Origin of the sequence: Arthrobacter sp. NPDC056691, from assembly GCF_042791415.1 — a bacterium.
In the GTDB taxonomy this organism is placed as follows: Bacteria; Actinomycetota; Actinomycetes; order Actinomycetales; family Micrococcaceae; genus Arthrobacter.
Map to the genome: position 1 here is coordinate 1 of NZ_JBHTXX010000043.1, position 40,638 is coordinate 40,638.

A 40,638-nucleotide genomic window follows, 5' to 3' on the forward strand; every position below is an offset into this window, starting at 1 on the left:
CACCTGAGGTGACCGGCCGGCGTCGTCCGTTTCTGCTTGGGTAGGAGCCTGGTTTTCGGCAGGCTCAACCAGCGGCGGCAGGCTCAACCAGAGGCGAGCAGCGCGCTACTTCTTGCCCTGGTTGGCCACGGCCAGGATCGCCTGCTCGGCTGCCTCGGGATCGAGATAGGTGCCCCCGGGGGTGATCGGCTGGAAGTTCTCGTCCAGGTCGTAGACCAGCGGGATGCCGGTGGGGATGTTCAGGCTGGCGATGGCGTCGTCGCTGATGCCGTCCAGGTGCTTGACCAGCGCGCGCAGGGAGTTGCCGTGGGCGGTGACCAGGACGGTCTTGCCGGCCTTCAGGTCTTCCTTGATGTCCGATTCCCAGTACGGGAGCAGGCGGATGAGGACATCCTTGAGGCACTCGGTGCGGGGCAGGTCGTCGCCGAGGTCCGCGTAGCGCGGGTCGCGGGACTGGGAGAACTCGCTGCTGTCGTCCAGGGGCGGCGGCGGGGTGTCGTAGGACCGGCGCCACAGCATGAACTGGTCCTCGCCGAATTCGGCCAGGGTCTGGGCCTTGTCCTTGCCCTGCAGTGCACCGTAGTGGCGCTCGTTCAGGCGCCAGTCGCGCTTGACGGGGATCCAGCCGCGGTCAGCCTTGTCCAGGGAGATGTTGGCCGTGTTGATGGCCCGCTTCAGGAGCGACGTGTAGAGGATGTCCGGGAGAATGTTGTTCTCAACCAGCAGTTCCCCGCCGCGTGCTGCTTCCTCGCGGCCCTGGTCGTTCAGGTCAACGTCCACCCAGCCGGTGAACAGGTTCTTGGCGTTCCAATCGCTGTGGCCGTGGCGCAGCAGAATCAACTTGTAAGTCATGATTTTCATCCTAGCCGAGCGCGGCCCACGGGTGCCGAGAGTTACATCACGCGGCAGCGCCGCCGAAAGGGGCTCCCCGATAGGCTGGGACGGTGGTGCAGAAAGCAGAGCGGGTGGTGACCAACCGGAGCAGCCGGGGCAAGCCGGTGGGCAACGTGACCCGCGGCACCACCAACCCGAACCGCATGCGCCGGCTGGACCGGTGGCTGGCGGGGCCGCAGGCCTGGCGGCTCCGGAGGGCCGCTGACCCGCTCGTGGTGGACCTGGGCTACGGCGCCTCGCCTGCCACCGCCGTCGAACTCTTTGAACGGCTCCGGGCGGTACGGCCGGATGTGCGCGTCTGCGGGATCGAAATCGAACCGGAGCGGGTGCGCGCGGCGAAGTCCCTGGAGCGCCCCGGCCTGAGTTTCCACAACGGAGGATTCGAACTTCCGGTGCCCGGGAATCCGGTGTTTGTGCGAGCGTTCAACGTGCTGCGGCAGTACGAGGAAGCGGATGTCTGCGGCATCTGGGAACTGGTGCAGGGCCGGCTCGCCCCGGATGGCCTGTTCATCGACGGAACGTGCGACGAGATTGGCCGCCGCTCCGCGTGGATTGCCCTCGATCCCGAGCGCCCGCTCAGCCTCACCATGTCAGTGCGGTTCGGGAGCTTCGGGCTGCCGTCCGAGATCGCCGAACGCCTGCCCAAAGCGCTCATCCACCGCAACGTTCCCGGCGAACGCATTTACACGCTGCTGCAGGCGATGGACCGGGCCTGGCTGGAGTCGGCCCCGCTGGCGCCGTTCGGCAACCGGCAACGGTGGATGGCCATGTGCCGGGCACTGCTCGACGGCGGGTGGCCGGTGCAGGACGGGCCCTCGCGTTGGCGGTTGGGGGAACTTACCGTCGGCTGGGAAGCTTTGGCACCCGGCTAACGCGGGTCACCAGGCCAACCGACCGTGGCCACGGTCAGGCGGGGGTCACCAGGGGCCGTAGGGACCCATGTTCCGGCTGCCGCCGCGGCCGGCGTCCTTCACGGCCGGCCGGACATCGGCCAGGTATACAGAGGCCGCCACCACGGCTGCGAGGCCAAACAGGCCAAGCGGGCCGAGGAGGCCGCCCGACCCGCCGCCCAGCACGGACAGCGCTCCCACAGCCAGGCTGCCGCCGGTCAATGCCAGCCAGAACGTCTTGGTGCGCTTGCCAACAGCTTCGAAGGCGTTGGGCCGGTGGCGGACGCAGTCAAAGAAGGCCCACACCTCCAGGGCCAGTGCAATCAGCCCCAGAATGTAGTAGACCGTGTTCTCAACGTAGAAAATCAGTAGTCGTCCGTCCACCAGCCCAGCCTATCGGTCCAGCGCGTCCAGCGCCTGCTTCAAATCGGCCCAGAGGTCCTCGACGTTTTCGATGCCGACGCTCAGCCGCACCAGGTTCTCGGGGACGCTGGCGGGTTCCGCGGCGTGCCGGCGCCGCCGCTCAATGAGCGATTCAACCCCGCCAAGGGACGTGGCCGGCAGCCACAGGTTAAGTGCACGGACCAGCTTGTCCGCGGTTTCGGCGGCACCGAGCCCACCCGCAGCCGCGACCTGGACGCACAGAATGGAACCGAAACCCGTCATCTGCGACTTGGCGAGATCGTGGCCAGGGTCCGACACGAGGCCCGGGTAACGCACACTCTCCAGGGCCGGGTGCGCACTCAGACGCTCGGCGAGCACCGCCGCCGACGCCTGCGAACGCTCGATCCGCAGGGCCAGGGTCCGCAGCCCGCGCAGCGCCAGCCACGCTTCGAAAGGTCCGGCGATTCCGCCGTGGATGATGCGGTGGTGAAGCAAGGTTTCGCGCAGTTCCGCGTTCGAGGTCACCAGGGCGCCCAGCACCACGTCGGAGTGGCCGGCCAGGTACTTGGTCACCGAGTGCAGAACGACGTCGGATCCCAGGCTGAGCGGCTGCTGCACCAAAGGGGTGGAGAAGGTGTTGTCAGTGACGACCACAGCGCCGGCGTCGTGCGCGGCCTGGGTCAGGGCACGGATGTCCGCGATGCCGAGCATCGGGTTGGTGGGGCTTTCCAGCCAGAGCATGTCCGCCGCTTTGCCGCCCTGCGGCGCAATCTGGGCCCTGACCGCGTCAGTGTCCGCGATGTCCACGGTGCGGAGTTCGAGGAAGCCCTTTTCTGCCAGCTCGGCTGCCATGACCAGCGATCCCGAATAGCTATGGGATGGCATCACCAGGACACCCCCGTTGGGGATCAGGGAGAGTGCGGAGCTGACGGCGGCCAGGCCGGAGGAGTAAAGGAGCCCCGGCAGCGAGGCGCCCTCCAGCTGGCCCAGGGCCTCTTCGAACGGGTCCCACGTGGGATTGGAGTAGCGGCCGTAGCCCCTGTCGCCGTCGTCCAGCGCGCCGGTGCCGAAGTACGTGGAGGAGAGCACGATGGGCGGGTTGACCGGCGCATCGTGCTCGCGGGGCGGACGGCCGGCGGCCACGACCACCGTTTCGGCAGACAAGGAGGCGGCATGCTGATCGGAAAGACTCATGGTCACAGGGTACGTTGGCTGCCTGCCTGCGGGGAAAGCGGCTGCTTCCGGCGAGGCATCGAACCGGGTACCGGGCATTTTCGTCAGCGGAAATCGGTAGGCTGGATAGGTGAATATGCAGAGTTCCGGACTTTTCATCGCCTTCGAGGGCGGTGACGGTGCCGGCAAGTCGACGCAGGCGGCCCGGCTGGCCGGCGCGCTGGAATCGCGCGGCCTCACCGTGCTGCGCACCCGGGAACCCGGCGGGACACCCATCGGCGAGAAACTCCGGTCCCTGGTGCTGGACCACGGCCACGGCCACATTGACGCCCACACCGAGGCCCTGATCTTCGCCGCCTCGCGGGCCGCGCACGCCAGCCAGGTCATCAGGCCGGCCCTGGCCCGCGGCGAGGTGGTACTGACGGACCGCTACATCGATTCCTCGGTGGCTTACCAGGGCGCCGGCCGCGGCCTCGGCACCCACGCCGTGCGTAACGTCAACGAGTGGGCCACCTCCGGGTTGCAGCCGGACCTGACGGTGCTCCTGGATGTCCACCCGGCCGAGGGACGGAGCCGGCGCACCGCCGGAGATGCTGCCGAGGACCGGCTGGAATCAGAAGCCGACGAGTTTCACGCCCGGATCCGCCAGGCTTTCCTGGACCTCGCCGCGGCCAGGCCGGAGAGCTACCTGGTGCTTGAGGCGGGGCTCCCCGTCGAGGAGATCGCGGGACTGATCCTGGAGCGCGTCGAAACACTCCTGGCATCAACGGACACGCAGCCATGACCGTCTGGGATGACCTGCAAGGGCAGCCAGCCGTCGTCGCCCAGCTGCGGCAGGCATCCATGGGTGAGGGGCTCACGCACGCCTGGCTGTTCACCGGCCCCCCGGGTTCCGGCCGCTCCAACGCCGCCAAGGCCTTTGCCGCTGCACTGAACTGCGACCAGGACGACGTCACCAAGCGCGGGTGCGGCACCTGCCCGGCATGCCTGACCATCCTGGGTGAAACCCACGCCGACGTTTCCTTTGTCCGCACCGAAAAAGTGACCATCACCATTGAAGAGGCCCGCGATCTCGTGGCCAAAGCCGGCAACCGGCCGTCTTCGGCGCGCTGGCGGATTATCGTGGTGGAGGACGCTGACCGCATGGCCGAGCGCACCACCAACGTGCTGCTCAAGGCCATCGAGGAGCCCACGCCACGCACCATCTGGATGCTGTGCGCCCCCTCCCCCGCGGACGTCCTGGTGACCATCCGGTCACGGTGCCGCGCGGTGGCGCTGAGGCTGCCGCCTGCCGCCGACGTCGCGGCCCTCCTGGTGAAGCGCGACGGCGTGGATCCTGCCCTTGCCGAGCGTGCTGCCCGGGCGGCCCAGAGCCACGTTGGCATTGCCCGGCGCCTGGCCCGCGACGCCGAGGCCCGGGAACGGCGCCTGGAGACCGTCCGGTTCCCCCTGGGGCTGCGGGGCATCACGGCCGCCGTGATGATGGCTGACAAGCTCGTGAAGATCGCCACCGAAGAGGCCACGAGCTCCAACGAAGAGCGTGACGCCGCCGAAAGGGCCTCCCTGTTGGCCACCCTCGGCGCCCCCGAGACCGGAACCCTGCCGCCCGCCATGCGCAGCCAGGTGAAGCAGCTGGAGGACGATCAGAAGCGGCGTGCCAAGCGTTCCGTCACCGATTCCCTGGACCGGACGCTGACCGACCTCCTCTCGTTCTACCGGGATGTCCTGATCATCCAGCTGGGGAACGCGGTGGAGCTGGTGAACGTTGAGCTGAGGAGCGAACTGGAAGAGTTTGCCCAAAAGTCCGGGCCGGAAGTGACCCTCGCCCGGATGGACGCCATCAACAACGCCCGCAAGCGGATCACCACCACCAACGTCGCTCCGCTGTTGGCCGTAGAGTCAATGGCCGCAAGCCTGATCCAGTAGCCTCACTACCGACCGCCATTTGCCTGACCGATCTGACGCTGCCCACAAACCGCCCACAAGGAGAAACCGCATGATGTCTGCACCGCCTCTGTCCTCGCGACCCCGGACCCTCGCGGCCGGGATGCGGGCGGCCGGCGCCATGGCGCTGGCCGTACTGCTGGCATCGTGCAGTGCCCTGGGCCTGTCCAAGGATGAGTCCTCCCGGAACAGCTCCACGGGACAGGCCGACCCCTCCATCGCGGCGGCCGCCCCGGCGGGACTCAAAGCCTTTTACTCGCAGACGATCACCTGGGAGCCCTGCGAGGACAAGATGCAGTGCGCCAAGGTCAAGGTGCCCGTCGACTACGCGAAGCCGGACGGCGACAGCATCGAACTGGCCGCGGTAAAGATCGCCAGCACCGGCGACAAGAAAGGCAGCCTGCTGGTCAACCCGGGCGGCCCGGGCGCGTCCGGCTACGACTTCGTCCGCGACGCCGGCACCAGCCACTTCTCCGAGAAGGTGCGCGCCAACTACGACCTCGTCGGTTTCGATCCGCGCGGCGTCAAGCGTTCGGCGCCCGTCACCTGCCTCACTGACAAGGAACGGGACGAGGCCCGGGCGAAGATCTACACGCCGGAAACCGATGCCGGGCTGGCGACCCTTCGCGCCGACAACAAGGCCATCGCGGCCCAGTGCGCGGAGCAGACCGGGCCCGTCCTCGGGCACATCGACACCGTCAGCGCGGCCAAGGACCTCGACGTCCTGCGGGCCGTACTCAACGACTCCAAGCTGAACTACATGGGCTTCTCCTACGGGACCTTCCTCGGGTCCACGTACGCGTCGCTGTTCCCGGACAACGTGGGGCGCATGGTCCTCGACGGCGCCATCGACCCCACCCTCAGCGCCGAGGACCTGACGCTGGGCCAGGCCCGGGCCTTCGAAAAGGCGCTGCGTGCCTACGTTGAGCATTGCCTGGGGGAGGAAGGCTGTCCCCTGAGCGGCACAGTCGACGACGGCGTTCAGCAGATCAGCGACCTCATCACTTCCGTGAGCCAGACCCCGCGCACCGCCAAGGACGGCAGACTGGTGGGCGGCAACGCCTTCGTCAGCGGCCTCGTCGTTCCGCTGTACGGCAACGAGAGCTGGCCGGCCCTGACCCAGGCACTGGACGCCGCCATGAAGGGTGACGTCAGCCTCATGCTCCGCCTGGCCGACCTTGGCGCGGACCGCTCCCCCAACGGCAAGTACTCGTCCAACACGGCGCTGGCCTTCGGTGCCATCAACTGCCTGGACTACCCCATGAACAGCGATCCGGCCGCCATGCGCGCCGAAGAGCAGCGGCTCCGCGAGGCCGCCCCCACGCTCGGCTACTTCTTCGCCTACGGCGGGGCGAACTGCGCGGACTGGCCGTACAAGAACCTCCGCACACCGTCCGCCGTCAAGTACAGCGGCTCCGCGCCGATCGTCGTCGTCGGCACCACCGGCGACCCGGCAACGCCGGTGGACTGGGCCAGCGAACTGCGGAAGCAGCTGGGCAACGCGTCCCTGCTGACCTTCAAGGGCGAGGGGCACACCGCCTACGGCCGTTCCAACACCTGCATCAGCAACGCCGTGGACACCTACCTCGTGGATGGCAAGGAGCCTGCGGACAACACCGTCTGCTGACCCCAGCGGCCGTGGCGGGCGCGGCGGCCGGGCTGCTGTTAGCCGCAAAGTCGGCTGCTGCGCGCTTCAGCGCTGGAGCCTCAGTGCCGGGATGCCCGCCGCTCCAGGAGTGCCGGAAGGTCCTTGATGGAGGGCAGGACGTCGGTGGCACCGGCACCGCGAAGCGACGCCTCGGAGTTAGATCCGGTCAGCACCCCGGCAGCAACGGATGCCCCGGCGCGGAGACCGGAATGGATGTCCGCGGCGGAGTCCCCCACCACAGCCACTTTCCGGACGTCGTCGATGTCCAGGGCCAGGACCGCCGTCAGAACCATGTCCGGGAACGGCCTGCCCCGGCCGGCGTCCGCGGGGCACAGGCTGAGGTCCGCCAGGCCCATCCAGCCCAGGGATTCCAGCACCATGTTCTGCGTGTGGCGCCCGAAGCCGGTGGCCAGGCAGACCTTGATGCCGGCGTCCCGGAGCCACCCGATGGTGTCCTCCGCCCCCGGGACGGCCCGGACTCCGCCGTCGGCGATAAGCTCGTCGCAGTTCAACTCGAACCTTTTGTTGGCGCTGGCCGCCGCCTGCGGGTCCTCGAACAGTTCGGCGAAAACCGTCATCCGCGAGATGCCGGAACGCTCCCGCGCATAGCGCAGCATGCCTTCGAAGCCGGCCGAACCGGCCGCAACTCCCTGTTCCACCAGCGTGCGGGACATCGCGCGGTCCATGAGGCCGCCGTCGTACACGGTTGTACCCACCATGGCCAGCACCGCGAGCCGGACGGGCACGCCCTGCTCCGCCGCGTCCGCATCCGCGTTCGTAACCGCATTCGTAGGGATGGCAGTGCCAACTACGCTGCCGGTGGAGATTGCGCTGTCTGGTGTCATGGTTGAGCTCCTTTGCCGCTGGTGCGCAGGCATGCTGCGCCACATGTTTGGATCCAGCATCGCGGCCGTTGCTGTTGTTGGCCTGAACCGGATCCGACGGCGGAATGAACGTCCCGCCAACGTCAATCGCAGCCTGCGGGGCGCTCATTTTGACCCGGACGCGGGGACTCTATTACAGTTGTCTCTTGCATGAACCGGCCGGTTTCCCCGGCTGATTGGTGCGGTGCTTCCTTAGCTCAGTCGGTAGAGCGTTTCACTCGTAATGAAAAGGTCATCAGTTCGATTCTGATAGGAAGCTCGGGAAGAACCCCGTATTGTCGCTCGTTCGGCGGCGATACGGGGTTTTTTGCTGGTTTCGCCCGCAGGCGCCGACGGGCCCCGGGCACACCTTCCGCCGCCCCTCGGCGCAGGTACAGCTTCACCCGGCGGCGGTAAATCTTTACCCGAAAACGGAACCGCGGTGTACTCCCCGACAGCGTCTGCGTCCTGGGCCAACCCTGCAAAGCCAGCCTGGCGACAGGTTTTCTTGAGCCAAGATTGATCGACCCTCGATGGGTCCTTGAGTCAGTGCGGGCAGAGTGTTCGTTACCGGCACGGAAGACCGGTGTTACGAAGTCCGCACGCCGGGCTCCTGATAGAACGGACGTTCGCCGTCATGGGCCGCAGCCTGAACACCGCCACCGGCAGAGCCGTCGCCGCCGTGGTCTTCACCGGCACCCAGCCCTCCCGGCCAACAAATAACCCACACACGTCCCCTCCGTCGTCTGGCCCCAGAACCGCGGCGGAGGGGGCCCACCCGTAAGGCAGTGTGCCATGACAGCAGCAGCAACGCCGGCGGCCAAGGCGCCCGGGCCGGTGGTCCCCGACAAAGGCCGGCTGCTGCTGAAGGCCGGCCGCCTGCTGGTGCGCACGGCTGGATCTGTGCTGCTGGCCGTGGCCGTCACGGCTTTTCTTTTCGTGGCCGTTGGCCCCAGTTTCCTCGGCTACCAGAGCAGCATTGCGCTCACCGGTTCCATGGCTCCGACGATCAACCCGGGGGACGTCGTCGTCACCGTACCGTCGCCGGTCAGCTCCCTGAAGACCGGCGAGATCATCACCTACAGGATCCCGGTACAGGACCGGCGCGTGGAGACGCACCGGATCGTCGAGCTCACCAGAAACAGCGACGGCAGCACCACCGTGCGGACCAAGGGCGACGCGAACGACGACGCCGACCCCTGGCTGGCGACCTTCGAGGGCGACACCGTGGATGTCCACGCCGCGACAGTCCCGTACCTTGGCACCGCGATCCAGGCACTGCGCGAACCGGCGGTGCTGATGGCTCTGACATACGGGGCTCCCGCGGTAGTGGTCTTCGTCATGCTGGCCAGGATCTGGCGGAAGGGCCCCGACGCTGCTGACGGGTCCAGAAACGGGGCGGATGGTGCAAAAACACCGGCCGCAGGCTGAGGCACCCATGCCGACCCTGGACGTGCAGCACCTCCGGGATCTGGCGAAAGATTGTTCGACGGCGGCAGCCGAGGCTTTCGCGGACAACTACACGGCCCTCCTCACAGTGCGCGTTGACCGCATCATCCGGAGCATCGGCGTCGGGCACCGGGAGATGGCGATGGATGCCACCCTCAGCCTCCGAACGGCGTCGTCAATGGCTGGCGCCCTGCAGATGAGTCACCTGTGCACTCAACTGGAGGAGGCCCTGGTGGACGCTGACCTGGCCGCTGCTGCCGTCGTGGCGCGGGACATCGACCTTCACCTACCGGAACTGCAGGAGGCCCTGGCCAGCCGGCCGCGCCCGGACGAGTAAGTCCGGGCACCGTGGGCCCGGGCTTGCGCTGTCAGCCCTGGGCGCAGGCCGCCGCCACAAAGTCGTAGATCTGCCCGCGCAGTACTGTGCCGGCCGCGATCTTCACCTGCCCCTCACGCCCTCCGACACTCACCCGCAGGGGCAACAGCGTGCCCACTTTGTCCTCGGCAATAGCATGCGGATCGCAGCGGGCAGGGCGGATCCGCAAACGCAGTTCAAAACGTGGCGCGCCCTGCGCAATGCGGACGTTCCGCGGCCACGGTTCCTCCGCCGGCTCGGCAATCAGGGTGGTCCCGCCGATGCCCGCGATGGTCATCGTCCTTGTGTCCCTGCCGGCGCCGGCCGCTGCCTTCGGCGTGATGACCAGGCGGACGACGGCGGTGCGGGAGTCCGGAGCCACCTCAAGGCTGCGGTCCAGGACAATGTCCGCCACCGCGGCAGCTTCCGCAGCGAGGCACAGCTCCAGGTTGTTCCGCTCGAGGACCCCGAACGGGTCGACGGCGGCGCGTGCCACCTCCCGCAGTCCGGCGTGCCCGGGCTCCGAATACCTCACGGTGGCGACCGGCTGCTGCGTGCCCGGTTGGCCCTGGCCGCAGACCGGGGCCGGAAGCCGGGCCGGAAGACTCTTCGGCTGGCCGGGAGGCAATTCGAGGCCGCCGCCAGCCGGCTCCCACCGGATGTCCCCTTGAAACAGCGGTGACCTCAGCTGCGCCGCAGCAACGGTCAGCGAACCGCCGGACACATTGGTAAGCAGAAGCTGGATGGCCTGTTTCCCGTACTGGTCGCGCGACTGGTCCACCTCCACCGTTATCGGCAGGGGCTCGGCAGACTGCTGTGGCTCCGGCGCGGTGCAGGCCGCCAGTGCAGGAACCGCCGCCGCCAAGGAGGTCGCGGCCAGGATGGCGAGACGCCGGCGTGAAGGCGATCCGGGCGCATAAGTACGCGGGCCGCGGATCTGTTGTTCATGCAACAAGTCCACGGCCCGAGCCTGTCAGAGCTGCCCGGTGGGGCCGCTGTCCTCGACTTCGCCGCGCCAGCCACCGGTTTCGGTGCCGCGTGATTCGATGAAGTCCTTGAATTTGCGCATGTCCGACTTCACCTGCATTTTGTCGATCTTCAGGGCCGCGCCCGTATTCTCAGTAACGGTTTCCGGCGCCCATTCGAAGTGGACTTTCACATTGGTGTGATTGGCGTCCAAGGGCGTGAACCTGATGATGCCGGCAAGGGACTTGCCGTCGGTGCTGCGCCAGGCGATCCGGTCATCCGGTTCCTGGTCCACGATTTCCGTATCAAATGCCTGTTTCACGCCGCCGACCTTCGTAACCCAGTGATTGGTGGTGTCGCCGTCTTCTGCCACAGCAACCGCCACCTGAACGGTAGGTCCGGTGGCTTCCTGTGTCCAGACCCTGCAGGTTGCCAGGATCAGGGCAAGCCGGCGGTGCCGCCTGAGGTGACCAGAAGGTCCCCGACCTGGCAGCCCAAGGTGTCACAGATAGCCGTCAGGGTGGAGAACCTGATCGCTTTGGCCCTGTCGTTTTTCAGCACCGACAGGTTCACCAGGCTGACGCCGACCCGTTTGCTCAGTTCGGTCAGTGTCATCCCGCGATCTGCCAGCAGCTCGTCGAGCCGGCAATGGATTCCTGAGGTTTCGTCCGCCGGCATCAGACCAGGCCCTCGGTGTCCTTTTGCAGCCTGCCGCCAAACTGGAAAACGCCGGCAACAAGAATCAGGGCGATGCCCACCACCAGCGGAGCGGCGTTGAAGTTCAAGGAGAAGAAGTAGTACTCCCCCGCCACGCGCCCGTTTACTCCAATGAGGTCGGCCAGGCGGCTCCGGGCAATCGAATCGAGGACCTGCCCCGCTGTCCCGGCCAGAGCGAGGACGGCTCCCCCTGCACCAACGAGCCACGCAGAACCAGGGGTGAAGAGAATTTTGCTCCGAAGCCGGTAGGCCAGCAGGAAAATCAGCGCCAGAACGGCAAGAATGCCGAGCTGGTTCAGGGCCCCCGCCCAAGCCAGCAGTGCGGCGGGACCGGGAGGAAGGACAGGGATCGTCGCGTCCAGGGCCGTGTACTGTCCGGAAGCACCCAGCGACAATCCGGACACCATCTGGCGCGGTGTCGCCACCGGAAGCGTGAGGGTCACCTTCCCGGCAGAGGAATCAACGATGCCTGTCACCGTCATGGCGGTCGTCAGAACACCTGCGGCCGCCGAGGCAACCATCAGAAAAAGCGCGTCCGCCCTGGAGACGATCCTCTTCCAGCCTGTCGCCGGAATGTCGTATTTGGTAGCGTTCATCAATCCCCCAGGTATCGAAACTCGTTAATAACGATAATCGATAACATAGGCCTTCACAAAGCCGACGTCAATGCCCCGACTGGCAGTCCACTGCCCTTCACAGGGCAAAAGGAACCCGCCGGGACGGTCAGGTGATCCGTCGTCGGCGGGTTCCTTACGGCAAGGCCGTCTCCGTTCAGGCAGTCGGCGCGTCGAACCGCTGCCCTTCGGGCTTAGACGGCAGGATGGTCAGGACGAGCAGCGCTATGGCTCCAAGGAACGGCACCAGAACCAGCAGCACAAACCAGCCGCTCAGGTTCACGTCGTGCAGGCGCCGTGCAGTCAAGGCCAGGGAAGGCACAATGGTGGCCAGACCCCAGATGATGGCCAGGATGAGTCCAACGGTGGCACCCGGACCGGGCACAGCCGTACCGTCGGCAGTTACGGTTGCTCCCCCTGCGCCCCCAGCAGCCGTGACGATGTTGATGACGATGCTGACCACGATCGCGACGAGCGCCCACCACCAGTACTCACTCCGGCTGGCCCGGCCAGAGAACGTGGCGTACTTCTTGAAGAACCGGCGGACTGCCACCGGAAAGGGCGCCCCGTAGTACGGTGCCCAGAGCGGCGGTTCGCCGGCGCCCGCCTGGTAGGCCTGCTGCGGATATTGCTGATAGCTCATGGATTTCCCCCCACGGGTTCTGAGTTACGAGACGACCCCATCGTAGGGGCCAAACTGACGGATCAGCCCTTCGATGGAGAAAATTTACTGCAATTTTCACTGCGTGAATTGATAAGTGCGGAGGTTTCGGATTCCCGAATTGGCTGCAGCCTCCAGGGGGCTGCCTGCGGTACCAGTTCGCTTTGCTACACGTCACCTAGAGTGGGGCCATGGCAGACGCAATGAAGTCACTCAGTGAAACCTTCAGAAATGTAGGCGTTTCCAGAGCCTATGGGGATCCGGTCCGGCTCGGCGGGACAGAGATCGTTCCCGTTGCGCTGGTCTCTTTCGGGTTTGGCGGCGGCACGGAGGGCGGCGATCCGGAGGGAGCGGGTTCCGGCGGTGGAGGAGGCGGATTCGTCTTCCCCCTGGGTGTGTATACCCACGACGACGGCGGCCGGCTGACTTTCCGTCCAAATCCCCTGTCTCTGACGGCTTGCCTTCTACCGCTGGTATGTGCCGTCGGTTTTGCGCTGCGCGGTGCACTCCGGGCGCGGCGGTAACGGTCCCTTGTTTCGGCCGGAAGTCGCTACGCGACGTCGTCGGCGATGTTCCGGTCGGACAGGTGGGCCAGCAGGGCCTCTTCCGGATTGCCCGGGTTTTCCTCGAGGTGGCGCAACAGGCTGCTGCGAACGTCGGGGCCAGTGGCAACCGCAGAAAGTACATCGACGATGACGTCCATTACCTGGCGGCGTATCGTCCAATCCTCCGAAGCGTATGTCACGTGCACCTCCTATCCGGCCGCGAGCCCTTTCCCCCGACTGTTCTACCGATCGATACTGTTCCCCCGGCCGGTATCTTCACTTCCTGCGTCCCTGCTTGGCCGCGGAGGCGCAGATACCAGTGGGGCCGACCCTTACTTTGGCCGGCCCCACCTGCAGATCCCAATGCAATGAAATCTTGAGCTGTCCGGATGGATATCTTTTTAGACGATGCCCATCCGCACACGGTTCAGAAGGATGCCACTCCGTTGTTCAGACCCGGCACCCGAACAGGTCAGACCCGGCTTCTGCGAGTGACGGCGCCGTAAATCAGCAACACAATGACGGCTCCGAGGATGGACAACAGCCAGGTCCTGAGGTCGAAGAAGTCACCCAGGCCGCCGCCGAAGATCAGCGAACCGATCCAGCCGCCGAGGATGGCCCCGACGACGCCCAAGACGAGGGTGACTATCCAACCGCCGCCCTGCCTCCCGGGAAGAATGGCTTTTGCAATGGCCCCGGCAATCAGACCGAGCAGGAGAAATCCAAGAATTCCCATGACGCACTTTCCTTTCCACCAGACAGGTACCGCGGGTGTGGCACCGGCTATATTGATGAGTTAATCAGCATGCTTAGTAGCTGGCAAGCACCCGATGCCCGTGCCCCGAAAATTCTCTTGTCAGTCCTGTGGGGCGGTGCTATAAAAATCGGTATCAGCCAGCATCGGAAACTGAGTCAAGGAGGGGTCCCCCGGCAGCAAGTCAACGCCTCAGGACCGGGACGGGAGACCGGTACACGCCAAGCTGCTTATTGGGCGAAGAGCTTTCAGAGAACGCCACAGCGCATAGTGTGCAGGTGCAGCATCATTAGCGTGCGGATCCTATTCCCGCTAAGTGGTCCCCGGCCGCAGGAGCAGCCGGGGACCACATCACCCTAGCTGCGGAGGGGATCGCAGCATCCGGAGTTCTTGATCTGGTTGTGGTGGGATTCCAGTGGACCAGGCGACAATCGTCAGCTACGCCCTCGGCTATATCGCCGTTGCTATAGCCGTTTTTCTCATGTTTCTGCCGGCGCTCGCTGTTCTTGGCCTGCTTCTGCTTGGGGCCGGCGCCGTGCAGGTGATCGTTCTACTCATCGATGCAATGGCCGTTGGCCTCTACAAAACTGTCCTGAGGATGTACCACCATCTGCTGGACAGGTGGCAAAATCGCCCGCGCAGCAGGCTGACCGCCCACTAGAGGCTGGCCGCCCGCCAGGGCGGAGCCCGGCCGCGGCTCCCGCCGGAGCGCCGCCGGGTAGGAGGGCATGCAGAAACCTGCCCACCGATACATATGATGGCTGTCATGGAGGAGGAACTGGAGCGCGCCGCCCAGGCCTTGTACGCGCTTCCCTTCGACGAGTTCATCGCCGCGCGCACTGCTGCCGCCAAGGATGCTGCCGCATCCAGCAAGCCCCTTGCCCAGGCGATCCGGAGCCTGCCAAAGCCGTCCGTGGCCGCCTGGACCGTCAACATGCTGGCGCACCACAGCCCCGACGCCGTTCAGCAGCTCAGGACTCTCGGACAGACCATGCAGGAGGCCCAGGCTTCACTCGATGCCGCGGCCCTGAGGGAGCTTGCCAAGGAACGGCGGAAGCTCCTCGGCACCGTTGTGGGTGAAGCCCGGCTCGCCGCTGAAAAGCAGGGCCGGAAGGTGAGCGGCGCAGTTGCCACCGAAGTGGAAGAGACACTGCGGGCCGCCACCGCGGATCTGGCGGCCGCCGCCGCCGTCGAAAGCGGTTTGCTCCTCCGCGGGCTGTCCGCCGACGGCGTTGACCAGGTTGATCTCAGCGACGCCGTGGCGGTTCCGTCCGCCCTCGGCAAGCTGCCGCCGCGGCGGCTTCCGACCCAGCGGCCCACCGAAGCGCAGCGGCCCACTGAAGCACAGCGCCCAGCAGGCGGAACGCAGAGCCCGGCCGTTGGGGCACCGAAGGGCCGTCGGCAGGAACCATCCGCCGCAACGGCTCCGACCAGCAGGAACGCACGGACCCAGCCGCCGGAAGCCGCTTCCCGGGCGGACACCGACGCCGTCGCCGTCGGGCACGAAAAGCCGCGCCTCCAGGCCGTCCGTACCGCTCGCCGCCCCGTCACGCCGTCCCTGCTGGAGAAGGCCGAGGCAGCGCTGGCGGAGGCGGAGGAAACGGCTGCTGACGCGGCAGTCGAGGCAGCGCGCCGCGCCCACGTCCAGGAGGAGGCCGCAGCAGACTTCGTCCGGCTCACAGCCGAAGTCAACGAGGCCCGGCAGCGGGTCCGGGCCTTGGAGCTCTCACTCGATGCCGCGCGCAAGGAACGCGAGACAGCCGCCGCTGAGGCGAAGCAGTACGCCCGGGCAGCGGAGAAAAGCGAGCGGTCCGCGGTGCTGGCGAAGGAACGTGTGCTCCGGCTCCGCAACACGCCGGACTGAACTGCCAAAAATGTCAGACCCCGGTTGCACGATGGAGCCATGGAGATTAATCAGGAATTCCACGTAACGTACTTCGACGCCGACTGCGGCCGGGTCCGCACCGAGGTCTTCGACACCGCGGCGGCGGCAGAGCGCTTCGCCAGCCACAGCATTACTGGCGAGGACGGCTGGGCCACCGTCGACGCCGTCCCAGTCCGGCAGGAACAGCTCGCCGCCTGATGCCGGCAAAGCCTGCCCGGCCTAGCGTGAACAGCCGCGGCTGATCAACGGGGCTGAGCGGCAGGGGTTAGCAACGGGGCTAAGCAGCGGGGGGTCCAAACGAAGAGGCCCCGCCCCGTCCGCTTGAGCGGACGCGGGCTGGGGCCTCTCAGCGGGCCGCTGGGAATTAGGCGAAGTCGGAAACTGCCGGGTCCGGGCCGATCCGGCCGCTTCCTTCCGAGGTGCGGTCCAGTCCGTTGATGGCCTCAACGTCCCCGGCGTCCAGCGTGACGTTCAGGGCGTCAAAGTTCTCACGGATCCTGGACTCGGTGACGGACTTGGGGATGACGACGTTTCCGATGGCGAGGTGCCATGCGATGACCACCTGCGCCGGAGTGGCGTCGTGCTTCTGTGCGATGCCTGCAATGACCGGATCCGACAGGAGCTCACCGCCCTGTCCCAGCGGAGACCAGGCCTGGGTCAGGATGCCGCGGGAGGCGTTGAATTCCCGCAGGTCCGACTGGTTGAAGTATGGGTGCAGTTCCACCTGGTTGATGGCCGGAACCACGCCGGTCTCGTCGATGATCCGCTGCAGGCCTTCGGTGGTGAAGTTGGAGACGCCGATGGACTTGACCTTGCCGCGCTTCTGAAGCTCGATCAGCGCCTTCCAGGTGTCCACGTACTTGTCCTGCTTGGGCTGGAGCCAGTGGATCAGGTAGAGGTCCAGGGTTTCAAGGCCCAGGCGCTCCAGTGACTCCTCGAACGCGGCAAGCGTTGATTCGTAACCCTGGTCGGCGTTCCAGAGCTTGGTGGTGATGAAGGTTTCCTCCGGCGACAGGCCGGAGCTGGCAATCGCCCGGCCGACGCCGGATTCGTTGCCGTAGATCTTGGCGGTGTCGATGTGGCGGAACCCGGCCTGGAACGCCTGGAAGACAACCTTCTCGGCTACGTCGTCTTCAACCTGCCATACCCCGTAGCCCAGCTGGGGAATGGTGTTGCCGTCATTGAATGTCAGTGTTGGTGAAGAAGTCATTTGTCCATCCTGCCAACAATCAAACGTGAATCGCACGGAATATGACGAAGCTAAGCTAGCCGCGTAACGGCGCGTCACGGGGAATATTTCGGCAGCAGGTTAATACCGCCGCTCAGGACTCCGCCAGCCGCCGCTCGGCGTCGGCCACTTGCTCGAAAACAGTCTCCGCCCGGCGCCAGACAGAGGCCGCGCCAACGGGCACCGGTCCCACGGCGAGGCGCAGCATGGCGGCCGCTTCGGCTGTGGCGGCCAGCGAGTTGCCTGCCTTGGACAGCGAGCGGTGAACGCCGGACAGGCTGTGCGGAATATCCAGACCGTCGCTGGGCGACCGCCGCTGCGCCTCAACGCAGATCTCCCGGACGCGTCCGGAAAGCCCGGCCAGCTGGTTGGCTATCTCCACCAGCTCTCCGTAGAGCTGGTCGTCGTCCACGCCCTCGAGCACCTGGTGGTACCGGTCCAGTCCGCGGTGGAACCGGTCATGGGCGCGGCGCCACAAGCCCTTGCCGAGTTCAGCGTCGTCTTTCCGCCCTTGCCGGGCGGCCGTGAAAAATCCCAAAGAGGCCTACAAATACTGGCCGGGGCCGTGGTCGGGGTCTTCCTTGCGGCCCGGGTGCAGCGGGTCGGCGCCGGCCTGGGGTGCCTTGGCACGCTGCGGCTCGCCGTTTTCACCGATGACGACGCCGGGCGCAATGACGGTGCCCGGCGGAAGCTGCCGGAGCTGCATCTGGGCAAGGGTGTGCTCCCGGGCTGCGTGCTGGGCGGCGATCGCCGTCTGGATGCCGTGGAACAGGCCCTCCAGCCAGCCCACCAGCTGGGCCTGGGCGATCCGCAGTTCGGCGTCCGAGGGCGTGGCGTTGTCCGGGAAGGGCAGGCTGATCCGTTCCAGCTCCTGCACCAGTTCCGGCGCCAGGCCGTCTTCAAGCTCTTTGATGGAGCGTTCGTGGATCTCCGCCAGGCGGCCCCGGGCGGCGTCGTCCAAGGGTGCGGATTTCACCTCTTCCAGCAGCTGCCGGATCATGGTGCCGATCCGCATGACCTTGGCGGGTTCATCCACGAGGTCCTGCAGGTTGGCGGCCTTCGGCTTCTCAGCCTCGGCGGGGCGATCAGCGGGCCCTGCGTCGAGGGTGGTGCCCTCCACCGGCTCCTCGTCCTCCGCCGTCCGGGTGGGTTGAGTGTCTTCGGGATCGCTCATGCGTTCATACTCTCACGGGCCCGGAATGCCGAGTCCAGTCAATGAAGCTCCTTGACCAGGATTTCGCCTTCGTCAGCAGCGAAACCGCATTTGCGGTAGAAGCCGACGGCGTACGTGTTGGCCGGAACCCACACCTCCGCCACTCCATTGCGCCTCATCCAGGCCTCCATCTCCGCAATCAGTGCCCGGCCGATGCCCCGGCGGCGCCATTCGGCGTGTGTGCCCATCTCCATCAGCAGCAGCTCCGCCCAGGGGCCGGGCGTCCGGCGCCGCTGGATGCAGCAGTGGAGGAAACCCACCGTCTGTCCCCCGGCCTCCGCCAACCAGAAGAGAACCGAGGGGTCCGCGAGGAAGTCCCGGGCGCCGTCGGGGTTCAGTTCCCCCGACGGCGCCGTTCCCGGGTCCTCGTCAAAGAGATTGTCAGCAGCTGCCAGCGCGACGAGCGCGCCGGCATCCGCCGGCCCGATCCTGCGGACAGCGATTCCGGCCGGCAGAACAGCCATGGTCAGCAGCACCTGCCCTGCGGGTTGGTGTCCTGACGGTCCGTCCGGTCCCGCCAGAACGCGCGCTCGTCCATGGGCGGCGTGCCATGGCCGGCCGCCGCATGGTGCTCGAGGTACTTCCGGTAGGCGTCAGCCCCCATGACCCCCTGCAGATACTTAGCGACGCCACGGAAGGCCTGGGCCACCCGATGCAGGCCAACCCGTCCGGCTGCGGCAGTCATCAGTGGTGGCCCGCCCGCTCAACTCGCAGGTCCGCGGGCACATTGTTCCACTCCGCCATGAGCTCGCGTTCGGCGGCGGTCGGGATCAGCCCGGCGGGCGCATAGACACGCGAGGGACGTGGCCGGTCCTCGTTGTTGACGTTGGGGACCCCCGCCGTCGTGTTCCGGAAGGCCTTCACGGTGGCCACCACCGCGGTGACCATCACAATGATGCTCAGGACCACGAAAATGACGGACAGCCAGCCTTGGATCATCGTGTTGCGGACCACCGCGTCCATGGCCGCCGCGGTCTTGGCCGTGCCAAAGGAGGTCTTCCCGTCGGCCAAAGCCTTGCTGAAGGCGGCGTTGTTGGCGAAGTACCCCACCGCCGGGACGGTGGAGAAGATCTTGTGGATGCTTGCCGTGATGGTGACGACGGCGGTGAAAGCCAGCGGCACGGCAACAATCCACAGGTATTTGAAGGAGCCGCGCTTCGCCGCGATGGCCATGCACACCGCCAGGGCGATCGCGGCCAGCAACTGGTTGGCGATGCCGAACAGCGGGAACAGGGTGTTGATGCCACCCAGCGGGTCGGTGACGCCCATCAGCAGCACCGCGCCCCAGGCGACCACCATGATGGCCGTGCAAAGCCACGCGCCGGGCCGCCAGGACGCCTCCCTGAACTTCGGGGCAAAGTTACCGATCGAATCCTGCAGCATGAACCGCGCAACGCGTGTTCCGGCGTCGACCGCGGTGAGGATGAACAGCGCCTCAAACATGATGGCGAAGTGGTACCAGAAGGCCATCATTCCGGTGCCGCCGATGAACTGCTGCATGATGTGGGCAAGGCCCACGGCCAGGGTGGGAGCGCCGCCGGAGCGCGAGACGATGCTTTCCTCGCCCACGTTCGAGGCGGTCTGGGCCAGAACGTCGGGAGTGATGTTGACGCCGGCCAGGCCGAGTCCGTTGACCCACTGGGCGGCCGTCTCCACGGTTCCCCCGGTCAGCGCCGCGGGGGCGTTCATCGCGAAGTAAATCCCGCGGTCGATGGAAATGGCCGCGACAAGCGCCATGATGGCCACGAATGATTCCATCAGCATGCCGCCGTACCCGATGAAGCGGGTCTGCCGCTCCTTCTCGATGAGCTTCGGCGTGGTGCCGGAGGAGATCAGGGCGTGGAAGCCGGACAGCGCGCCGCAGGCGATGGTGACGAACAGGAACGGGAACAGGGCGCCGGAGAAGACCGGACCGTTCTCGCGGCCCGCGAACTCGCTGAAGGCGGGAACGGTGATTTCGGGCCGGACGACGATGATGGCCACGGCGAGCATCGCAATCACGCCGATCTTCATGAACGTCGAGAGGTAGTCGCGCGGTGCAAGCAGAAGCCACACGGGCAGGATGGCGGCGATGAAACCGTAGACGATCAGACCCCACGCGATGGTCACCTTGTCGAGGTGGAAGAACGCGGCGCCCCATTCCGTGCCTGCAACGGCGCCGCCGCCGATGATGGCCGCCATGAGCAGCACGAAGCCGATGATGGAGACCTCCATGACCTTGCCCGGACGCAGGTACCGCAGGTAGACGCCCATGAAGAGCGCGATTGGGATGGTCATGCCCACGGAGAACACGCCCCAGGGGCTCTCCCCCAGGGCGTTCACGACGACGAGCGCCAGGATCGCGACGATGATCACCATGATGAGCAAAGTGGCCACGAGGGCGGCCGTGCCGCCGATGACACCAAGTTCCTCACGCGCCATCTGGCCGAGGGAACGGCCGCCACGGCGCATGGAGAAGAACATCACCAGGTAGTCCTGGACGGCTCCTGCAAGGACGACGCCGATGATGATCCAGATGGTGCCGGGGAGGTACCCCATCTGGGCCGCGATAACGGGTCCCACGAGCGGGCCGGCCCCTGCGATGGCGGCGAAGTGGTGCCCGAAGAGGACGTTGCGGTCCGTGCGGACATAGTCCTTGCCGTCGGCCTTGTACTCCGCAGGCGTGGCGCGGCGGTCATCGGGCTTCAGCAGATACCGCTCAATGACCTTCGAGTAGAAGCGGTAGCCGATCAGGTAGGTGCACACCGAGGCAAACACGAACCAGATGGCGTTGACTGTTTCGCCCCTGACGATTGCCAGCATGAACCAGGCCACGCCGCCCAGGAGTGCGATGGCTACCCAGGTGGCGACCTTCGCCGGGGTCCATCTCCGCTCCTCGGCGTCGCGGACCGCGTCATCAACAGACGCCGGCGGCAGCGCTTCGTCGGCGGCGGGGTTCGGGTCCTCGGCCGCCGTTCGGGTCCCGTCCTCAGGCATGGTGCCCATGTCTCCTCCTTGAGATTCCCAGCTGGCACGGAGTGTGCCACGGGCACCCTACCAACGGGTAGGGCTGCAATCGCGGCCATTTGCGGAGCGCTGCCGGGGGAATCGCCCAGCGGTCCCGGTGCTGCGGTGAGTGGCGGGGTGCCGGCCGGCTATCAGGTGCCGGAGCTCCGCCGGGACACGGGCAGGTGGGCACGCGCGAAGACCCAGGCCAGTGCGCTGCCGGTCAGCGGCACTGCAACGAGCAGGGCCAGCAGCGGCATCCACGGGACGACCGGCTCTGCAAACATCCGGGTGGCGCCGATGAGCAGAACTGCGGGCACCACCCCGGCGGCCACTCCCAGCGAGGTGCCAAGGGACGCGGTCATGAGCGACTGCGCACCGGCCAGCGCCTTCCGCAGGCGCGGCGGCGCACCAACCCCCGCCAGCGTCATGTGGTCTGCACGGGCATCGGCGAGCGCCAGGCCCGTGGTGATGCCGGCCGCGCTGAGCGTGATAAGTGCGCTGGTGCCAACGATCAGCCACAGGAATTCGGACCCCGTTCGGTCCGCTCCCGGCTCTACGTAGAAACCCATCGCCTGGATCCGGTACACCTGTGCCAGTGCCGCCGACGCCCTGTCCTGTTCAGCGGCTTGCGGGTACGCGGACAGCTGGGCGAGCAGAACGGAGTTGCCGACGCGGATGCCCAGCCTGGACGCGGTCTCCGGCGGAAGCACACCGTAGAAGGGGACCGGAACGTCCGGCGCATCCACGACTGCTGGCAGCTCTGTGTTGCTCAGGGGCTTGCGGGCAGCGACGGATCCGGGGCCGGGAACAGACTGGCGCACGTCGTAGGACTGGAGGGTGGTTTTCCCGTCTTTCTCGAAGACAGGATTGCTGACCACCATTCCGCCGCTGTTCAATGCGTCCACCGCTGCAGGGCTGGGTTCCCGTCCCAGCAGTGCGCGCAGCTCGTCGACGCCGCCAACCACCAGCTGCGGAAGCTGGCCGGAGGTGCCGGCGGGGAACATCGACCCGTTGCAGCGCCAGTCCTGCCCGTCCAGGACGCGGCCCTGCGGCGTTGCCGGGCATTCGTGGCCGGCAGGCACGGCCAGCTTGTATTGCCGGCAGTCCACGCCGGCGTTGCTGGCGGGAAGGGATCCGTCGGCCGAAGCCTGCATGTCGCACTTGCTCAGCACCGGGCCCTTCAGGACCTGCGTCCACTGCACGGTGCTGAGCTCCCGCTGCAGCGCCGCGGCTACGCCGGCCGGGTCAATGTCCGGGGCGGGCGCCGCCCCCGGAGACTGGACAGGCGCGGTTTCCAGCGGCAGCGAAACCTGGTTTTCCTGCGCGGCCCACATGTGCGTGCGCTTCGCCTCCTCCATCTGGCTGGCGGAGAGGACCATCGCGGCACTGGCCAGCGTGGCGGCGGCAAGGACTGCCGCCACGGCGGGCACAGTGCGGCTCCGGTTCCTGGCAGAGTCACGGGCGGCCATCCGCAGTGGCAGCGGCAGCCACGCGGTGCGTGCGGTCAGGATTTTCACGAACGTCCCGGTGAGCAGCACCAGGGCCACCACCGTCATGACCGCGCCGCCGGTAAGCAAAGCCGCGACCAGCGGGGTACGGGCAGCGACGGCGTCCAGGTCACCGGTCAGCCCCAAGGTCCGCCCGGCCGCCAGGCAGATGACGGCCGCACCCAGCAGAAGGGCGCCCACGCGTGCCGGCCAGGGCCCCGAACCAGCCGGTGCGCGGCCGGACTTCAGGGCGCCCAGCACCGCCTGCCGCGCAACCTGCCGGGCAGGAACCACCGCGGCCAGGAAACAGGCCAGCAGGCCCATGGCCATAGCAGCGGCGGTGGGCAGGATGTCCAGGTGGAAACCGGGAAAGCGGACTGAGCCCAGGTGCCTGGCTGCCGCCACCACCGCGGCGGCCCCGCCGGCGCCCAGCACGGCCCCGGCAACCACGGCGATGGTCCCGAGCCACAGCCCTGCGGCGGTCACGACCGCCCGGACCGTGGGTGCTTCGGCGCCGCTGGCGGCCAGCAGGGCGAGCTCGCGGACCTGGCGCTTGGCGCCCACTGCAAAGGCTGCGCCGGCCAGGAGCCCCACTTCGAGCAGGGCAAGTGCCCCGAACAGCACGCCGGTAACGTAACCGGAGGCGGGCATGGCGGAGCCGGCACCGGCCGCGCCGCCCGCCGCGGCCTGTGGCGGATCGAGGGCGACGCTCCGGGAGAGCACGGCAATGCCGGACCTGTTCAGGTCACGGATCTGGTCCCATGTCACGGGTTCTGGACCCACGAGGTAGTACATCGTTTCACCGAGCGGACCACGCTGCGCGGCCGGACCGTCCATCGCCGCCTGGCCGGGCCTGAGGAACAGGATGGGGTTGCCGTCCGAGTAGGTGGCATCCCGGAGGGTGCCGACGACGGCGAAGGTGCCGTCCGCCGTCGTCAGCCTCTCCCCGAGACGGATCCCGAAGCGTTCCAGCGCGCCCGGTGAGACGAGGATTTCGTTATCAGCGGCGGCCTGCCGGCCCTCCAGAAGAGTGTATTTGCCGGTGAAGGCGGGGTTCAGGGCGTCAACGGCCTTGGCCATCACCGGGACGTCGGACGTGCCGCCACCGGACGCGCCGGCATGGGACCCGCCGGCCCTGACCGTGAGCGTCAGCTGCGTTTCGGTCAGGACTTCGTAGCCGGCGGGGATGGCAGCCCGCGGATTCCGCGGTCTGAAGTCCCGATCGACGGTGAAGTTCCGCGTCATGGTTGCCGTCTCGACCACGGGGTCCTGTACCGTCTCGGCGTTGGAGGCGGGCATGCTCCGGAACCGCGCCTGCGTGTTCCCCAGCTGGTACTGCACCCGCTCCGCCGGCGTTTCCTGCGTGCTTTGCGCCAGCGCCGCGGCACCGGTCATGCCGGCAACGGGCAGCAGGATCAGGAGGATGATCAGCAGAGAGCGGCCTCGGTGCCGGCTGATGTCCCGGCGCGCCATCCGGAGGGCAAGGCGGAAACTGTGCCAGCGGCCGTGCGGCACGGGCGCAACGTCAAGGGCCATCTCAGCCGGCCGGTGCCAGGAGAATTGCGGGATCGTGCATGGCCGCTGCCTCGTCCACGATCCGGCCGTCGCGGATAAACACCACGCGGTCCGCCCACGCCGCATGGCGTGCCTCGTGCGTGACCAGCATGACGGCGGCGCCATCGTCGGCCCGGGAGCGGAGCACCTCCATCACGCCGTGGCCGGTGGTGGAATCCAGCGCGCCGGTGGGTTCGTCGGCGAGGATCAGCCGGCGGCTCCCCACGATGGCGCGTGCGATGGCCACGCGCTGTTGCTGCCCGCCGGACATTTCATCCATGAACCGGTTCGCCAGCTCCGGGATCCCCACCTGCCGCAGGGCGTCCAGTGCCTGCCGGTGCGCTTTCCTGGCCGGCACGCCGTCGAGCTCGAGCGGCAGGGCGACATTTTCCGCGGCCGACAGTGTGGGCACCAGGTTGAAGTCCTGGAAGACGTAGCCAACGGCACGGCGGCGGAGCCGTGCCAGCGCGTTCAGCCCCAGTCCTGCCAGGGGCGTTGACTCCACAAAGACACCGCCCGACGTCGGCCGGTCCAGTCCGCCGGCCAGCGCCAGCAGGGATGATTTTCCGGATCCGGACGGCCCCATCACCGCAACGAATTCCCCGGCGTTGACCGTGAGGTCCACATCCCGGAGGGCGGCAACGGCCGTCGCTCCCTGCCCGAACGTCCTGCTGACCTTGGCGAGCTCGAGGACCTGCTGCGGCCCCTGCACACTCACCGGCGGTTCTCCGCCGTGAGCGGGGCAGCCTCTTCCACAGTGACCCCGTTGGACGGTTTGCGTGCCTGGCTGCGCGTCCCGGAGGCCTGTGCCAGCTGCACCATCCGGGCCTCGCACAGGTCCAGCCAGCGGACCTCTGCCTCCGTCTGGAAGATCAGCGAATCCAGCACCAGCAGCCAGGCCGTGTCCGCCGCCCGCTGGTTGGCGGCGGTGTCCCGGCGGGACTTCGTGTAGTCCTGGAGGGCGCGCATGGACGCGGCGCGCTGGGCCTGGATGATGGCTGCCACGTCCACCCCGGGCAAGGTGACCGCGAGCGCCAGCTTGATGGCGAGCTCGTTCCGCGGCGGGTTGCTGCGCTCCACCGGCGTCGCAAACCAGCCCTGCACCTCGGCCCTGCCGGCTGCGGTGATGCTGTACACGACGTGGCCTTCGCCGTCGCCGCCGTCGTTGCTGACCAGGCCGTCACGTTCCAACCGGTCGAGGGTGGTGTAGACCTGCCCGATGTTCAGCGGCCAGGTGGAGCCGGTGCGGTCTTCGAATTCGACCCTGAGCTGGTAGCCGTAACGCGGCTGGTCCTGCAGGAGGGCGAGGAGGCTGTGGCGGATGGACATCTGGCTCCTTGGCTGGAAGTCGGCGGCATGCACGCGCCCCCAAGACGCGTGCATACCGCGTATGTTCAGAGCCTAGCCGGCCTTTCGGGCTATCGCAATACTGAGTATCTATCGTCCCGCTGCGGCGTTACATCACCAGCAGGACCTTGCCCACGTGCTCGCCGGAGTCGAAGTACCTGTGGGCCGCCCTGGCCTGGTCCAGCGGGAAGGTCTTGGCCACCAGCGGGTGGATCCGGCCATCAGCGACGAGGGGCCAAACGGAGTCCCGCACCGCCGTCATGATGACGCCCTTCTCCGCAGCCGGGCGAGGCCGGAGCGCCGTGGCCACGATGGCCGCGCGTTTGCGCAGCAGCTGGCCGAGGTCCAGTTCCCCCTTGGCGCCGCCCTGCAGCCCGATGACGATGAGCCGGCCGTAATCCGCCAGCGCATCAACATTCTTCTGCAGGTACTTGGCGCCCACAACGTCCAGGATGACGTCGGCTCCCTTGCCCCCGTTTTGGGCGCGGAGGCTCTCGGCGAAGTCTTCCTCCGCATAGTTGATGGCGATGTCCGCACCAAGGAACGCCTTGGCGGTGCTGACTTTCTCCTCGGTGCCCGCGGTGGCAGCCACGGTGGCACCCAGGGCCTTGGCCAGCTGGATGGCCATGGTGCCGATGCCTCCCGTGGCCCCGTGGATCAGGACCGTCTCCCCCGGCTGCAGCTGCGCGGTCATGACCAGATTTGAGTACACGGTGGCCGCCACCTCAGGCAGGGCCGCAGCGGTAACCAGGTCCACGCCGTCGGGAATCCTCAGCACCTGTTCCGAGGGCACCGCGACCTGCTGCGCGTAGCCGCCCCCGGACAGCAGCGCCACCACCTTGTCCCCGATGGAAAACGGCTTGGTGACGCCGGGGCCGAAGCCCGCGATCCTGCCGGAAACCTCCAGCCCGGGGATCTCCGAAGCACCCGGCGGGGGCGGGTAGTAGCCCCTCCGCTGCTGGACGTCGGCGCGGTTAAGGCCCGCTGCCACAACATCGATGAGGACCTCGCCCTGGCCCGGCTCGGGAGCCGGCACCTCGCGGATTTCCAGCACTTCCGGCCCGCCGGGCTCCGAGATAAAGACGGCTTTCATGGCGAACTCCCGATTTCTAGCTGATTCCTGCCCCAAAAATACTGTGCACCGGCGACAACTGCCACGCGGCGGTTTTTGTTGGAGCCAACTGCCTATGAAACACTACTAGTTAGGGAAGGTTGTCCGAGCGGCCGAAGGAGCTGGTCTTGAAAACCAGTGTGCGGTAACCCCGTACCAAGAGTTCGAATCTCTTACCTTCCGCGCAGGGCCGGCGCGGTGCGAAATGCACCGCAATGACGGCCATTTTGAAGGCCGGCCGGGCCAACCGAAAGGTTGGTCCGGCCGGCCTTTTGCGTGGGCAGGCAGTGTCCATTTTTACGGGCAAGTAGGGCCGCAGGCAGCGGGCCCAAAATCAGGTAGTCCGAGTACCTGTCCGGCAGAATTCGAGTACGCGCCACTCATGCGCGGCCCTGCCCAAAGGCGTTCACTTGTATCAGCACCGCTCTTTCCCGCGAACGGGGGAAGAGCTTCCGCATCCACCGTTGCATGTGGGGGGTCGAGGTCATGAGCAAGGCCGAGAAGCAGGGCCTGCGGTACTCGGACTACTACTGGTGCATGTCGCTGAAGGACTTCATCGACTGGATCGAGGCCGACGACGACCAGGAGCCTGCCACGTCCTACTCTGACCAGCGCTGACGGCACTCCCGGCGCTGACCGCGGCCCCATTGAAAACTGTCACACCCCCGGCATAGGGTCAGTTCTGTCCGTAGCACCTCCATGACCTGCGGGATATCCCGCAAACCACACCAGGAGCAGACCATGCCTACGCCCGAACCCACGCCCGGCGCCCCCTGCTGGGTCGACCTCATGACCACCGACGCCAACCAGGCGAAACAGTTCTATGGCGAGCTGTTCGGCTGGGAGTTCCAGACCGGAGACCAGGAAAAATACGGCGGCTACATCACCGCCCAAAAGAACGGCAAGACCGTCGCCGGCATCATGCAGAAGCAGGAGGACCAGGCAGGTATGCCGGACACGTGGTCCACCTACCTGTGGTCCGACGACGCCGCCGCAACAGCCGCGGCCGTTGCCGCCAACGGTGGCCAGGTGTACATGGAACCCATGGACGTCCCGGAACAGGGCCACATGGCGTTCTTCGGTGATGCCTCCGGCGCCGCGATTGGTGTGTGGCAGCCTCGGGAGATGCGCGGTTACGAGCTTGTGGGCGAGCCCGGCGCCCCGGCCTGGCACGAGCTTCACACCAAGGACTATGCCGCCGCGGTGAAGTTCTACGAGGAGGTGTTCGGCTGGAACACCGACGTCATGAGCGACACCCCGGAGTTCCGCTACACCACCATGGGGGCAGGCCGGGACGCCAAAGCCGGAATCTACGACGCCACAGCCGACCTGCCCGCCGAGGTCCCCTCCAACTGGGTTGTCTATTTCGCCGTCGAGGACGCCGACGCTTCCATCGACAAGGCGGTCAGCCTGGGCGCGACCCTCGTTGACGGGCCGGATGACACACCGCACGGCCGGCTGGCCACGCTGACGGACCCCACCGGGGCCAGGTTCAAGGTCGTGGCTGACACGGGCCAGGGCAACGCGGCCGACGCCGGGACCGGCGGACAGGGCGCCCTGTAAGCACCTTCTGAACAAATGCCGGCCGGTAGCTTCCCAGGGGAAGCTGCCGGCCGGCATTCTTTTGTGCTGACCTGAGGAAGCGTTCGGGCTCAGGCGGCAGGAACTGAGGAAGCGTTTGGGCTCAGGCGGCAGGAACTGAGGAAGCGTTTGGGCTCAGGCCCAGGATGGCGCGGGCAATCTCGTCGGCGTCGCGGAGCGTGCGCTGCCCGCTGGGGTACACGGGACCGGCCTGCTGGGCGGCTTCGGCGGCGATGGCCGTTCCCCACTGCGTGGCCGAGAGCTGAAGCCCCAGCACGTACATCCGGTCTGTGACCTCGCCATTCGCCGCCACAGGCCGGTACGGGTGCGGGCGGACGTCGAGCCCGGAGGACTGGACCGGCGTGCCTTCCACCGTCATCATGGTCCGCGGCCGCACGAGCCCGTCGGCGAGGAGCTGTTCCAGCAGCGGGGACTCGTTGAAGGCCACCCGGTTGGCCGGCGCCAGGGCCTCCACCAGCGTGTGTGCTTCCGCGGCACCGCCGCGTACCCACGGCGAGGCGGCGGTGAAGGCACGCTTGCCGCGGGCCACGCCGAACTTGGGATCCGGGCCCACGAAGCTGACAATTCCTGCGCGTGCCAGTGCCGCGAGCTGTTCGGCGCGCAGCGCCGGAGGACCGCTGGCGAGGCCCTCCACCAGCGACTCAAACCAGCCCCGCAGGCCGGCGACCCACGACTCATCGGTGATGCCGCCGTCGGCCACCACCGATTTCAGTACGGCACGGCCGTGGTGCAGGGCACCGATGGCCATCTTGACGGGGTCGTCCTCGCCGAGCGCCGAGCGCCGGGCGTCGTCGTCGAGGTAATCGACGACGGCGGCATCCAGCTCGCCGCGCGAGGTAAAGCTCCGCCCGGACAGCGGGGCCGCAAGGCCGCGCAGGTCCAGCCGGCCGCCCGGACGGACATGGCGGCCGACGACGGCGTTGAAGTCCTCTTCCCACCGGCCGGTGCCGTGGGCATGCGGGTGCAGGGCCTCGTCCAGCTCTTTGAGGAACGCGGCATGGTCCTGCACGGCGTCCGGCTGCGAGCGCACGAGGGTTGTGTAATAGGCCCAGAGCGCGTCCCGGTGCAGGAGCGGCCAGAGGTCGTGGTCGAATGCCGGAACGATCCCGGCCGCAGCGAACCTCTGCAGCGCCTTCCCGGTGAAGTAGCGGAGCGTGACCGACGCCGGGTAGTACCCCGCGAGGTTGGCCTTGGACCGGTAGGGGGTTCCGCGCCGGGACGCGGCGAAGATCAGAGGCTCCTGGCCCGAGGGCAGGTACTCGAGCCGGTCCCCTGCCTCCACGAACTTCCCGCCCCTGCCCTCCGTGAGCTGGCCCATCACGTCAAAAAAGTTCAGGCCCATCCCGCGGACCAGGACCGGTTCCTGGGCCGGAACCACCCCCCAGTCGACGTCTGCCGGGACAGCGGGCGGGAGATAGCGCAGGCCCAGTTGGGCTGCAGCTGCCTGGAGTTCGCGCTGTTCGGGGCTGAGGCGGGATGCGAGGTGGCCCAGCGCGAGGACGACAGAGTCGACGGTGAGTGGTTCTCCTCCGTCCAGTTGGACGTCGAACGTCCCGTCCGGCCGGCGGCGCGCAGCGGTGGCCGTCGCCTGGTGCATTTCTACGGTGACGCCGTCGGGCAGCGCCGCGAGCAGCTCCTGGAAGGTGGACCGCAGGTAGCGGCCGTAGATGGCGCGGCTGGGGAAGTCACCGGATCCCAGCACGGCGAGCTCGGCCCGCTCGTCGTCGGAGAGCTCCGGCAGGGGGCTGTGCTGCTGGGCTGTCCGCCAGCGGTCGAAGGTGGTGCCCGCCACCGGTGCGGCCAGTCCCGTGTCCTCGGGAACCAGCGTGGGGTAGAACGACTGCGTGTTCATCAGGTACAGGCGCGACTGTCCGGGCTGCCAGACATGCCCCGGACCGGCCGGAAAGGGATCGATAACGTCGATGTGCAGGCGGGCTCCGGCAGGGCGGCCGGCGGACCAGTTGGCGAGCAGCCGCTCCAGCACGCTGGTACCCCTCGGACCGGCGCCAATCAGCGCTGTCCGGATGCTCTGCGAAATAACCACGCCTTCCAGAGTATCGGCATGTGACTTGCTAGCTGAGCGGGGATGTTGTTTGGATGGGCGCATGACCACCACCGCAGCTGATTCTGCCCCCGCGTCCGGCGCCGTTCCTCCCGAGACCGCGCCCGCGCCCACCGACGAGAACATCTGGCTGGAGGACATCTACGGCGAGGAACAGCTGGCCTGGGTACGCGAGCAGAATGCCCGAACGGAGGACCTGCTGGAGGACGCCGACTATGCCCGGCTCGAGGGCGACATCCTCGAGGTGCTGGACTCCACGGACAAGATCGCCATGGTGAGCAAGCATGGCGAGTGGTACTACAACTTCTGGAAGGACCGGCAGAACCCCAAGGGCCTGTGGCGCCGGACCAGCTGGGAGAGCTACTGCAGCGACACCCCGGAGTGGGACGTGCTGCTCGATGTGGATGCCCTGGCGGCCGCCGACGGCGTGGAATGGGTCTTCCACGGGGCAAATCTGCTGCGGCCGGAACCCGGGCAGCCGTACCGGCGGGCGCTCTTGGCGCTCTCCCCCGACGGCGGCGACGCCAACCGCTACCGCGAGTTCGACGTCGAAACCCGTACCTTCGTTGATCCCGCCGCGGGCGGCTTTGACCTCCCGACGGCGAAGGGTAACGTCTCGTGGCTCGATGCGGACACGCTGCTGGTCGCCAGCACCGCCGGCGACCTGCCCCGCACGGCGTCCTCGTACGCCCGCACCGCCGTGCGGCTCCGCCGGGGCCAGGTCCTGGCCGACGCGCCGCGCATCTTCGAAATTGCCGAGGACCACATGATGGCGATCGTGGCCCACGACTCCACGCCCGGCTTTGAGCGGACGTTCGCGGTGGACTGGATCGACTTCTTCAACCGCCGCACGTCCGTACTGCAGGACGGTGACTGGGTGCCGGTGGACGTGCCCACCGACGTGAACACCGGCGTGCACCGGGAATGGCTGCTGTTCCGGCCCCAGCGCGACTGGACGGTGAACGGCACCACGTACGCGGCCGGCTCCCTGCTCGCCGCTGATTTTCAGGCGTACCTGGCCGGCGGGCGGGCCATCACGGTTCTCTTCGCCCCGGACGCGCACACCTCGCTTCAGTCCTGGAGCTGGACGCGAAACTTCCTGCTGCTGAACCTGCTGAAGGACGTGTCCTCGGAAATCCGGGTGCTGGATGCTGCCGACTCCTGGTCTTCGTCCCCGCTGGATGCCTGCCCGCCGCTGCACGATGTCAACGCCTTCGCCGTCGATGACGAGGACGAGGACGAGGCGGAAGGCGGGGCCGGGGACGACTTCTGGCTCGTGGCCACCGGGTTCACGACGCCCAGCACCCTGACCCGCGGCACCCTCACCCGGGGCAATCTGGCCCGGGGCACCGCCGACGGTGCGGCTTCCGGCGGAACTGCCGTGGCAGGCGTGGTGAGCAGCCATGCGGAAGTCAAGGCGTCGCCGTCGTTCTTCAATGAAGCGGACTACGAGGTGCAGCAGCATTTCGCCGTTTCCGCGGACGGCACGAAGGTGCCGTACTTCCAGGTGGCCGCGCGGGGCCTGGTCCTCGACGGGCAGAACCCTACGCAGCTCTCCGGCTACGGGGGCTTTGAGGTCTCGCGCACGCCGGCGTACAGCGGCACCATCGGGCGGGCGTGGCTGGAGCGGCGCACCGCCGCAGTTCCAGGCGACGGCGTTCCGGAGGGGCACAGCCGGGGCGGCGTGTACGTCGTGGCCAACATCCGCGGCGGCGGGGAATACGGCCCCGCCTGGCACCGGGCGGCGCTGCAGGAGAACCGGCACCGCGCCTACGAGGACTTCGCGGCGGTGGCAATGGACCTGATCTCGCGGGGCGTCACCAGCCGGGAGCGGCTCGGCTGCGTCGGCGGCTCCAACGGTGGCCTGCTCGTGGGCAACATGCTCACGCGGTACCCCGAGCTGTTTGGTGCCGTGTCCTGCGGAGTGCCGCTGCTGGACATGCGCCGGTACACCAAGCTGTCGGCCGGCCACTCGTGGATTGCGGAGTACGGGGACCCAGATCTGCCCGAGCACTGGGAATTCATCAAAACCTTCTCGCCATACCACCAACTGAGGGACGGCGTGGAGTATCCGGAAACCTTCATCTGGACCGCGACGTCCGACGACAGGGTGGGCCCCGTGCAGGCCCGGAAGATGGCCGCGCGCATGCTGGCCATGGGCATCCCCAACGTCTGGTTCCACGAAGCGCTCGAGGGCGGGCATGCCGGCGCCTCGGACAACCGGCAGGCAGCCGCGCTCCAGGGCCGCAGCCAGCACTTCCTGTGGAAGGCGCTGGCAGAAGGCACGGCCTGACCGCGGGCTCCCTCGGGACGACGGCGCCAACCCTCCTGGAGTTTTTGTCCAGATATCGCGAGTTAGAGCCACTTGGGCTCCCATTATCTGGACAAAAACTCCTGTGATTTGCGGGGGCTGGTGCGATTTGGGCGGGCCACCGCGGCCGTTTTGCACTGGATGGCCGGTTCTGCGTATCCTTGGTGGGCTAGGAATAGCAATTGGAGACGTGCCAGAGCGGCCGAATGGGCTTCACTGCTAATGAAGTGTGGGGCACAACTCCACCGGGGGTTCAAATCCCCCCGTCTCCGCGTTTGGCCCCGGTCCTCGGACCGGGGCCTTTTGCGTTCCCGGGCATCCTTCCCTTCGCCTTTGCGGGGCTTGACGGCCGTCCGCGTGCCGGACGCTCAAGGCGATAAAGCGCTTTCCGGTGGCAGGATGACTCCATGAACAAGCTTTCTGCCAACGAGGCCTGGAGCCCCAGGCTGGCCCTGCTTGTGGCGGCCACGTTCTTCATGGAATTCCTGGACGGAACCGTCCTGACGACCGCCATCCCGAGCATCGCCGGGGACTTCGGCGTGCCGTCGGCCAGCGTGAACATCACCATGACCGCCTACCTGATGACGGTGGCCATGGGCATCCCGCTGAGCGGCTGGCTGGCCGAGCGCCTCGGGGCCCGGCGGATATTCTGCCTGGCCATCGCTGTCTTCACGGTCGCGTCGCTGCTGTGCGCCGCCAGCCAGGACCTCACCGTGCTGACCGTCAGCCGCGTCCTGCAGGGCCTGGGCGGGGCGATGATGGTGCCGGTGGGTACGCTGCTGGTGCTTCGCGGGACGCCGAAGTCGGATCTGCTGCGCGCCACGGCCTATCTCGTCTGGCCCGGGTTGCTGGCTCCGGTCCTGGCGCCACTCGTGGGCGGCGCGCTGACCACCTACCTGTCCTGGCACTGGATCTTCCTGATCAACCTGCCACTCGGCGCCGCTGCCTTCCTGGCCGCCCTGCGCCTGATCCCCGCGGTCCCCGGCAACCGGAGCCGCCGGCTGGACTGGCTGGGGCTAGCCCTCACAACGGCCGGCGTGGGAGCGCTGGTAGCGGGCCTGGAACTGGCCAGCGGCCACCCCGGCGGCTTTTGGACCTGGCCGAGCATTCTGGCCGGGGTTCTCGCACTGGCAGCGGCGGTCCTTTGGATGCGCCGCGCGGCCCATCCGTTGTTCGACCTGACAGTGTTTGGCACCCGCACCTTCCGGGCCACCAACTCGGGCGGCTTCATCTACCGGCTGACCATCAGCGCCGTGCCGTTCCTGTTGCCGCTGATGTTCCAGAACGGCTTCGGCTGGAGCCCCCTGCATGCGGGCATCATGGTGGCCGCCGTGTTTATCGGGAACATCGGGATCAAACCGGCGACGACGCCGCTCATCAGGCGTTTCGGTTTCAAACCGGTGTTGGTCTTCGCGTCCCTGGCCTCGGCTGCCACCTTCGCCCTCTGCGCGATGCTGACCCCGGCCACGCCGGAACCGCTGGTGTTCGCGCTGCTCGTGTGCAGCGGGGTGTTCCGGTCCATCGGCTTCTCCGCCTACGCATCTGTCCAGTACGCCGATATCCAGCCCGGGCAGCTGACGTCTGCCAACGCCGTTTCGGCCGCGATCGTTCAGCTGGCCACCGGGGCCGGAATCGCGGTGGGCGCCCTGCTGCTGCGCCTCTTCGAGTCGGATTCGCTGCTCTCGTCCGGGGTTGACGGCATCCTGTCAGCCGGACCCGACGGCAGCGGCGTGGCCGCCTACCGCGGCGCGTTCCTCTCGATTGCCGTGCTGATGCTGCTCAGCACCCTCGACAGCCTTCTGCTGCACCGGCACGCGGGCGCCGAGGTCAGCCGGCCTGGGCCAGCGCCAGCGGAAGCACCGCGCCCGCACCGGCCCGCCTGAGGGCACGTCCCGCGACGGTGACCGTCCACCGGCTGTCCACGAGGTCGTCGATGAGCATCACGCTGCCGCCGCCCAGGCCAGCGAGCTCAGCCGCCAGTGACTCCCCCACCACGAGACGGTCCCACACACCTGCCAGCCGGTAGGCGCTGTTGCCGCCGCGTCCGCCGGTGGGCCCGCCGTGTTCGAGCTGCAGCTGGCCGATGTACGGGATGCGGCCGATCTGGGAGATGCCCTGGGCCAGGGACTCCACGAGTTGGGGCCTGCTGCGCGAAGGCAGGCTGACAATGGCGGCCGGCCGGCCTGCGCCGCTCCAGCCGGGAATCCGGGAATCGCCGGCGCCCCATTCGCGCAGCACCTGGACGCAGGCCTGCAGCATGCCGGGATCGACGGCGCGGTCCGGAGCGCCGGCCGCGAAAAGTTCGCGCAGGGCGCCGCCCCAGCCCAGGTCCGTCAGCCTGGCGAGGACCCGGCCGTCCGCCGTGTTTTCGTCGGGTTTGATCTTGCCCTTCACCGGCACCCCCAGGCGGTCCATTCCGCTGGGCCATTGAAGCCGGGACTCCAGAACGATGCCGGCGCGGCTGAGCGTCTGCCCGGCAGCCTCCGTGGCTGTGGCGGCGATCTCCGCGGGGAACCACCGGCCGGCGCAGTTGTCGCACCGGCCGCAGGCAGCGGCGGTCTCGTCGTCCAGGACGGAGGTGATGTACTCCATCCGGCACCCGGCGGTGTCCTGGTAGATGACCATGGAGTCCTGCTCGTCCACCCGGGCCTCCGCGATGCGGTGGTACCGTTCGGCGTCGTACGTCCACGGCATGCCGGTGGAGCGCCAGCCGCCGCCCACGCGTTCGACCGCTCCGTCCACGGCGAGCACCTTCAGCAGGAGTTCCAGGGGCGTCCGGCGGAGGTCCACGCGGGCTTCCAAAGCCACAGTGGAGACGGCCGCACCCGCCTCCGCCAGCGCGGTCAGCACGGCAGCGGCCTTCTCCTCTGAGGGCATGGAGGCCGTGGCAAAGTACTGCCAGATTTCGCGGTCCTCTGATCCGGGCAGGAGCAGGACGTCTGCGTTGGCGGCGCCTCGGCCCGCCCTGCCCACCTGCTGGTAGTAGGCAACCGGCGACGACGGTGCGCCCAGATGCACCACAAAACCGAGATCCGGCTTGTCGAAGCCCATCCCCAGCGCTGAAGTGGCCACGAGCGCCTTGACCTGGTTGTCCTTGAGGAGCTGCTCAGCCCGTTCCCGGTCCGCGGGGTCGGTGCGGCCCGTGTACGCCAGTACCTCGTGACCGGCTTCTGCGAGCAGCCTGGCGGTGTCCTCGGCGGCGGAAACGGTCAGGGTGTAGATGATCCCGCTGCCCTGCAGATCCGCCAGGTGGGTGAGGAGCCAGCCGAGACGCTGGCGCGAGTCGGGCAGCGCCAGGACCCCGAGCCGCAGCGACTCCCGGCCCAGCGCACCGCGGATGGTCAGCACGCCGTCGCCGAGCTGTTCCTCGATGTCGTGGACCACCCGGGAGTTGGCCGTGGCCGTGGTGGCCAGCACCGGCACGGTATCCGGCAGTTCCGCGATGAGGTCGGCTATGCGCCGGTAGTCGGGCCGGAAATCGTGGCCCCAGTCAGAGATGCAGTGGGCCTCGTCGATAACCAGCAGGCCCGTCCGCCGGATGAGCTCGGGCAGCTGGTTCTCGCGGAACGAGGGGTTGGTGAGACGCTCGGGGGAAACGAGCAGGACATCCACCTGGTCCGCGGCAAGCTGCTCCCGTACCGTGTCCCACTCCAGCTGGTTGGCGGAGTTGATGGCCACGGCCCTAACACCCGCCCGGGCGGCAGCCGCCACCTGGTCCCGCATCAGTGCGAGCAGTGGCGAAACGATCAGCGTGGGTCCCGCCCCGCGCCGCCGGAGCAGCAAAGACGCCACGAAGTAAACGGCTGATTTTCCCCAGCCTGTCCGCTGCACCACGAGCGTCCGGCGGCCGCCGTCGACCAGTGCCTCGATGGCCTCGAACTGGCCGTCGTGGAAGTCGGCATCCGGCCGGCCCACCAGCTCCCGCAGCACCGACAGGGCCTGGCCCCGTGTCCCAGTGACCGTTTCCTGTTCCCACCCGGCACCGGAACCGGAGGGGCCGGGTGCAGAAGCAAGGACAGGAGCGTGCTGGTTATTTGCCATTGATTCAGTATCCCAGCCGCCTCTGACACACCAAACCCGGGCGCCGGCTATGTGGACAACCGGCCGGCACACACATCTGTGACCTCCCCTCCACAGGCCGCCGCGCGCGTGCCCGTAAGATAAGTGCCGTGACTAGCGACCAGACCCGTACTTTTGACCTTTCGGCCTCGTTCAAGGCGTATGACGTCCGCGGCATCGTGGGCGAATCCATCACCGCTGAAATCGTCGAGGCCGTAGGCGCAGCATTCGTTGACGTGCTTGGCCTGGAGGGACAGACGGTCCTGGTCGGCGGTGACATGCGACCCTCCTCCCCCGAATTCAGCAAGGCGTTCGCCAGCGGCGCCGCCACCCGCGGAGCCAACGTCCAGCTGCTGGACCTGATCTCCACGGACGAGCTGTACTACGCGTGCGGAGCACTGAACGCCGCAGGCGCCACGTTCACCGCGAGCCACAACCCCGCCGCATACAACGGCATCAAGATGGCCAAGGCCGGCGCCGTCCCCATCTCCTCCGAGACGGGCCTCAAGGAGATCCAGGCGCTCGCCGAGCAGTACCTGGACACGGGGTCCATCCCTGCTGCCGAAACGCGGGGCCAGATCGGCGTCCGGGACGTGCTGAAAGACTACGCCGAATACCTGCGCACGCTCGTTGACCTCTCCGCGTCGCGCCCCCTCAAGGTCGTGGTGGACGCCGGTAACGGCATGGCCGGACTGACCACGCCTGCCGTCCTGGGCGACACGCTGCTGCCCAAGCTGCCCTTCGACATCGTTCCGCTCTACTTCGAACTGGACGGCTCCTTCCCGAATCACCCTGCCAACCCCCTGGAGCCGGAAAACCTGCGCGACCTGCAGGCCGCCGTCGTCGAGCACGGCGCGGACATCGGGCTGGCGTTCGACGGCGACGCCGACCGCTGCTTCGTCATCGACGAAAAGGGCGAGGCTGTCTCGCCGTCGGCCATCACTGGTATGGTGGCCCGCCGCGAAATTGCCCGCGCGAAGGCGCAGGGCGAGGCAACGCCCACCATCATCCACAACCTCCTGACCTCCCGCGCGGTGCCGGAACTCGTCGCCGAGGACGGCGGCCGGGCGGTGCGCACCCGGGTAGGCCATTCCTTCATCAAGGCCGTCATGGCAGAAGAAGGCGCGATCTTTGGCGGCGAGCACTCCGCCCACTTCTACTTCCGTGACTTCTGGAACGCGGACACCGGCATGCTTGCCGCCATGCACGTGCTGGCCGCCCTCGGCGAACAGGACGGGCCGCTTTCGGAGCTCGGCCGGGAGTACGAACCGTATGTTTCCTCCGGCGAAATCAACTCCGAAATCGAAGACAAGGCCGGGGCCGTGGAGCGCGTCCGCGCCGATTTCGAGGACGAGGACGTGGCGGTGGACCACCTGGACGGCAGCACCTTCACCGCCGCCGACGGCAGCTTCTGGTTCAACCTGCGCCCCTCCAACACCGAACCATACCTGCGGCTGAACGCCGAAGCCACGGACCGGGCCACCATGGAGCGTGTGCGCGACCGCGTGCTGGCCCTGGTCCGCAACTAGGACAGCCCGGTGGCATCACCCGACCCGACCCCGGCCCAGCCATCGTGGCGCGCATCCGTCCCGGAGGCCACGGCCACGGACCTGGAAAACCTTCTGGGCACCGGACTGGCGGCAGCCCAGGAGCAGCTTGAGCGCAGCGGCGGATTCCTGCCGTTCGCCCTCGTGGTGGAGAACGACGGCGACGTCCGCCTCGTGGCCGTTTCGCCGGCAGATCCGGATGCCAACGGGGACAGCGAATTCGACGCCGACGGGATGATCCGCGACATCACGGAACTTTTGCGCCAGCACCGGGACGAGTTCCGTGCCGCCGCCATCGTCTGCGACATCACCCTGGTCGAGGAGGACTCGGACGCCATCCACGTGGCCACCGAACACCGGGACGGCGCGGTTTTCGCAGCCGTCCTCCCTTACTCGCCCATCAGCTCCCCCGGCAAAGAGGGCAGCGAGTGGGATTTCGGAGACATCGCGGCCGACTCCAACGAGCCTGTCATCTGGGCTGGCTAGGCCGGACAAACCGATGATTTGCCCTGGCCGTTAGGCTAGTAGCATGAAAATCAACGCCTTCGCGGACGTCAGCCTGCGCGCCCTCATGGTGCTCGCTGCCTCACCCGAGGGCGATCTTCTCACCACCCAGAACGTCGCGGACGCCGTGGGAACCCCCTACAACCACGTCAGCAAAGCCGTCGCGAAGCTGCGCATGCTCGGGCTGATCGACGTCGAGCGTGGCCGCAACGGGGGGTCGCGGCTCAGCCCGGCCGGGCGCCGCGTCACCGTGGGCCAGGTGCTCCGGCAGCTGGACACCCGCGAAGACCCTGCGGACTGCATCGCTCCCGGCGGCAACTGCCCGCTCATCAGCGAATGCCGGCTCCGGGGCGCCATGGCCCGGGCCCGCGAGGCGTTTTACCGCGAACTCGACGACGTGGTGGTGGCCGAACTGCCCACCTCACGCCAGATGACGCCAGTGTTCCAGGCCATCGGACTCCGCCCCGGCGCCTGAAGCGTCTGAACCGACCCCGTCGCCGCGCCCGGTCTCCGGGCACCGCCCTCCGCACCCGCCGGCCGCCCTCCCGCATTTGGAAAATCCCTTCTACAGGGTGTAGAAATGAATCAGCAGAAACTCGTATTTCAAATGCTAGTATCTGCAGTTCCGGTCCGGCCAAAGACTCCGGACCACTAGCTCAGGAGTGTCAATGCTCTCGGACAAAGCCCGTCCTGTCATCGAAGCCACCCTTCCCCTGGTCGGGTCACGAATCGGCGAGATCACCCCCAAGTTCTACGCCCGGCTCTTCGCCGCGCACCCTGAACTTTTGGACGGGCTGTTCAGCCGCTCCAACCAGCGAAACGGGGCCCAGCAGCAGGCCCTTGCCGGCAGCATCGCCGCTTTTGCCACCCACCTCGTGAACAACCCGGACACGCTGCCAGAGACTGTGCTGTCCCGGATCGCCCACCGCCATGCCTCCCTCGGCATCACCGAACCCCAGTACCAGGTGGTCTACGAACACCTCTTCGCTGCAATCGCTGAGGACCTGGCCGAGGTCATCACCCCGGAAATCGCCGAAGCGTGGACCGAGGTCTACTGGCTCATGGCGGACGCCCTGATCAAGCTGGAAAAGGACCTCTACGCGGCCCAGGCCAACGGCAAGATGTGGACCCCCTGGAAGGTCGCCGCAAAGACCCCCGCCGGCACCGGATCGATGACGTTCACCCTGGCGCCCGCAGATGACACCCCGGTCACCGAAGCACTCCCCGGCCAGTATGTCAGCGTAAAAGTCACCCTGCCGGACGGCATCCGCCAGGTCCGCCAGTATTCGCTTTCCGGCGACGCCGGCACCAGCCGCAGCTTCACCACCAAGCTCGACGACGGCGGCGAGGTCTCCCCCGTGCTGCACAACAGTGTGGAGGTCGGGGACACCATCGAGATCTCCAACCCCTACGGCGAAATCACGCTGAAGGACGGCGACGGTCCCGTGGTCCTTGCCTCCGCCGGCATCGGCTGCACCCCCACCGCCTCGATCCTGCGCTCCCTCGCCGAAGCCGGCTCCGACCGCCAGGTGCTGGTGCTGCACGCCGAAAGCACCCTGGACAGCTGGGCCCTGCGCTCACAGATGACGGACGACGTCGAACGCCTCAACGGCGCCGACCTCCAGCTTTGGCTCGAGCAGCCCGAAGCCGGGTCCAAGTCCGGTTTCATGTCCCTGCGCGAGGTGGACCTCCCCGCCAACGCGTCGTTGTACCTGTGCGGTCCGCTGCCGTTCATGAAGAACATCCGCAACGAGGCCATCAACGCCGGCATCCCGGCCACACGGATCCACTACGAGGTCTTCGGTCCGGACATCTGGCTGGCGGCCTAGACGCGTCTGTTTAGCGCGAACGAACACTTAAGCCCCGGGGCTTAAGTGTTCGTT

The 40,638-nt window shown here is 67.4% G+C and carries 40 protein-coding genes and 3 tRNA genes; 20 read left to right on the forward strand and 23 right to left on the reverse strand.

Features of this window, described 5'->3' with window-relative positions:
- Nucleotides 1-105 precede the first annotated feature (105 nt).
- Nucleotides 106-852, reverse strand: a complete 747-nt coding sequence (locus ACFRAU_RS23475) for a phosphoglyceromutase (RefSeq protein WP_378001700.1) — start codon at nucleotides 850-852, stop codon at nucleotides 106-108.
- A gap of 92 nt (nucleotides 853-944) precedes the next feature.
- Between ACFRAU_RS23475 and ACFRAU_RS23480 the strand changes: the two genes are divergently transcribed.
- The gene (locus ACFRAU_RS23480; protein ID WP_378001701.1) at nucleotides 945-1,766 is read left to right on the forward strand and encodes a class I SAM-dependent methyltransferase; all 822 of its coding nucleotides are present in this window, start codon (nucleotides 945-947) and stop codon (nucleotides 1,764-1,766) included.
- Between the two features lie 45 nt (nucleotides 1,767-1,811).
- On the opposite strand, the gene ACFRAU_RS23485 is transcribed toward ACFRAU_RS23480, so the two are convergent.
- Both ACFRAU_RS23485 and ACFRAU_RS23490 read right to left on the reverse strand, forming a co-directional pair.
- On the reverse strand, nucleotides 1,812-2,168 hold the full coding sequence (locus tag ACFRAU_RS23485; protein WP_377997631.1) for a DUF2516 family protein: 357 nt from the start codon (nucleotides 2,166-2,168) through the stop codon (nucleotides 1,812-1,814).
- Between the two features lie 9 nt (nucleotides 2,169-2,177).
- Complete coding sequence (locus tag ACFRAU_RS23490; protein WP_378001702.1) at nucleotides 2,178-3,362, reverse strand: trans-sulfuration enzyme family protein; 1,185 nt, start codon at nucleotides 3,360-3,362, stop codon at nucleotides 2,178-2,180.
- Nucleotides 3,363-3,477: 115 nt separating this feature from the next.
- Here ACFRAU_RS23490 and tmk point away from each other — a divergent pair, with 115 nt between their 5' ends.
- The 3 genes from tmk to ACFRAU_RS23505 all read left to right on the forward strand — a co-directional run bounded on the left by tmk (nucleotide 3,478) and on the right by ACFRAU_RS23505 (nucleotide 6,912).
- On the forward strand, nucleotides 3,478-4,125 hold the full coding sequence (gene tmk / locus ACFRAU_RS23495; protein ID WP_377997657.1) for a dTMP kinase: 648 nt from the start codon (nucleotides 3,478-3,480) through the stop codon (nucleotides 4,123-4,125).
- Nucleotides 4,122-5,267, forward strand: a complete 1,146-nt coding sequence (locus ACFRAU_RS23500) for a DNA polymerase III subunit delta' (protein WP_378001703.1) — start codon at nucleotides 4,122-4,124, stop codon at nucleotides 5,265-5,267. The genes tmk and ACFRAU_RS23500 overlap by 4 nt, the downstream gene beginning before the upstream one ends.
- Nucleotides 5,268-5,340: 73 nt before the next feature.
- A complete protein-coding gene (locus ACFRAU_RS23505; RefSeq protein ID WP_377997634.1) occupies nucleotides 5,341-6,912 on the forward strand; it encodes an alpha/beta hydrolase in 1,572 nt (523 codons plus the stop codon).
- 80 nt (nucleotides 6,913-6,992) lie between these two features.
- Here ACFRAU_RS23505 and ACFRAU_RS23510 read toward each other — a convergent pair whose 3' ends face one another.
- The gene (locus tag ACFRAU_RS23510) at nucleotides 6,993-7,778 is read right to left on the reverse strand and encodes an HAD family hydrolase (RefSeq protein WP_377997635.1); all 786 of its coding nucleotides are present in this window, start codon (nucleotides 7,776-7,778) and stop codon (nucleotides 6,993-6,995) included.
- Nucleotides 7,779-8,003: 225 nt separating this feature from the next.
- On the opposite strand from ACFRAU_RS23510, the gene ACFRAU_RS23515 reads away from it, so the two are divergent.
- From ACFRAU_RS23515 to ACFRAU_RS23525, 3 genes are all read left to right on the forward strand, one after another.
- A tRNA-Thr gene (locus tag ACFRAU_RS23515) sits at nucleotides 8,004-8,076 on the forward strand.
- A gap of 515 nt (nucleotides 8,077-8,591) precedes the next feature.
- Nucleotides 8,592-9,227 carry a signal peptidase I gene (locus ACFRAU_RS23520; protein ID WP_378001704.1) on the forward strand — a complete coding sequence of 212 codons (636 nt, stop codon included), beginning with the start codon at nucleotides 8,592-8,594 and terminating at the stop codon, nucleotides 9,225-9,227.
- A 7-nt stretch (nucleotides 9,228-9,234) separates the two neighbouring features.
- Complete coding sequence (locus ACFRAU_RS23525) at nucleotides 9,235-9,582, forward strand: hypothetical protein (protein WP_377997637.1); 348 nt, start codon at nucleotides 9,235-9,237, stop codon at nucleotides 9,580-9,582.
- A gap of 31 nt (nucleotides 9,583-9,613) precedes the next feature.
- Here the strand turns inward: ACFRAU_RS23525 and ACFRAU_RS23530 are convergent, their stop codons facing one another.
- The 7 genes from ACFRAU_RS23530 to ACFRAU_RS23560 all read right to left on the reverse strand — a co-directional run bounded on the left by ACFRAU_RS23530 (nucleotide 9,614) and on the right by ACFRAU_RS23560 (nucleotide 13,839).
- Entirely contained in the window at nucleotides 9,614-10,561 is a 948-nt protein-coding gene (locus ACFRAU_RS23530) for a hypothetical protein (RefSeq protein WP_378001705.1), read from the reverse strand.
- 12 nt (nucleotides 10,562-10,573) lie between these two features.
- Nucleotides 10,574-10,951 carry an SRPBCC family protein gene (locus ACFRAU_RS23535; RefSeq protein ID WP_378001706.1) on the reverse strand — a complete coding sequence of 126 codons (378 nt, stop codon included), beginning with the start codon at nucleotides 10,949-10,951 and terminating at the stop codon, nucleotides 10,574-10,576.
- Between the two features lie 53 nt (nucleotides 10,952-11,004).
- Nucleotides 11,005-11,244 carry a helix-turn-helix domain-containing protein gene (locus tag ACFRAU_RS23540; protein WP_377997640.1) on the reverse strand — a complete coding sequence of 80 codons (240 nt, stop codon included), beginning with the start codon at nucleotides 11,242-11,244 and terminating at the stop codon, nucleotides 11,005-11,007.
- A complete protein-coding gene (locus ACFRAU_RS23545) occupies nucleotides 11,244-11,879 on the reverse strand; it encodes a hypothetical protein (RefSeq protein ID WP_378001707.1) in 636 nt (211 codons plus the stop codon). Before ACFRAU_RS23545 ends, ACFRAU_RS23540 begins: the two co-directional genes overlap by 1 nt.
- A gap of 175 nt (nucleotides 11,880-12,054) precedes the next feature.
- A complete protein-coding gene (locus tag ACFRAU_RS23550) occupies nucleotides 12,055-12,540 on the reverse strand; it encodes a DUF805 domain-containing protein (RefSeq protein WP_377997642.1) in 486 nt (161 codons plus the stop codon).
- A gap of 568 nt (nucleotides 12,541-13,108) precedes the next feature.
- On the reverse strand, nucleotides 13,109-13,303 hold the full coding sequence (locus ACFRAU_RS23555) for a hypothetical protein (protein ID WP_377997643.1): 195 nt from the start codon (nucleotides 13,301-13,303) through the stop codon (nucleotides 13,109-13,111).
- Nucleotides 13,304-13,575: 272 nt separating this feature from the next.
- The gene (locus ACFRAU_RS23560; protein WP_003801204.1) at nucleotides 13,576-13,839 is read right to left on the reverse strand and encodes a GlsB/YeaQ/YmgE family stress response membrane protein; all 264 of its coding nucleotides are present in this window, start codon (nucleotides 13,837-13,839) and stop codon (nucleotides 13,576-13,578) included.
- A 433-nt stretch (nucleotides 13,840-14,272) separates the two neighbouring features.
- Here ACFRAU_RS23560 and ACFRAU_RS23565 point away from each other — a divergent pair, with 433 nt between their 5' ends.
- The 3 genes from ACFRAU_RS23565 (at nucleotide 14,273) to ACFRAU_RS23575 (ending at nucleotide 15,940) form a co-directional block, all read left to right on the forward strand.
- Nucleotides 14,273-14,518, forward strand: a complete 246-nt coding sequence (locus ACFRAU_RS23565; RefSeq protein ID WP_378001708.1) for a hypothetical protein — start codon at nucleotides 14,273-14,275, stop codon at nucleotides 14,516-14,518.
- A gap of 105 nt (nucleotides 14,519-14,623) precedes the next feature.
- The gene (locus tag ACFRAU_RS23570; RefSeq protein WP_378001709.1) at nucleotides 14,624-15,721 is read left to right on the forward strand and encodes a hypothetical protein; all 1,098 of its coding nucleotides are present in this window, start codon (nucleotides 14,624-14,626) and stop codon (nucleotides 15,719-15,721) included.
- Nucleotides 15,722-15,760: 39 nt separating this feature from the next.
- Nucleotides 15,761-15,940 carry a hypothetical protein gene (locus ACFRAU_RS23575; protein ID WP_377997646.1) on the forward strand — a complete coding sequence of 60 codons (180 nt, stop codon included), beginning with the start codon at nucleotides 15,761-15,763 and terminating at the stop codon, nucleotides 15,938-15,940.
- A gap of 166 nt (nucleotides 15,941-16,106) precedes the next feature.
- On the opposite strand, the gene ACFRAU_RS23580 is transcribed toward ACFRAU_RS23575, so the two are convergent.
- The 10 genes from ACFRAU_RS23580 to ACFRAU_RS23625 all read right to left on the reverse strand — a co-directional run bounded on the left by ACFRAU_RS23580 (nucleotide 16,107) and on the right by ACFRAU_RS23625 (nucleotide 26,652).
- On the reverse strand, nucleotides 16,107-16,952 hold the full coding sequence (locus tag ACFRAU_RS23580; RefSeq protein ID WP_377997647.1) for an aldo/keto reductase: 846 nt from the start codon (nucleotides 16,950-16,952) through the stop codon (nucleotides 16,107-16,109).
- A gap of 112 nt (nucleotides 16,953-17,064) precedes the next feature.
- Nucleotides 17,065-17,508: a hypothetical protein gene (locus ACFRAU_RS23585; RefSeq protein WP_377997648.1), complete on the reverse strand. Its 444-nt coding sequence runs from the start codon at nucleotides 17,506-17,508 to the stop codon at nucleotides 17,065-17,067.
- 6 nt (nucleotides 17,509-17,514) lie between these two features.
- Nucleotides 17,515-18,144: a bacterial proteasome activator family protein gene (locus tag ACFRAU_RS23590; RefSeq protein WP_378001710.1), complete on the reverse strand. Its 630-nt coding sequence runs from the start codon at nucleotides 18,142-18,144 to the stop codon at nucleotides 17,515-17,517.
- 38 nt (nucleotides 18,145-18,182) lie between these two features.
- Complete coding sequence (locus tag ACFRAU_RS23595; RefSeq protein WP_378001711.1) at nucleotides 18,183-18,647, reverse strand: GNAT family N-acetyltransferase; 465 nt, start codon at nucleotides 18,645-18,647, stop codon at nucleotides 18,183-18,185.
- Nucleotides 18,648-18,649: 2 nt separating this feature from the next.
- Nucleotides 18,650-18,868 carry a YbdD/YjiX family protein gene (locus ACFRAU_RS23600; RefSeq protein ID WP_377997651.1) on the reverse strand — a complete coding sequence of 73 codons (219 nt, stop codon included), beginning with the start codon at nucleotides 18,866-18,868 and terminating at the stop codon, nucleotides 18,650-18,652.
- Nucleotides 18,868-21,168 (reverse strand): carbon starvation CstA family protein, encoded by a 2,301-nt coding sequence (locus ACFRAU_RS23605; RefSeq protein WP_378001712.1) that lies wholly within the window; start codon nucleotides 21,166-21,168, stop codon nucleotides 18,868-18,870. Before ACFRAU_RS23605 ends, ACFRAU_RS23600 begins: the two co-directional genes overlap by 1 nt.
- Nucleotides 21,169-21,320: 152 nt before the next feature.
- Entirely contained in the window at nucleotides 21,321-24,194 is a 2,874-nt protein-coding gene (locus ACFRAU_RS23610; protein ID WP_378001713.1) for an FtsX-like permease family protein, read from the reverse strand.
- 1 nt (nucleotide 24,195) lies between these two features.
- Nucleotides 24,196-24,930, reverse strand: a complete 735-nt coding sequence (locus ACFRAU_RS23615) for an ABC transporter ATP-binding protein (RefSeq protein ID WP_377997654.1) — start codon at nucleotides 24,928-24,930, stop codon at nucleotides 24,196-24,198.
- Nucleotides 24,927-25,541 carry a PadR family transcriptional regulator gene (locus ACFRAU_RS23620; protein ID WP_377997655.1) on the reverse strand — a complete coding sequence of 205 codons (615 nt, stop codon included), beginning with the start codon at nucleotides 25,539-25,541 and terminating at the stop codon, nucleotides 24,927-24,929. The genes ACFRAU_RS23615 and ACFRAU_RS23620 overlap by 4 nt, the downstream gene beginning before the upstream one ends.
- Nucleotides 25,542-25,668: 127 nt before the next feature.
- Nucleotides 25,669-26,652, reverse strand: a complete 984-nt coding sequence (locus ACFRAU_RS23625) for an NAD(P)H-quinone oxidoreductase (protein ID WP_378001714.1) — start codon at nucleotides 26,650-26,652, stop codon at nucleotides 25,669-25,671.
- A gap of 113 nt (nucleotides 26,653-26,765) precedes the next feature.
- Here ACFRAU_RS23625 and ACFRAU_RS23630 point away from each other — a divergent pair.
- From ACFRAU_RS23630 to ACFRAU_RS23640, 3 genes are all read left to right on the forward strand, one after another.
- A tRNA-Ser gene (locus tag ACFRAU_RS23630) sits at nucleotides 26,766-26,853 on the forward strand.
- Nucleotides 26,854-27,156: 303 nt separating this feature from the next.
- On the forward strand, nucleotides 27,157-27,288 hold the full coding sequence (locus tag ACFRAU_RS23635; protein ID WP_377998011.1) for a hypothetical protein: 132 nt from the start codon (nucleotides 27,157-27,159) through the stop codon (nucleotides 27,286-27,288).
- Between the two features lie 123 nt (nucleotides 27,289-27,411).
- Nucleotides 27,412-28,233: a VOC family protein gene (locus tag ACFRAU_RS23640; RefSeq protein ID WP_378001715.1), complete on the forward strand. Its 822-nt coding sequence runs from the start codon at nucleotides 27,412-27,414 to the stop codon at nucleotides 28,231-28,233.
- 121 nt (nucleotides 28,234-28,354) lie between these two features.
- Here the strand turns inward: ACFRAU_RS23640 and ACFRAU_RS23645 are convergent, their stop codons facing one another.
- A complete protein-coding gene (locus ACFRAU_RS23645; protein WP_378001716.1) occupies nucleotides 28,355-30,316 on the reverse strand; it encodes an FAD/NAD(P)-binding protein in 1,962 nt (653 codons plus the stop codon).
- A 61-nt stretch (nucleotides 30,317-30,377) separates the two neighbouring features.
- On the opposite strand from ACFRAU_RS23645, the gene ACFRAU_RS23650 reads away from it, so the two are divergent.
- The 3 genes from ACFRAU_RS23650 to ACFRAU_RS23660 all read left to right on the forward strand — a co-directional run bounded on the left by ACFRAU_RS23650 (nucleotide 30,378) and on the right by ACFRAU_RS23660 (nucleotide 34,528).
- On the forward strand, nucleotides 30,378-32,627 hold the full coding sequence (locus ACFRAU_RS23650; RefSeq protein WP_378001717.1) for a prolyl oligopeptidase family protein: 2,250 nt from the start codon (nucleotides 30,378-30,380) through the stop codon (nucleotides 32,625-32,627).
- A 202-nt stretch (nucleotides 32,628-32,829) separates the two neighbouring features.
- Nucleotides 32,830-32,917 (forward strand) — tRNA-Ser (locus tag ACFRAU_RS23655).
- Between the two features lie 135 nt (nucleotides 32,918-33,052).
- Complete coding sequence (locus ACFRAU_RS23660) at nucleotides 33,053-34,528, forward strand: MFS transporter (RefSeq protein WP_378001718.1); 1,476 nt, start codon at nucleotides 33,053-33,055, stop codon at nucleotides 34,526-34,528.
- Here ACFRAU_RS23660 and ACFRAU_RS23665 read toward each other — a convergent pair.
- On the reverse strand, nucleotides 34,473-36,686 hold the full coding sequence (locus ACFRAU_RS23665) for a RecQ family ATP-dependent DNA helicase (protein WP_378001719.1): 2,214 nt from the start codon (nucleotides 36,684-36,686) through the stop codon (nucleotides 34,473-34,475). The two genes, ACFRAU_RS23660 and ACFRAU_RS23665, sit on opposite strands and share 56 nt — an antisense overlap.
- A gap of 128 nt (nucleotides 36,687-36,814) precedes the next feature.
- Between ACFRAU_RS23665 and ACFRAU_RS23670 the strand changes: the two genes are divergently transcribed.
- From ACFRAU_RS23670 to ACFRAU_RS23685, 4 genes are all read left to right on the forward strand, one after another.
- Nucleotides 36,815-38,233: a phosphomannomutase/phosphoglucomutase gene (locus ACFRAU_RS23670; RefSeq protein WP_378001720.1), complete on the forward strand. Its 1,419-nt coding sequence runs from the start codon at nucleotides 36,815-36,817 to the stop codon at nucleotides 38,231-38,233.
- A 9-nt stretch (nucleotides 38,234-38,242) separates the two neighbouring features.
- A complete protein-coding gene (locus ACFRAU_RS23675; protein ID WP_377998003.1) occupies nucleotides 38,243-38,737 on the forward strand; it encodes a hypothetical protein in 495 nt (164 codons plus the stop codon).
- Between the two features lie 43 nt (nucleotides 38,738-38,780).
- Nucleotides 38,781-39,230, forward strand: coding sequence for an RrF2 family transcriptional regulator (locus ACFRAU_RS23680; protein ID WP_377998001.1), 450 nt, complete (start codon nucleotides 38,781-38,783; stop codon nucleotides 39,228-39,230).
- A 193-nt stretch (nucleotides 39,231-39,423) separates the two neighbouring features.
- Complete coding sequence (locus tag ACFRAU_RS23685) at nucleotides 39,424-40,584, forward strand: globin domain-containing protein (RefSeq protein ID WP_378001721.1); 1,161 nt, start codon at nucleotides 39,424-39,426, stop codon at nucleotides 40,582-40,584.
- Nucleotides 40,585-40,638: the final 54 nt, after the last annotated feature.

Coding starts and splice junctions, on each gene's coding strand:
- ACFRAU_RS23640 (WP_378001715.1), top strand. CDS start 27,412: ATGCCTACGCCCGAACCCACGCCCGGCGCCCCCTGCTGGGTCGACCTC.
- ACFRAU_RS23635 (WP_377998011.1), top strand. CDS start 27,157: ATGAGCAAGGCCGAGAAGCAGGGCCTGCGGTACTCGGACTACTACTGG.
- ACFRAU_RS23605 (WP_378001712.1), bottom strand. CDS start 21,168: ATGGGCACCATGCCTGAGGACGGGACCCGAACGGCGGCCGAGGACCCG.
- ACFRAU_RS23545 (WP_378001707.1), bottom strand. CDS start 11,879: ATGAACGCTACCAAATACGACATTCCGGCGACAGGCTGGAAGAGGATC.
- ACFRAU_RS23680 (WP_377998001.1), top strand. CDS start 38,781: ATGAAAATCAACGCCTTCGCGGACGTCAGCCTGCGCGCCCTCATGGTG.
- ACFRAU_RS23520 (WP_378001704.1), top strand. CDS start 8,592: ATGACAGCAGCAGCAACGCCGGCGGCCAAGGCGCCCGGGCCGGTGGTC.
- ACFRAU_RS23595 (WP_378001711.1), bottom strand. CDS start 18,647: ATGGCTGTTCTGCCGGCCGGAATCGCTGTCCGCAGGATCGGGCCGGCG.
- ACFRAU_RS23625 (WP_378001714.1), bottom strand. CDS start 26,652: ATGAAAGCCGTCTTTATCTCGGAGCCCGGCGGGCCGGAAGTGCTGGAA.
- ACFRAU_RS23575 (WP_377997646.1), top strand. CDS start 15,761: ATGGAGATTAATCAGGAATTCCACGTAACGTACTTCGACGCCGACTGC.
- ACFRAU_RS23540 (WP_377997640.1), bottom strand. CDS start 11,244: ATGCCGGCGGACGAAACCTCAGGAATCCATTGCCGGCTCGACGAGCTG.
- ACFRAU_RS23650 (WP_378001717.1), top strand. CDS start 30,378: ATGACCACCACCGCAGCTGATTCTGCCCCCGCGTCCGGCGCCGTTCCT.
- tmk (WP_377997657.1), top strand. CDS start 3,478: ATGCAGAGTTCCGGACTTTTCATCGCCTTCGAGGGCGGTGACGGTGCC.
- ACFRAU_RS23600 (WP_377997651.1), bottom strand. CDS start 18,868: ATGACTGCCGCAGCCGGACGGGTTGGCCTGCATCGGGTGGCCCAGGCC.
- ACFRAU_RS23475 (WP_378001700.1), bottom strand. CDS start 852: ATGACTTACAAGTTGATTCTGCTGCGCCACGGCCACAGCGATTGGAAC.
- ACFRAU_RS23665 (WP_378001719.1), bottom strand. CDS start 36,686: ATGGCAAATAACCAGCACGCTCCTGTCCTTGCTTCTGCACCCGGCCCC.
- ACFRAU_RS23560 (WP_003801204.1), bottom strand. CDS start 13,839: ATGGGAATTCTTGGATTTCTCCTGCTCGGTCTGATTGCCGGGGCCATT.
- ACFRAU_RS23570 (WP_378001709.1), top strand. CDS start 14,624: ATGGAGGAGGAACTGGAGCGCGCCGCCCAGGCCTTGTACGCGCTTCCC.
- ACFRAU_RS23550 (WP_377997642.1), bottom strand. CDS start 12,540: ATGAGCTATCAGCAATATCCGCAGCAGGCCTACCAGGCGGGCGCCGGC.
- ACFRAU_RS23525 (WP_377997637.1), top strand. CDS start 9,235: ATGCCGACCCTGGACGTGCAGCACCTCCGGGATCTGGCGAAAGATTGT.
- ACFRAU_RS23610 (WP_378001713.1), bottom strand. CDS start 24,194: ATGGCCCTTGACGTTGCGCCCGTGCCGCACGGCCGCTGGCACAGTTTC.
- ACFRAU_RS23685 (WP_378001721.1), top strand. CDS start 39,424: ATGCTCTCGGACAAAGCCCGTCCTGTCATCGAAGCCACCCTTCCCCTG.
- ACFRAU_RS23505 (WP_377997634.1), top strand. CDS start 5,341: ATGTCTGCACCGCCTCTGTCCTCGCGACCCCGGACCCTCGCGGCCGGG.
- ACFRAU_RS23620 (WP_377997655.1), bottom strand. CDS start 25,541: ATGTCCATCCGCCACAGCCTCCTCGCCCTCCTGCAGGACCAGCCGCGT.
- ACFRAU_RS23500 (WP_378001703.1), top strand. CDS start 4,122: ATGACCGTCTGGGATGACCTGCAAGGGCAGCCAGCCGTCGTCGCCCAG.
- ACFRAU_RS23510 (WP_377997635.1), bottom strand. CDS start 7,778: ATGACACCAGACAGCGCAATCTCCACCGGCAGCGTAGTTGGCACTGCC.
- ACFRAU_RS23490 (WP_378001702.1), bottom strand. CDS start 3,362: ATGAGTCTTTCCGATCAGCATGCCGCCTCCTTGTCTGCCGAAACGGTG.
- ACFRAU_RS23580 (WP_377997647.1), bottom strand. CDS start 16,952: ATGACTTCTTCACCAACACTGACATTCAATGACGGCAACACCATTCCC.
- ACFRAU_RS23590 (WP_378001710.1), bottom strand. CDS start 18,144: ATGAGCGATCCCGAAGACACTCAACCCACCCGGACGGCGGAGGACGAG.
- ACFRAU_RS23660 (WP_378001718.1), top strand. CDS start 33,053: ATGAACAAGCTTTCTGCCAACGAGGCCTGGAGCCCCAGGCTGGCCCTG.